We start from the raw sequence: 57,671 nt of genomic DNA, 5'->3' as shown, positions 1-57,671 counted from the left end.
GCACACGGTCGAAGGCCCACTGCTGAAGACCGCCTTCAAGGCACCGGAAGATGCCGTACTGGTGACCGTGCGGCATCCCGGCAACCAGGCGTTGCTGCACCATGCGCTGTTCAGGCCTCAGGACTGCAAGACAGTCCCCAATGACCAGGCAACCTGGGTGAAGGCTTTGGCCGACTTCATCGAAGCGCAAAAATGGCCGCAGCTGAATGTCAAGGATGGCAAGCAGCTGTGGCTGCCACGGCATGCAGAACTGGCAATTGCGCTGGCAAACGTTGGCGACGGTCACGGCTGGAACGGCGATACCTATGGGCTCGAACTGCTGAGCGCCGATGAGTGGCCACGGACCGCTGCAGCCGAGCCGGGGAAGCTGGACACCTATTCTGAACCAGGCGTGACGAGGCTGATGGTCGAGTCGCTGGGCACAGAACTGGCGTTTCGCCTGAATAAAGCTGCACGCGACAAAGGCTACCGGGTGATGGCATGTGTGCCGTGGCAGAACGAGTTGGACCTCAGAGATGCCTACAATAGCTGGGCTGCTGCGACAGTCGCGGCGGGTGGCACCCTCGACGTACCATTCGCCGAACTCACGACCTTGGAGGGCACCGCCAAAATTGCCATGGCCGCTTGGCAGTATCTCGACACCACGAGTTATAAGAGCGAAGACACCATTGGCTGGGTAAGGGCAATCTGCTTCGCTGCACACCTCGATATCAAACGGGCTGCTCTCAAAGCCGCCTATGCGGCAAGCGACGCTGGCACCGCCGAAATCTACTGGAAAGATTTTGACGAAGAGATCTATGAATCCATTTACCTAAGTGCCCTCCATAAAGTTCTAGTGCCGCTCTACCCTATGCGAACACTCGATTACGACTTGAAATCTATTGAGCCTATCGCTATTGAAAATGCCAATTCTATCAAGCGCCTAGCCGACTTCTCCTTCTCAATTTCTTCCTGGGATAAGGTTTTTGATCTCGCTAAAACACAGGACGCCTGTCATAACGGCCGTAGACAAGACACTCAAGGTAGCTTGCAGACTCGCTGCGACTTTCATTGAAAAATATGATCCCAATGCCGACTTCCTTGCCCTTGTTGATAGCTACACCGAAATCTTTAGAGAAATCTCTACTAAAGGATTAATGGAGGAGTTGATGAAATCAAAGGCCGCCGTCAGGCGAGCGGTCCTTGATGTATCTGGCGGGCACCCGGATGTATTAAATATGGTCGAGGATGAGGATGACTGCACGCTCGTCGAAACCATTAAACTCTTATCCTTAATTAGTATTGCTCAACGTACCCCCCTACCAGTCTGGCCGTTGTCTGTCACTGCCGACACGATCATCTGGCAAGGGCCGCTGGCCAACCAGGGATACGATATTTACCTGGATTTCCCGCAGTCCGAGCGTGGCCAGAAGGCTTTGACCGTTGGCCATATCGGTACCTTGCACGCCACCGGGTTTTGGCACGCTCCAGAGGCTGTTACCTTCGAACCACCGAAGAAGCTCAAGAAGTGGGATGAAATCAGTTTCCTCTGCGAGGACTACAGCCAAACCAACCGCTCCGAACTGTTCGACACCACAGGCCACAGCGAAGCGGGTGTGGACCCGCGCACGGGCCTGTTCCACGCCCATTACCCGGTGGCCAGCCTGCAGGGCCTGCAAGGCCAAGGGCCAGCGTGCGACCTGACCTTGCACTATTCGGCACTGCGCGCCAACGAGGCCGGGTTGGGAGATGGCTGGGCCTGGCGCTTTTCCAGCGTGCAGGTACGCGACAGGCTGCTGACCTTGGCCGATGGCAATCAGGTCAAGTTCACCGACGCACAATGGGACGACCTGGGTAAAGGCGAGGCGCTCAAGCTGGCCTCATGCGTGGTGCGCAGCAACAAGGATCACAGCGAATTCACGCTTGACCTGCCCAGCGGCCGCCAGGAAACCCTGAAGGCGCCTGCAGCCGAAGGCAGCGACGACGAGGAGCCGAACAAAGAGTTTCATGACCTGGTCGTCAAGACGTTGAAAGCCATTCGGGACAAATCCAAACCTGACTTCCCGGCAAAACCGACGAATTGGCAGCAGTGGCTACTGATGTGCGTGCCCTGGTTCTATTATGCGACAGCAGCCATCGATTACGACGAGGCAGTCAAAGCGTGGGAGGGGGACGACAACATCAAGGAACTTAAAAAGCGCATCGCCGACTACGAAAAGCCCTTCGTGCTGCTGCTGCCCTCGACCCTCGAATCGCCCTATGGTGAACAGTTGACACTGGAGTGGAAGCGCCAGAAAGGTCAGTTCCTGCTGTTGGCGATCAACAGTGGCGATGAAGCCTTGTTCAAGGCCGAGTACGTCACGCCTCAGGAGAAAAAGGCCTCGCAGGTGAAGATGCAGGTCTGGCCGGACAGCGAGGCCGAGAAATACGAGGTAAACCTGGACCTCCAAGGTTATCTATTGCGCACCCTCAAACGCCTGCAGAATGGCAAGGTGCTGCAGCAGGTTGACTGTGATTACGATGACGACCTGGCCTTGGACCGAGTGCTGTGCGGCCTGCGAGAGCTGGATGGATCGGTCGAATGCGTGAAGTACCAAGCTGCCACGCAGGACAACGGCCGCCCTGGCCTGCCCCGCGTCAATCTGCACACCCTGCTGCCAGGGGATGGGCATGAGAACCAGGTGACGACCTACCGCTACGATGGGGAATTTCTGGAAACCGACCAGCGGATCGTCAGCGTCGAGTACGAATCCGGCGCGCATGGGGCCCGGGAGAAGCATCTGCTGGTGCACGGTCGTGTCAAGCACGATAAGCGTGTCGAGCGTTTCGAACTGCTGCGCGGCGTAGCCTCTGAGCAGGATCACTGGCTGGCCTTCAGCACCCGCAGCGACCAGAAAAAAAGCGACACGCATCGGTTGACCAAAGGCTACCGCTATACGGGCGCTGGGGATGAGTTTGCCGAACTGTTATACGCCATGACGGCCGGCGCTGACAGCGACGAGCCTGTGGTGAGAGGGGGGGGAGTGCTGATCGAACGCCAACATGAACTGCTGGCGTGGTTCTTCAATAAGTCAGATAACGCCGATCGCCCGAAACTGGCCGGCTGCATCACCCGGCTGTTGGCCAACATTCCCCACTCCGAACGCGAGGCACTGGGGCGCACGGTGGAAGTAGCCACGCAGGAAGAAGACCTGAACGGCAACATCCAGCGCCTGCACAAGAGCGACGAGCACACGCTTTACCGCTGCTACTACACCAAGGCCGGCGACAACCTGATCACGCTCAGCAAACTGGCAGGGTTGAAAGACCTCCCCACGCTAAAATGCCCCTTCATTCCGGACTATGCCGCCGCGCCGGTCATGGCGGAGTACCAGTGCGATCCATTCGGCAATCCCAAGGGTCTGCGCCTGTTCGGCTACCGCAAGGTCCAACGTGGCACTCGTGACATGCTGGAGCAGGCCGAGGTGGTCGTGATCGAGGGGGTCAAGGCTCAGCTCAAGGACGACCGGCTCGACGCCGACGCCACTTGGACGCTTGTCGGCGCCTCCTCACCGCTACTGTGGCGCCAGCGCAGCACCGAGGTCTCGGTAGTCAGCGGCAAGACAGCGCAAAGCAAAGTCATGCAGTGGTCGGTCAAAGATACCCAGGTCACTCACCTTGGCCAACTGAAGTTCGAGCTGAAGAACCTCCAGGCGTTCGAGGACAACCCGAATAACGCTGGCATCGTGGTCAGCGTAAGCGCCACCACCGAGGCCGGCACCGAAACGCTCAGCAAGGAACTGCGCTCACGCCATGCCCGGCGGCGCTTGGAACAGGTGGAGCAAGGCAAAGAAGTGCACTGGCAATACGATGCGCTGGGCCGCGTGACCCAGGAGACGCACTACCTGCTCAAGGCAGGCGGCAAGGGCAAGGAAAAGGACCAGAAAGCTGACGAGCAGACTGCCACCACCTATTCGGATGACGGCAAGATCGCCACCCACACCCATGCCAGCAAGGACGTCAGCCGCAGCTACCTGGATGGCTTGCAACGGGTTTGGCGCCGCGAGTGGCGCAAGCACGGCACCCAGCACTATGTCCCGCTGGAGCAATGCAGCCTGCAAGGCCTGGATGCATCGCAGTTGCTGGCCAGTTGCAGCTGGGACTACCTGCCTGGCGGCCAGGCCGTGATAGAGATGACCCCAGAGGTGTGGGCCATGGGGCCTCAAGCCTGGACGCGGGCACAAGGCGGTCTTGATGGGCCTGGCATGCGTAGCCTGCTGCAAGCCATGGCCAAGGACAAGGCCCCCGCAACGCAAAGCGCTCTGGTATTTGAAGCGCCGGGAACCCAGAACATCACCAGCCAGTGCCTGGTCGAACAGGGGCTGGATGATCAGTGCTTGTTCCAACGCAAAACCGATTACTCCTACCGCAAGGATGGCACCTTCGAGCAAGTGGATCGCCTGACCGACCCTGCTGGCAACACCAAGATGCAATTGCTCCGGCATTTCGACAGTTCGGGGCACGTCATCAAGTACCAACGCACTCTGGGCAAGCAGACCGATACCTATAACCTTGAACGGGACGCCTTGGGCCGGGTTACCCAGCTCACGCGCCCCGACAACTCCACCGTCGCGTACAGCTACCATGGCCTGAGCAACCACGCCACGCAGCTCAAGGTAGACAGCAAGGTGGTAGCAACACAGAAAGTGAGCAACGTCAGTACGCTGACGTCGCGCACCGTGGGCAAGCGCGCCTATGGTTTCACCGACACGACGGTTACCTTGCCCGACAAGACCATCCTCACCACTGCACAAGACGCCAAGGGCATTAGTTTTAAAGACCAGAAGCGGGCCCTCTCCAGCGTTACTCACGAGGACAACACGCTGACCTTGTCCTCGGACGCCAGCGACACCGCGATGTCCAGCGGCTGGACGCAGGCCTACCGTGACGAAAACCTGCCCGGTCGGCAGCAGGTTGAGCAAACTTCGCCACGCGCCACGCGCCAGGGCTACCGCTGGCAGAGCCTGCGTGGCCAGACACTGGCTTCGCTGCGCGCCGACGGCCACTGGCAACGGGAGTTCACCGATCGCCTGGGCCGGGTGCTGCGCACGTGCCAGGACCACGAGGAAGTACTGCATCGCTATGACGCACTGGGGCGCTTGCAGTCGCGTCAAGCCCAGGCACTCAAGGCTGGCGGCCGCTGGCAGGTATTCAGCGAATACGATGGGTTTGGCCAGGAAGTGACACGGCGCTTCCTGAGCAACGGCATCGAATGCTTCAAGCAGTGCCTGACCTGGCGCGGCGATGGCCGCCTGGCGAGCAAAACCAGCTATGAAAAAGGCACCCAACTGCGCGCCGAGCACTTCACCTACGACGCGCTTGACCGCCTGCAGAAGTATGAATGCAAGACCAGCGCCGCCGAGCATTGCCCGCAAGACTGCCAGGGCACGGCGGTCAAGGCCCAGGACTTCACCTGGGATGCCATGAGCAACCTGACCCAGTGCGTTACCACCGGCTTTGACGACAAGAAGCACACCGAGGACCTGGCCTATGCCGAGGCCGATCCGACCCAGCTGACAGGCGTCACCCGCGGCAAGGCCCCCCAAGAGGTGAAATGGAACAGCAATGGCTACCTGACCGACGCAGGCCAGCACTGCTTCAGCTATAACGCCGCCGGCCAGCTCGACAAAGTCCACGACAGCGAGAACAAGCTCCTGGCCCGGTACGAATACGACGGCAGCCAGCGCCTGGCGGCGCAGTACCTGGAGGCCGACAAGAGCACCCACGAGCTGCGCTACGACGGCGATGAACTGATTGGCGAGCTGCGTTACGACCAGGCCGGCAAGGTCAGCCAACGCACAAGCCTGAGCCGCGGCCTGGCGCAGTATGATGAAAACGAGGTGCGCTGGCTGATCGACGATCCCCAGGTCGGTGTCGCCGGGCAGGTCAAGGACGGTAAGCTGGAGCTGGCTCCGCTGCTGCCGTTCGGCGAGGGCAAGGCAGTGACCGGCCTTGTCAACGGCTACAACGGCATGCGCCGCGACCCCCTAACCGGCCACTACCACGCCGGCAACGGCTACCGCACCTACGACCCGGCCCTGCGCCGCTATGCCCAGCCTGACTGGCTCAGCCCGTTTGGTGAAGGAGGCGTCAACGACTACGCCCACTGCCCGGACCCCGTCAACCTGCACGACCCCAGCGGCGCCATCATGCTCAGTCGTTGGGACCAGGGAAAACAACTTGCGTCGTATCAACAGGCGCTGCAGGACACCCAGAAAATGCCGGTCGGCGGCCGCTGGCGAGGCCTGGCGTTCTCGGCATTGGTGGCCGTGGTGGGCGCGGTGCTGACCCTTTTCACCGGGGGCATGTCGGCGATCGTGCTGGGGTTCGTCACGGCGATGAGCGTGCTGTCGTTCGCCTTCGAAGTGGCGGCGGTGTTCACAGCAGACACGAACCCTGAACTATCCAGGAAATTGAGCATCGTTTCGGTCGCCACAGGGGTGCTGAGTACCTTGGGCTTCTCCGGGTTGTTCAAGCTTGGCTTTAATGGGCTGAAACTCATGGCAAGGGGGGCCAAGCTGCTCGGCAAAGGCGCCAAGGTGGTGTGGAACGCTGGCAAGACCTTTGCCCGCTACGGATTCAAGGGGTTGTCTGGCGCCAGACGCGCGGCCCGGGCGGGCGGCCGAGTGAGTACTTATGCCGATGAACTGCTGCGGGGAAGTGGGGTGTCCGGGGAGGTAGGTGGCCTTTGGCGGCGGGCGAAATCTCACCTGACAGGGACTGTTGAAATCTATACGAAGACCAACTTCGCAAATGCAGGCGCCATTGGAAAAATTGGCAGCTATATGCAAGCCAAGGGAATGCACCTCCCCCTGGTTAGCCGCCACCTGCCGACCCACCTCTCGCAGTCTGCCGTCTACGCGGCCGACATTGTCGGCAACGTACTTGACGCCAACCTCCTGCAAGGCACGATCCTGTCCAGCACCGGCCTGGAAGAACAGCGCCTGGCGCTGCTGGCGGAGGAACAGCCCGAGCGGGGGGCTGGGGGCCCGATCAGTGTACGGAACGCTGGGGATTCAACATCCGCGCGGGTCCCCCGACTTCCATACGTGGGTACAGTACGGCACAGGGTGCCACCGGCCACGCAGGGCGTGAGATTCTGGTGGTGAGCTTGCCCGCGGCTTGACAGTAGCCCGCGCAGCAGCGTTTTCCCAGCCCCGCGCTGGGGAAGCGCATCCGTAGGCAATGCCAACGAAGGTGGCAATCATGAGCGATACAAAGGGCAAGACCGGAAAAGTGGTGGAGTTCGATGACCACGAGGGCTACGGTTACATCGACTACAAACATCAAGGCACACGGGTGTACCTGCCCAAGGATCAGGCCGCGGGCCTGGAGGATGACGTCGAGGTGATTTTCGACATCAGACTGGTGGGAAACAAGCCGTACGCCATCAATGTGAGGCGCAAATAGACCCCGGCGTGCTGTAGCGTGCCCCGCTTCAAGGCGCGGGGCACGTTCACTCGAAAGCATCGACCAGTGCCCTCGCACGCCAGATCATCTGCCGCCGATTTGCGCGACGCTGATCTCGCGCATGCGAAACTTCTGCACCTTCCCCGTCACCGTCATCGGGAATTCATCGACAAAGCGGAAGTGCCTTGGCGCCTTGAAATGCGCCAGCCTAGCCTTGCACCACTGCTGCAACTCATCCGCCGTAGCGCTGTGCCCCGGGTGCAGGCGAATCCACGCCACCACCTCCTCGCCGTACTTGCTGCACGGAATCCCCACCACCTGCGCCTCGGCCACCGCCGGGTGGGTATGGAAGAACTCCTCCAGCTCGCGCGGATAGATGTTCTCGCCGCCGCGAATGATCATGTCCTTGTTGCGCCCGACGATCCGCACATAACCGTCGTCGTCCATCACCGCCAGATCGCCGCTGTGCATCCAGCCGGCCGGGTCAATGGCGTCATGGGTGGCCTGGAGGTTGTCCCAATAGCCGAGCATCACGCTGTAGCCGCGGGTGCACAGCTCGCCGATCTCGCCTTGCGCGACGATGCGCCCGTCGGCATCCACCAGCTTGGTCTCCAGATGCGGCTGGGTGCGGCCCACGGTGGTCACGCGCAACTCCAGGCCATCGTCGGGGCCGGTCTGCAACGACACCGGGCTGGTCTCGGTCATGCCGTAGGCGATCTGCACCTCGGCCATGTGCAACTGGTCGATCACCTTGCGCATCACCTCGATCGGGCAAGTGGCGCCGGCCATGATGCCGCTGCGCAGGCTGGAAAGGTCCATGGCCTGGCGTGACGGATGGTCGAGCATGGCGATGAACATGGTCGGCACGCCATAGAGGATGCTGGCACGCTCCTCGGCCACGGCGCGCAGGGTCAGCTCCGGGTCGAAGGCGTCGTTGGGGTAGACCATGGTGCTGCCGTGGGTGATGCAGCCGAGGTTGGCCATGACCATGCCGAAGCAGTGGTACAGCGGCAACGGGATGACCATGCGGTCGCGCTCGGTCAGGCCCAGGCTCTGGCCGACCATGTAGCCGTTGTTGAGGATGTTGTAGTGGCTCAGGGTCGCGCCCTTGGGCGCGCCGGTGGTGCCGGAGGTGTACTGGATGTTCACCGGCTGGTCGAACTGCAGGCCCTGCTGTCGCGCCTGATAGGCGTCAACATCGACTGCCCCTGCCCGCCCGGCCAAGGCGGCCCAGGGCAGGAAGCCTGAAGGCGGCTCGGCGGCCAGGCTGATCACGCCGCGCAGGTCGGGCAGGCGTTCACTGGCCAGTTCGCCCAATGCGTGGCTCGCCAGATCCGGCACCAGTTCCTGCACCATCGCGTGGTAGTCGGAGGTCTTGAAGGCATCGGCGCACACCAGCCAGCGGCAACCGGACTGACGCAGCACGTATTCCAGCTCACCCACCCGGTAGGCCGGGTTGATATTGACCAGGATCGCGCCGACCTTGGCGGTGGCCAGCTGCAGGATGCACCACTGGGCGCAGTTGGGCGCCCAGATACCGACCCGCTCGCCCTCCTCCACCCCAAGCGCCATCAGCGCCCGGGCCTGCACATCGACCTCGGCGGCCAGCTCGCGCCAGCTGTAGCGCAGGCCCTGGTGGCGCACCACCAGCGCCTCGCGCTCGCCGTGGCGGGCGACGGTGGCATCGAAGGCCTGGCCGATGGTCAGGGTCAGCAAGGGGTGGTCCTGACGGCCGCGGGTATAGCTTGGTTGAGGCATGGTGATCCCTTCTTGTGGTTGTTCTGGGCATGACTGAAGCAGGCGGCAAATACTCTGGCGCAGATTTACGTTTACGTAAAGGTGACGATGCGATTGACAGCCCCGGACGGCAGGTTTACGTTAACGTCAACCACGAGCACCGACCCTGTGGGAGCGGGTTTGCCCGCGATGAGGCCGGACCAGACAACATCGCTGGCCGTTCTGACGGGCATCGCGGGCAAGCCCGCTCCCACAGGGTCGGTGCAGTACCTCGAATTTCAAGAACAACAAGGTGCCCCCATGCTTTACCCCAGCCTGAACTTCGCCCTGGGCGAGACCATCGACATGCTCCGTGACCAGGTGCGCACCTTCGTTGCCGCCGAGCTGGCGCCGCGCGCCGCGCAGATCGACCATGACAACCTGTTCCCTGCCGACATGTGGCGCAAGTTCGGCGACATGGGCCTGCTGGGCATCACCGTGCCGGAGGAATACGGCGGCGCCGGCCTGGGCTACCTGGCCCACGTGGTGTCGATGGAAGAGATCAGCCGGGGCTCGGCGTCGGTGGCCCTGTCCTACGGCGCCCACTCCAACCTGTGCGTCAACCAGATCAACCGCAACGGCACTCACGAGCAGAAGCTCAAATACCTGCCCAAGCTGATCAGCGGCGAGCACATCGGCGCCCTGGCCATGAGCGAGCCCAACGCCGGCTCCGACGTGGTGTCGATGAAACTGCGCGCTGAAAAGCGCGGCGACCGCTACGTGCTCAACGGCAGCAAGACCTGGATCACCAACGGTCCCGACGCCAACACCTACGTGATCTACGCCAAGACCGACCTGGACAAGGGCCCCCACGGCATTACCGCGTTCATCGTCGAGCGCGACTGGAAAGGCTTCAGCCGCAGCAACAAGTTCGACAAGCTCGGCATGCGCGGCTCCAACACCTGCGAGCTGTTCTTCGATGACGTCGAAGTGCCGCAAGAAAACATCCTCGGCCAGCTCAACGGCGGCGTGCGCGTGCTGATGAGCGGCCTGGACTACGAGCGCGTGGTGCTGTCGGGCGGCCCGACCGGCATCATGCAGAGCTGCATGGACCTGGTCGTGCCGTACATCCACGACCGCAAGCAGTTCGGCCAGAGCATCGGCGAGTTCCAACTGATCCAGGGCAAGATCGCCGACATGTACACCCAGCTCAATGCCAGCCGCGCCTACCTGTACGCCGTGGCCCAGGCCTGCGATCGTGCCGAGACCACTCGCAAGGACGCCGCCGGGGTCATCCTCTACACCGCTGAGCGCGCCACGCAGATGGCCCTGGAAGCGATCCAGATCCTCGGCGGCAACGGCTACATCAATGAATTCCCGGCTGGCCGCCTGTTGCGCGACGCCAAGCTGTACGAGATCGGCGCCGGCACCAGCGAGATCCGCAGGATGCTGATCGGCCGCGAACTGTTCAACGAAACCCGCTGAGCATAAGGAACGGGCGCACATGGCTACCCTGCACACCCAGATCAACCCGCGCTCGGCGGAATTCGCCGCCAACAGCGCGGCCATGCTCGAACAGGTCCAGGCCCTGCGCGGCCTGCTTGCCCAGGTCAGTCAGGGCGGCGGGCCGAAGGCTCAGGAGCGGCATACCTCGCGGGGCAAGCTGCTGCCTCGCGAGCGTATCGACCGCCTGCTCGACCCGGGCTCGGCGTTCCTCGAGATCGGCCAGCTGGCCGCCCATGAGGTGTACGGCGAAGACGTGCCGGCCGCCGGCGTGATCGCCGGCATCGGCCGCGTCGAAGGCGTGGAATGCATGATCGTGGCCAACGACGCCACGGTCAAAGGCGGCTCCTACTACCCGCTGACCGTGAAGAAACACCTGCGCGCCCAGACCATCGCCCTGCAGAACCGTCTGCCATGCATCTACCTGGTGGACTCCGGCGGCGCCAACCTGCCTCGTCAGGACGAGGTGTTCCCCGACCGTGAGCACTTCGGGCGGATCTTCTTCAACCAGGCCAACATGAGTGCCCTGGGCATCCCGCAGATTGCCGTGGTGATGGGCTCGTGCACCGCCGGTGGCGCCTATGTGCCGGCCATGGCCGACGAAGCGATCATGGTGCGCCAGCAGGCGACCATCTTCCTCGCAGGCCCCCCCCTGGTAAAGGCCGCAACCGGTGAAGTGGTCAGCGCCGAGGACCTCGGCGGCGCCGACGTGCATTGCCGCACCAGCGGCGTGGCCGACCACTATGCCGACAACGACGAGCACGCCCTGGCCATCGCCCGACGCAGTGTCGCCAACCTCAACTGGCACAAGCAGGGCAAGCTGCAATGCCAGGAGCCGATTGCACCGTTGTATGGCGCAGAAGAGCTGTACGGCGTGGTTCCGGCCGACGCCAAGCAACCGTTCGATGTGCGCGAGGTGATCGCCCGCCTGGTCGATGGCTCGGTCTTCGATGAGTTCAAGGCGCTGTTCGGCACCACCCTGGTGTGCGGCTTCGCCCACTTGCACGGCTACCCGGTGGCAATCCTGGCCAACAACGGCATCCTCTTTGCCGAGGCTGCACAGAAAGGCGCGCACTTCATCGAACTGGCCTGCCAACGCGGTATCCCGCTGCTGTTCCTGCAGAACATCACCGGTTTCATGGTCGGCAAGAAGTACGAGGAAGGCGGCATCGCCAAGCACGGCGCCAAACTGGTGACCGCGGTGGCCTGCGCCCAGGTGCCGAAGTTCACGGTGATCATCGGCGGCAGCTTCGGCGCCGGCAACTATGGCATGTGCGGCCGCGCCTACGAACCGCGCTTCCTGTGGATGTGGCCTAACGCGCGTATCGGCGTGATGGGCGCCGAGCAGGCCGCTGGCGTGCTGGCCCAGGTCAAGCGCGAGCAGAGCGAGCGCAGCGGCGAGGTTTTCAGCAGCGAAGACGAGAGGAAGCTCAAGCAGCCGATCCTCGACCAGTACGAACGCCAGGGCCACCCCTACTACTCCAGCGCCCGGCTGTGGGACGACGGTGTCATCGACCCGGCGCAGACCCGCGACGTGCTCGGCCTGGCGTTGTCCGCCGCGCTGAACGCCCCGATCGAACAAAGCCGCTTCGGCATTTTCCGGATGTGACCCATGAGCGAATTCGCCACCCTTGAACTGGTCAAGGACCCTCGCGGCTTCGCCACCCTGTGGCTGAGCCGGGAAGACAAGAACAACGCCTTCAACGCGCAGATGATCCGCGAGCTGATCGTCGCCATCGACCAACTGGGCGAGGACGCCAGCCTGCGCTTCGTGGTGCTGCGCGGCCGTGGCCGGCACTTCAGCGCCGGTGCGGACCTTGCCTGGATGCAGCAGTCGGCGCAGCTGGACTTCAACACCAACCTGGACGACGCCCATGAGCTGGGCGAGCTGATGTACGCCCTGCATCGGCTCAAGGCGCCGACCCTGGCCGTGGTCCAGGGCGCGGCCTTTGGCGGCGCGCTGGGGCTGATCAGTTGCTGCGACATGGCCATCGGTGCCGAAGACGCGCAGCTGTGCCTGTCGGAGGTGCGCATCGGCCTGGCGCCGGCGGTGATCAGCCCGTTCGTGGTCAAGGCCATCGGCGAGCGCGCCGCCCGCCGCTACGCCCTCACCGCCGAGCGTTTCAGCGGCGTGCGCGCCCGCGACCTCGGCCTGCTGGCCGAGGTGTACCCGGCCGCCGAACTGGACGCCCAGGTCGAGGCCTGGGTCGATAACCTGCTGCACAACAGCCCGCAGGCGCTGCGCGCCACCAAGGACCTGTTGCGCGAAGTGGATGACGGCGAGCTGAGCCCGGCCCTGCGCCGCTACTGCGAGAACACCATCGCCCGCATCCGCGTCAGCGCCGAAGGCCAGGAGGGCCTGCGCGCCTTCCTGGAAAAACGCCGCCCTGCCTGGCAAGACAACAAGGAACCGCGCCCATGAGCCGACCCACGCTGACCACCCTGCTGGTCGCCAACCGCGGCGAGATCGCCTGCCGGGTGATGCGCACCGCCAAGGCCATGGGCCTGACCACCGTGGCCGTGCACAGCGCCACCGACCGCGACGCGCGCCACAGCCGCGAGGCTGATATCCGCGTCGACCTCGGTGGCAGCAAGGCCGCCGACAGCTACCTGGTGATCGACAAGTTGCTCGCCGCGGCCAAGGCCAGCGGCGCCCAGGCGATCCACCCGGGCTATGGCTTTCTGTCCGAAAACGCCGGTTTCGCCCGCGCCATCGAACAGGCCGGGCTGATCTTCCTTGGCCCACCGGCCAGCGCCATCGACGCCATGGGCAGCAAGTCGGCGGCCAAGGCGCTGATGGAAGCCGCCGGGGTGCCGCTGGTGCCGGGCTACCACGGTGAGGCCCAGGATCTGGAAACCTTCCGCGCCGCCGCCGAGCGCATCGGCTACCCGGTGCTGCTCAAGGCCAGCGCCGGCGGTGGCGGCAAGGGCATGAAGGTGGTCGAGGAGGAAAGCCAGCTGGCCGACGCCCTGGCCTCGGCGCAACGTGAAGCGCAGTCGTCGTTCGGCGATGCGCGGATGCTGGTCGAGAAGTACGTGCTCAAGCCACGCCATGTGGAGATCCAGGTGTTCGCCGACCAGCACGGCCACTGCCTGTACCTCAACGAGCGTGACTGTTCGATCCAGCGCCGCCACCAGAAAGTGGTCGAGGAAGCCCCGGCGCCGGGCCTGTCCCCCGAGCTGCGCAAGGCCATGGGCGAGGCTGCGGTACGCGCCGCCCAGGCCATCGGCTATGTGGGCGCCGGTACCGTGGAGTTCCTGCTCGATGCCCGCGGCGAGTTCTTCTTCATGGAGATGAACACTCGCCTGCAGGTGGAGCATCCGGTCACCGAAGCCATCACCGGGCTCGACCTGGTGGCCTGGCAGATCCGCGTGGCCTGCGGTGAGCCGCTGCCTTTGACTCAAGAGCAGGTGCCGCTGATCGGCCATGCCATCGAGGTGCGGCTGTACGCGGAGGATCCGGCCAACGAATTCCTCCCGGCCACCGGCACCCTGGCGCTGTACCGCGAGTCGGCGCCGGGCGAAGGCCGTCGGGTGGACAGCGGTGTCAGCGAGGGCGATGTGGTATCGCCGTTCTACGACCCGATGCTGGGCAAGCTGATTGCCTGGGGGCAGGACCGCGAGCAAGCGCGCCTGCGACTGCTGGCGATGCTCGATGAGTTCGCCATTGGCGGGCTGAAGACCAACATTGCCTTCCTGCGCCGCATCCTGGCGCACCCGGCGTTTGCCGAGGCGGAGCTGGACACTGGCTTCATCCCGCGTCACCAGGATGTGCTGCTACCCCCGCCACAGGCGCTACCGGCGCAGTTCTGGGAGGCCGCCGCCGAAGCCTGGCTGCAAGGTGAGCCAGCGCAACTGCGCCAGGACGACCCCGCCTCGCCCTGGACCTTGCGCGATGGCCTGCGCCTGGGGCTGCCGGCACGCAGCAGCCTGCACCTGCAATGCGACGGACATGAGCAGGCGGTGGCGCTGGAGCGTAGTGCGCCTTCGACTTATCGCCTGGAGGGTGAGCAACTGTGCCATGAGCAGGACGGCTTGCGCCGTCGTTACCTGGCGGTTCGCCGGGGCGGCACGCTGTACCTGCAGTGGCAGGGCGAACTGCACGCTGTCAGCGCCCATGACCCAATCGCTGCGGCCGAGGCCAGCCACAGCCACCAGGGCGGGCTGGAGGCGCCGATGAACGGCAGTATCGTGCGGGTGCTGGTGGAGCCGGGGCAGGTGATCGAGGCCGGTACAGCGCTGGTAGTGCTGGAGGCGATGAAGATGGAGCACAGCATTCGGGCGCCCCATGATGGGACGGTAAAGGCGCTGTTCTGCCAGGAGGGGGATATGGTCAGCGAGGGGACAGTGCTGGTCGAGCTGGAGGAGGCGTAACGGCGGCAATGTGCTCGCCGAAAGGGTTGTTTCGCCTATGAGATCGAGCGCCGCGCGGGCGGCGCTCGATCTAAAGAGCGCTGCAAGCCCCCCGCCTGGCACCTCGCAGCCCCAACACGGTCTGCGCGCGAACCTAGAGCACCCCGTGCATCCGCACCACAACGCCAATGAACTCGCACCCTTCCTCGCACACTAGCGTTGGATAGGCATTGTTGAGCGCCTTCAGATACCGCTGCCCACCCTCCTCGGTCAGCTGCCGAAAGATCGCGGACTTGCCAGGCAGCCGGGCAATCACCAGACGCCCCGGCTCGACGGCCACGCCGTCATCGACCAGGATTCGAACCCCTTCGGGCACGCTCCTGCCGCTGGCCGCGCTCATGGTGTCGTTCTCGACCCTCAGCCAGAACGCCTTGCCTTGGGCCAGGTAGTCGGTCTGTTCGAAGACATCGGATGCCTCCTCCTGCTCCTGACCCAACGCGGCCCACTCACGCAGCGGATAGCGGAAACACACGAAGTATTTCGCCTGCCCGTCGTCATCGTCCTCTTCCTCGAGGCCGTAACGCGCCGGCTCCTCACCCACCTGCCCCAACACACGCAGCTGCATGCTGACCTGGTAATGCGGCATGCCCAGCTCGATGAACGTACGGTTCATCGAGTCGACCCGAGGCTGACGGCGCTTCTTCAGCCAATGGCCGATGCTGCCTTGGGAAACCCCAACGCGCTCGGCAAGCTGCTCCTGGGAGATATCGAGCTCCTCGATCCGTTCCCGAACCAGGGCTATCCATTTGTCCATATTCATCGCAGGCACGATACGGACTGACTCCTTGCGTTCAATACACATCAAGTAGTATTTGCCCAAACACATTTAAATACTTTAGGTATTAGAATCGAGCTTCACCTTTCACCTACTGGTATTCGCAGGTAATCAGGATGAACATCTCGAAAGAAACGGAAACAGATCTCGACGAAGAAGCTGCTCGCCGCGCCCTCGATTTCTACCTCAACCCCACGCCCACGCCCCGCGACCTGGAACGTTCGCTGTGGACCCTGCGCGAAGGCGTCAGCAACGCGCAGGCCAGCGAACACGCCATGGCCCTGCTGCGATGCGCTGCAGCCACGGCACAGGAAACCGGCAACCATTTGCAGGGCACGACGCGGGAAGTGGTGTTTGCGCTGATGCACATGATCAACATGGCCCGCGCCCTGCTGGAGCAGTGCCACGCCACGGAAAAGGCAACGAGCTGAAGGGAGAACGTGATAGCCGACGAACGGCAAAAGCCCCGATTGCCGGGGACGAGGAGTGCGTCAGGAAGAATTTTTTAGTCAATCGCTGAAAAATCATTTGACTGGCAAATGATAACGATTATTATTGCACTCAGCAGGTCGCGAGACCCGCTGGATAACCTGCAACGTCCTCAGGTCGGACGCTCAGATTATCTCCTCATCAGGCTAATCACGGTTTTTGACCCGGCTTTTTGCCGGGTCATTTTTTTGGCTCTTCAGGCTAATGAAGATCGTTTAATGGCAGCGATGATAGCAAAAGTGTGTCAGCACGTGAATGCTCATTACAAATCTTTGCGGAATCAGCACTTGAGAATCAATCTCGTTTAGCCTAAGCTGGCTCTGCATCAAGGAAGATGCCCCCACCCCTTTCCTTATGAGCAAGGAGCTGTCCATGACCCGCCTGCTGCTGCCCCTCGAGCACGATCCGCGCCCTGCCGAACTGCACGCTGAAGACGCGCTACTGCATGCACTCAAGCGCTTGCCGCGCCGGGTCCAGCAAGTTTTCCTGCTCAACCGCCTCGACCAACAGGGCTTTGCCGCCATCGCCGAGCGCCTGGACCTGCCACTGATCAGTATCGAGCGCCACATGAACCAGGCCCTGCAGACCGCCCGCGCCCCCGGCGACGCGCTGGCCAGCATCGCCGGCCAATGGTACGTGCGCCTGCAAAGCCCGCAGGTGACCGCCAGCGAACGCATCGATTTCCGCCGCTGGCTGGATGCCGACCCCGAGCACCTGCGTGCCTTCCACGAAACCGAACTGCGCTGGCGCAGCCTGCTCGCCCCGGCACGGCAATTGGGCCATGACGGCTGGTACCGGCAAGGGCGCGCGGCGCTGTCGCTGGGTGGCTGCTCGATTGCCGTCGGGCTTGGTGTTGCTGCGCTTGTGGCGCTGGGGCTGCTGACCTGATTCGCAGGGGCGGACTCATCCACGACTGCGTCAATTAACCTGCGCACCCGCACCACCAGGCGGTGTAGAGTACGGTCACAACAACGCCAACAGGAGGCTGGCAATGACCGTGACGCTCTCCCCGCTGCACATCGACTGCGATTTCGACTCCGGCAACATCCTGGTCCTGGACGCCAGCGACCCTGCCCACGTCCACCTGAACATCCGCAAGGACAGTCACAGCGACCACTTCCAGTGGTTCCATTTCAAGGCCAGCGGCCTGACTCCGGGCCAGGTCCATCGCTTCAGCCTGGACAACGCCCACCAGTCCTCCTACAAGAACGCCTGGACCGGCTACCACGCCGTGGCCTCGTACGACCAGCAGACCTGGTTCCGCGTGCCCAGCGAGTTTGACGGCAAGGCCCTGAGCTTCGACTTCAAGGCCGAACAGCCACAAGCCTGGTTCGCCTACTTCGAGCCCTACCCCCGTGCACGCCACAACCAGTTGATCGAACGCGCCAAGCAGATCCCCGGCGTCGAACTGCTGGCCAGCGGGCGCAGCGTGCAAGGTCGGGATATCCCGCTGCTGCGCGCAGGCGACGGCGCGACCGGCAAGCGCAAGGTGTGGATCATCGCCCAGCAGCACCCGGGCGAGCACATGGCCGAATGGTTCATGGAAGGTGTGATCGACGCCCTCGAGGCCAATGGGCCGGTCATCCAGCAACTGCAGGCCAAGGCCGACCTGTACCTGATCCCCAACATGAACCCGGACGGTGCCTTTCTCGGCCACCTGCGCACCAACTTCAAGGGCAAGGACCTCAACCGCGCCTGGCAGGACGCCAGCGTCGAGCTGAGCCCCGAGGTGTTCTTTGCCCAGAGCCAGATGAAGCTGCATGGCGTGGACGCCTTCATCGATGCCCATGGCGACGAAGAGATCCCCCATGTGTTCACCGCGGCCTGCGAGGGCAACCCCGGCTACACGCCGCGCATCGCCAAGCTGGAAGAGCAGTTCCGCGGCACCCTGTGCAGCCTGACCCCGGACTTCCAGACCCAGTACGGCTACACCCGCGATGAGCCAGGCGAGGCCAACATGACCCTGGCCTGCAATGCCGTGGGCCAGGCCCATGACTGCCTGTCGCTGACCCTGGAGATGCCGTTCAAGGACCACGACGATGCGCCGAACCCGCGCACCGGCTGGTCGGGTGAGCGCTCCAAGGCGCTGGCCGGGGCGGTGCTTGAGACGTTGCTGAAGATGGTCGGCGATCTGCGCTGAGCTACGCCAGCACTCAGAACTGCACATCCAGAATCACGCTGTCGGTATAGGTCGCCGCCGGCGGCGTGGCCTGGTCGGTGTACACCTTGGCGTTGTAGTTGAACACCTGGCTGCCCGTGCCGGTCCCCGCCCCCGGATTCACTTCGGCATCGCTGCTCGAACGCCGCGCCGCGCCCACCGAGCCCCAGCGCACCGCGCCGGCGCTCTTGAAGATGTCATAGGCCAGGTAGTTATTGGCACTGGACTTCATTCGCCGCCGCCCGCCCGCACCATTCTGCCCGTCATCCAGCCCCACCGTGTAGTTGCTGCCCTTGGTGCACGACACGCTCAAGCTCTGGTTCACCGTGCCGAACCCGGCCACCACCGGTGCGCTGGCGAAACTGATGTTGGGCGTGGAGATCTGGCAGTCGTTGCTTACCGTCAGGCTGACATTGAGGGTATTGCTACCACTGCCAATATCGCGCCCCAGGCAGATACTGCCGATGCCGATACCAGAGCAGTAGTTCCAGCTCCAGGCGACGGTCAGCGTTTCCTGGTACAGGCCGGCGGCGACGTTGCTACCGATCTGTGTACGCAGATAGATCGGTACTGCCTTGGGCGTCGTGCCATTGAGGAGGCCGAGCAGGTCGATGATGCCATTGCGGGCAAAGTCGAAGGCAACGCCCCGGGTGATCGGGTAGTTGACGCTGTTGTCGGCGTACAGGGTGTAGTTGATCACATCGCCGGTCGGGCCGACCAGGCCACCGGAGGCGGGCGTGATGGTTGCGTAGAAGTGGTCATTGCTGGACAGCAGGCTGAGCAGCGAGCCGGTGCACTGCAAGCCGGAATTGGTGGTAGAGGCAGTCTGCACGGTGGTACGTACCAGCGTCGAGTTGACGGTGCCGAACGCTGCTGGCGTGGTGGCCACCGATGAGCACAACGCCCAGGCCGGGCATGGCGCCAGCAACAGGCCAAACAGCAGGCCGTGCCGTTGAACATTCACTGGCACACCAGCGGACCGATCAACGGGATCGGCCCCTCCCCTTCAGGCAGGTCGAACGCCACCTGGCACTGCCCGCCGTCGGCCTTGTCCACCTGCAGGCGATTGTGCGGCGCCAGGTTTTCCAGGTAGACCAGCCCGTCCCAGCCCACCACCGCCTCGACGCCGCTTTCCTGGTGGCGTACACGGCTGCCCAGCTTGAGCTCCTGTTGATTGCCGTCGACCAACATCAGGCTCGCCGCCATCACACGCTTGAGCGGGAACTCCAGCAGGTAGCCACTGCCACGGCGCACCGCCACTCGCTGTTCCACCTGCGGCGCCAGCACATCGGCGGGCAGGTCCATGGGGTCGATCTCGTATTTGCCGCGGTAATAGCCGCTGCTGTAGGGCACCAGCAAGTGGCCATTGCGGTCAGTGCGGCCGATCTGCTGGTTCTCGTAGCGCACCGGCACGTCGGCGTAGCCGCTGGTGCTGACCACCACAAAGGCGTCGTCGATGCGGTTGGCGGCGAACAGCCCCGCATCCATCAGCACCAGCGAACCGCTGGCGTCAGCCCAGCGGGTCATTTCGCCGCTGCTGCCGTAGGCACCCACCTGCAACTGCACCGACTGCAGGCGCCAGGTCAGGTCGGCCTGGCGGTAGTCGTCGCGGTTGCCGCCAGTGGCATAGCCCAGGTTGTAGCCCAGCCCACCACCCACCGGCACCGCCTGGCTGTAGTTGACCCGCTGCAGGTCCTGGCCGTCCTTGCCGCGCTCGGCGCTGAAGGCCAGCGTGCCGTGCAGGTCGAAGGGGATCACCAGTTGCGCCTGCACCGCCCACTGGCTGTCACCGACCTCGCGGTTGGCGGACAGGTACAGGCTGCTGTTGCGCCACAGCGGCTTGCTCCAGCTGAGGTTGATCAGCCGCGTGCGCGTGCCGTCACCAGCGCGCACATCGAAGTAGCCGGCGCCGAGGCTGCCGTAACTGTCCAGGTTCAGGCTCAGGGTCGCCTGCTCGCTGCGCTGGCTCAGGCGCGTGTAGGGGCTGTCGACCCGCGACAGGTCGGCGTAGTCGCCATGGCGCTGCACGCGCTGGTAGTTGAAGCCGATGCGCCGGCTGTTGTACTGGTAGCCCAGCGCCAGCTGCTGGCCTGTATCGCCTTCGAAGCGGCTCTGGGTCACGGCCGCATTGAGCACGCCGAAGGTACCCAGGCGCAGGTTGCCACCCAGGCCACCGAGCATCAGCGACTCGGCGCTCTCGGCATGTGTTTCCACGGTGAAGTAATCGGACAACCCGTGCCGCAGGGTCGCCGAGGCCACACCCGGGCCATAGGCGAAATCGCGCACGGCGTAGTCGCGACGCAGGCTGCCGGCGGCCACCGAGAAGTCCGACAGGCCTTTGGCCAACAGGCTGCTGGTGACATAGAACGGCAAGGTGGTCGACACCTGCCGGCCCAGGGCATCGGTGGTGACCACCACCGCTTCGCCGGCGCCGTTGATGAACGGCACGTTGGTCAGGGTGTAAGGGCCAGGCTGCAACTCGGTACTGCTGCTCTTGTAGCCGTTGATGAACAGGTCCAGCGAGGTCGGCACAGCGGCTTCGCCGGCAAAGGCAGGCAGTGGATAGGTGACCAAGTCGGGACGGGCGCCGAAGTCGCGGGACAGTTGCAGGCCACCCACGCGCACCGAGGTGGTCCAGGGCAGCGCGCCGGTCACCAGGTCGCCAGCCTCATAGGTGAGCAGGCGCTGCTCGTTGGTGTAGCGGAAGGTGCTGTCGTAGCGCAGGAAGCCCTGCCGGCCCTGGGCCTGGGCGCCATTGAACGACTGGCGCCATTGCCCGGTGGTGGAAAAGGTGCCCCAGTCGTCGAACAGGCGCAGCTCGTTCCAGGCGGCCAGGTAGCTGCCGCCCTCATCGGTGTCGTTGAGGTAGGCGTCGTAGTTGAGCAAGGCACCGAAGCTGCTGCGGGCGTCGCTGGCGGGGTAGAGGTTGCGATCACCGACCTGCTGGTCGGGCAGCCAGGCTGGCGGCACCTGCAGCAGCAGGCGCTGGTTCTGGCTGTCATAGTCGCTGTGCAGGCCGGGGATATCGTCCAGGGCCACCTCGCCCTGAGGCTCGCCCGGCAGCCTGACGCCCGCCTCGCGCAGCACCTCGCTGGCCAGGTACAGCCGCCCGGCGCGCTGCTGGACCGGCACCAGCTCAGCCTTTGCCACCTGATTCACCAGCAGGTCGAGGTACAGCGTGGCGTCGGCGATGGCGGCATGTTCCGAGGGCGGCGGCGGCAGCTCGTCGGCCACGCCCAGGCCGGGCCCCAGCACCGCCAGGCCCAGCCACAACCGGTGCGTTGCCACCCGCACCCAGCTCACACACGATTTCCAACCATTACCGGGTCCTCCCTGGCCCCTGTGATCCGTTCAAGCGTGGGTCATTGCCCCTGTTTGATGGCCTGCGCCACCTCCTGGCCGTTGACCCGCCCTTTCAGCACGCTGGCGGCACCCGGCGTGGCCGGTGCCGGCCAGCGCATGCTGGCGCCGGGCAACACATAGCCGAGCAGCCCTTCGACCAATGGCCTGTCCTGGCCAGCCTGCTGCAGCACCACGTCGGTCAGGCGCGCATGCACAGGCCCCGTGTTACGCAGCTCGACATAGGGCTTGCCCTGCACCGTGACCGCGCGCCAGCTCAGCTGCGGCTTGCCCACGCCTTCGGCGCTGCGCTTGCCCTCCGGGTCGGGCTTGCCCCACAGCCCTTCGCCGTAGACGAACAGCGGCACCGAATAACGCATCTGCAGGCGGATCGCCGCCTTCGGCCCTTCGCTGGCGGCATCAGCCGGCAACGGCGAGGGGATTTCGTCGATGATGATGCGGTACGCCTGCTCCTGGCCCGCGGGCGAACTGCCCGTGCGGGTCAGGCGGATCAGTTGCTTCTGGCCCGCCGGGATATTGGCCACCGGCGGGCTGCCGATTATCTCGCGCTGGGCCTGGAACTGCTCCTGGTACTCGCCCTGGCGCCAGGCGAACACCCGCACCTGCAGGCTGGCCGGCGCCGTGCCACGGTTTTCCAGCCACAGCGCACCGGCCTTCTGGTCGGCCTCCAGCACCGGGTCGATCGGCCAGATCAACACCGAAGTGGCCGCGAAAGCCGGTGCACTGGCCAACAGCAGCAGCCCGATGATCCCACGCGCCCAGTTAACGCCTGCCCCCATGCCCCTCTCCTTCTCTGTTATCCGCAGTAGCCTTTCACCAGGTCACCGTCACTTGCACGACATCGGTGTAGGTCCCTGCCGGCAAGGTGCCGGTCAGGGTGGTACGGCCATAGACCGGCAGTTTGATTGCGGTCGGGTCGCTGTAGCTCACCGCCACGCTGCTGCCGATACCCAGGCTCTGGCTGAAACCGGCATCGCGGTATAGCTGGTAGGCCAGCAATTGCGTACCGCCCGAACGCTTGAGGTTGCGCGTGCCGCTGGCGCTGTTCTGGCCGCCGTCCAGGCTCATGCTCAGGGCCACGCCGGGGGTGCACTGAAACGTCACCGTGCTGCCGCCCAGCGAAGTGCTCAGGGTGGCCGTGGACAGTGCCGAGCTGGTGCCGTAGTCGAGCACGCCATAGGCCGTCACGCCGCCGACGACCAGGCAGCCGGCGACGATCTGTGCCGTCACCTGGAAGGTGCTGGTGGTGACCGCGTGGGCGCCCTGAGTCAATGTCAGGCACAAGCCGACCGCCAGTAGCCGCGCAGTGCCTGGCATGGCTCAGAAACTCAGCTCGACCGCCACCGTGTCGGTGTACACCCCGGCCGGCAGGCCGGCTTTACCCCGGGCCTGGCCATACAGGTTGACGGTCTGCGCCACGCCGGTACTGGTCGGCAGGGTGATGGTGCCGTCGATCGCCAACAGCTGGGTGTGCCCGGCGTCGGTGTAGAAGTCGTAGGGCACGAAATTACCCGCGCCATCGGCCAAGGCCCGGGTCCCGCCGGCGGACTGCGAGTCATGGGCGCCGGCACGTACCTTGATCGTCGGCACCGTGCCTGCCGAGCAGAGAATGCTCATGGCTCCGCCACCACCGCCGAGCACCTGGCCATTGGCGGTGGTGAACAGTGAATCCTGGGTGCCGAAGTTGAGGCTGCCGAAATTCAGCCCGGAAGTGCCACCGCTGCCGTTGACCTGGCAGGCAGCGGTCAGGGTCAGGGTCGAGCTGATGGTGCCGGTTACGGTGGCGGCCTGGGCCTGGGCAGCCAGGGCGAGGCCAAGGCTGGCGAGGATGCAGCGGGTGAGGTGCTTGGGCATCAGAATCTCCTTGCGTGTTACCAGTCCAGGGTCACCCTGAGGGTGTCGCGATACAGCCCAGCGGGCAGCGCGCGCGGTTGCGCGACCACCACGCCGTAGATCGGCACGGGCACTTGCTGGGTACTGCTGATGGTGAAGGTACGGGCCTGGCCGATGCCGTAGCGGCTGTTGCCGCCCGGGTCGATGGCCAGCTGGTAGGGAATGAGTTCGCGGCCGTTGCTCAGGCGGCGCACGCCGTCGCTGCCGTTCTGCCCGGCATTGATGCGCACGCTGAACGCGCGTACCTGGGGCGAACAGCTGATCTGCAGGCTGCCCTCGCCGCCGGCCTCGTCAACCCGGCTGGTCAGGGGTTGGTCCCAGGTCGGCCCCCGCGCACCGAAGTCCATCAACCCCGGGTTGCCCAGGGTGGCCGGTTGCGGGTCGCTGCTGATCTGGCAGGCGGCGCTGATCACCAGGCGCGCCTGGATGAAACCGGTGGTGGTGCCGTGGGCCGCGCCACTGGGCAGCAGCAGCGGGCCAAGGGTGAGCAGCAGGATCGAACCACGGTGCAGCGCGTCCATGAGCATGAAGCCTCCCTACCAGGTGACCGTGACTTTGAGCAGATCGGCATACAGGCCAGCGCGGGGCACCCAGGCCAGCTTGTCGATCCGTGCGTAGAGGGGAAGCTCCACCGAGCCGCTGTCCGGCACCCGCGCCGATTGCGCAACGTCCACCGCTAGCGGCTGGCGCCAGGTGGCGTCGCGGTACAGCCGGTAGGGAATCGGTCGAGCTTGGGCATCATGGCTTGCCAGATAGCGCAGCTCGCCGACACCGCCGTGCTGGCCGCCATCCACACGCACCTGGTAGGGGGTATCGGGGTTGCACTCCAGGCGCGGCGGGCGCCGGGCCAGCAGCACGCCACTCAACGGCGCATCGGGGCCATCCAGGCGCGCCGCGCTGCCCAGGTCGATGCGCCCCTGCGCCTGCGGGCCGGCATCGCGTTGCTGGTTGACCAGCATGCACCCGCGCTGCACGCGTACCTGCACTTCGACGAGAAAATCCGCTGCCATGGCGTTGCCACTCAACCACAGGCCCAACAGCATGGCCAGCCAGCGCTCAGTCACCGGTCGATCCTTGTGCGTATAGATTGAGCTTGAGCGTAGCAGCGCGATTGGATCCCAGCCGGGCCAGGCCTATCCCTCTTTGGCATTAATGAAAAGGCCAGGGCTGGCAAAATGCCTGGCGATTGCCGCATTCCGGGCTGCTGGGCACAGGTCGCGCACAACCGCGCTACCGGGAAAATTCAGACGCAGCAATGAAACCCTGGCGCCCGCCACCGTTCAAATAACCAGATTCCGGCAAAGCGGCCGCCATTCTGGTACCGTTCATCCGCCACATCCTGTGCGAACGCATGCACCATGCGTGGACGGGCCCTACAGGAGAGTCCCGTGACGACCGACCATAACCCTCTTGACCAGGCGATCGAACGCTGTGCCCAGGAGCCGATCCAGATTCCAGGCAGCATTCAGCCACAAGGCTTCCTCCTGACTGTCGACGACAGCACATTGCGCGTTCTCCAGGCGAGCGAAAACGTCGATCGATGGTTCGGCCTGCCCGCCAGTGAAATCCTGGGGCAATCGTTCGCCGAACTGGTCAGCGCGGACTTCGACCTGCGCGGCCAACTGGACTACCTGCCGGAGGCGGATGTCTTCCCCTTTCATATCGGCGACGTGCGGCTGCGCCAAGGCGCACCTGACCAGCCCCCCCTGCGCGTGCTCGCCCATCGCCATGACCAGGTGTTGATCCTGGAATTCGAGCCCAGCCAGAAAGCCGATGGGGTCTACAAAGGCGACTATTATCCGTTGGTGCGTGCGTTCGTCAGCTCGTTGCACCAGGCGACCAGCATCGAGGAACTGCTGCTGCACTCGGTACGCCAGATCAAGCGCATCACCGGATTCGGCCGGGTAAAGGCCTACCGCTTCGATAGCGAAGGCAATGGCACCGTCCTGGCCGAATCAGTCGACCCCGGTTACCCGAGTTACCTGGGCCTGAGCTTCCCGGCCTCCGACATCCCTCGCCAGGCCCGGGAGCTCTACCGCATCAACCGTATCCGCCTGATCGAAGATGCCAACTATCAGCCTTCACCCTTGCTCCCTGCGCTCAATCCCCTGACCGGCAAGCCGCTGGACATGAGTTTCGCCGCCTTGCGCAGCGTGTCGCCCGTTCATTTGCAGTACATGCGCAACATGGGCACCCTGGCCTCCATGTCGCTGTCGATCGTGGTCGACGGACAACTGTGGGGGTTGGTGTCCTGCCACCACGAACGACCGCGGCAAGTGGATGTCCAGACCCGCACAGCCTGCGAATTGCTGGCCAGTGTCCTGTCGCTGCAGCTCGAATCGCGCGAGTCCCACGAGCGCACCCGTACCCTGCTCGACCTGCGCGAACGCATCGTGCGCATGTTGGCAGCGATGGCTGACCATGACAGCGTGAGCCTGGGCCTGCTCGAACAGCCCGAGGTATTGCTCGCGTTCGCCGGGGCCAACGGCGCGGCCATCATCAGCGCTGAACGCTGCGACCTGATCGGCGAGACGCCTACAGCGGCGCAGGTCAATGCCCTGGTGCACTGGCTGGGGCAACGCGGCGACGAGGTGATATTCCACACCGACAACGTGAGCCGTGACATCGAAGAACTGCCGGAGCTCGCAAGTCGAGTCGGCGGTATCCTGGCGGTCGCCATCTCGCAACTCCATTCGCATTACCTGGTATGGTTCCGCCCGGAACAGGCACGCTTGGTCAACTGGGCCGGGCAGCCGGAAAAAGCCATCAGTCCGCAGGGGCATCTGAGTCCACGTCATAGTTTCGACCGTTGGCAGGAAGAAGTACGTGGGTTCAGCGCTCCGTGGGACTCACTCGTCATCGATGGCGTGCTTGAACTGCGCATGGCCGTGTTGGGTATCGTCTTGCGCAAGGCCGAGGAGCTCGCACAGCTGACTGGAGAGCTCAAGCGGTCCAACAAGGAACTCGAAGCCTTTTCCTACAGCGTTTCCCACGATCTGCGCGCGCCCCTGCGCCACATTGCCGGCTACACCGAACTGCTGAACGAGATCGAGGGCGAGCATCTCAGCGAACGTGGTCGACGCTTCCTGTCCCATATCGATGAGGCGGCACGATTCGCCGGCTCGCTGGTGGACAATCTTCTAAACTTCTCGCAAATGGGGCGCTCGGCGCTGCGCTTGGCGGACGTCGATCTCAACACCTTGGTGCACGCCATCCGCCAAGAGCTCGAGCCCGATTACCAGGGGCGCGACATCGTCTGGGCTATCGCTCCACTGCCAGTCGTCATCGGGGATCCGGCGTTCATAAACATGGCCCTGCACAACCTCGTCGCCAACGCCATCAAATACACCCGCGGACGCGCCCCTGCGCGAATCGAGATTGGCGCCATGCAACACGAGCAGGAAACCGAGGTGTATGTGCGCGATAATGGCGTGGGCTTCGACATGGCCTATGCCAACAAGCTGTTCGGTGTGTTCCAGCGCCTGCATCGCATGGAAGAGTTCGAAGGGACCGGCATCGGCCTGGCCAGCGTGCGCCGCATCATCGAGCGCCACGACGGCAGGGTCTGGGCTGAGGGCCAGGTCGGCCAGGGCGCCAGCTTCCATTTCACCCTCCCTCGCCATCAACCGCATTCCTGAGGCACTTGCACGTATCATGCTCAAACCCATTCTGCTGGTCGAAGACAACCCCAGAGACCTGGAGTTGACCCTCCTGGCGCTGGAACGCAGCCAACTGGCCAACGAAGTCATCGTGCTTCGTGATGGCGCCGAAGCGCTGGATTACCTCCTACGACGCAATAGCTACGCCGGACGTGACGATGGCAATCCGGCCGTATTGCTGCTGGACCTGAAACTGCCCAAGGTCGACGGCCTGGAAGTACTCAAGCAAGTGCGCGACACCGCCGAACTGCGCAGTATCCCGACGGTCATGCTGACGTCCTCGCGAGAGGAGCCCGACCTGTTGCGTGCATACGAACTGGGTGTCAACGCCTACGTGGTCAAGCCCGTCGAGTTCAAGGAATTCGTCGCCGCCATCTCTGATCTTGGCGTGTTCTGGGCAGTGCTCAACGAGCCACCGCCGGGTTCCCTGCGCTTGAACAGGCGCGGCAGCAATTGAGACATCCGACGATGCAAGGCGCACCCCTGAGGCTGCTGCTGGTCGAAGACAGCTCGATGGACGCCGAACTCACGGTGCTTTGCCTGGAGCGCAGCGGGCTGCAGGTCCAGTCGCGTCTGGTGTACGACCATGTCGGCGTGGAACATGCCCTGCGCGAAGGCAGCTACGACTTGATCCTGTGCGACTGCGTGCTCCCGGGGTCATCGGGCACCGACGTACTGGCCATCGCCCAGCGCCTGTCCCCCGACCTGCCGTTCATCTTCCTCTCCGGCATCTATGGCGAAGAACACGCGGTCGAGATGATCCGCCTGGGCGCCACCGACTATGTGCTGAAGAAGAACCTGCCCCTGCTGCCCAAGGCAGTGCGCCGTGCCTTGACAGAAGTGCATGAGCGCCAGCGCCGGCGCCGCGCCGAGGAGGCACTGGCCGACGTCGAAGCCCGCGCACGCATCGCCATCGACGCGGCGGGCATGGGCACCTGGGAGTTTCGCCCCCAGGATGGACTGCTACTGTGGGATGACCGTTGCAAAACCTTGTTCGGCCTGCCCACCGATACGCAGATGAGCCTCGAGGTATTCTACGAGGGTATTCTTCCCGAAGACGTGCCTCAGGTACGCGAGGCCGTGGAGCAAGCCATGCGCCCGGACAGCGACGGGTTGTACCGCGTCGAGTTCCGTATCGCCCAACCCAATGGCCTGGAACCGCGCTGGTTGCTTTCCAGCGGTCAGACCCAGTTCGTCGATGAGCGCTGCGTGCGCTTTTCCGGCGTACTGCAGGACATCCACCAGCAACGTCAGGCCACCCGCGCCCTGGAACAGCTCAACGAGATGCTGGGCGAACGGGTCGAGCGGCGTACCCGTGAGCGCGATCGTGCCTGGGAACTGTCCCAGGACCTGCTGGCAGTGCTGAACCACGACCTTACCCCCGTCACTCTGAACCCGGCGTGGGAAGCCAGCCTGGGTTTCACCCGGGAGCGCCTGGGTCAGACGTCGTTGCTGCATCTGGTCCCCGAGTCCGATCAGCCTGCCCTGCTCGGCGAACTGGCGGCCTTGTCGTCGGGCAATACCAGCGCCCGCTTCGTCGGGCGCATCCTGCACGCCAATGGCCACCCTCGCTGGCTTTCCTGGGTGGTGGTTCCCGACGACAGGCTGCTGTACGTGGTCGCACGCGATATCACCAGCGAGCGCGAGGCGACGCTCGAACTGGCCAAGGCCAACGAATCCCTGCGCCAACAGATTGCCGAACGTGAACGTATAGAAGCGACGTTGCAGCAGATGCAGCGCCTCGAGGCGGTCGGCCAGCTCACCGCGGGTGTCGCGCACGACTTCAACAACCTGCTGACGGTCATCCTCACCGGCGCCAGCTTCCTCCAGCGGGACCTGGAAAAAGGCTCGCTGGACAAGGCCAGCACGCGCTTGCAGCATATCCGCGAAGCGGGCGAGCGTGGCGCGAAGCTGACCGCGCAATTGCTGGCATTCTCTCGCAAGCAGCGGCTGGAGCCGGTAGCGGTCAATCTGAACCGCACCCTGTCCGGGCTGGAAGAGCTGCTGCGACGCACCCTGGGCGGCAATATCTCGGTGCGGTTGGACCTCGATCCCCTCCTGTGGCAAGCCCTGACTGACCTGACCCAGACCGAAATGATCATCCTCAACCTGGCCATCAATGCGCGAGACGCAATGCCCGATGGCGGCCAACTGACGCTGGCCACGCGCAACGACAGGGTCAGCAATCGCCCACTGCGCCCCGAGGACCCGGAACCGGGCGAATACGTGGTGCTGTCGATCCGCGATACCGGCTGCGGCATGAGTGAGGAGGTACTGGCCAAGGTCTTCGAGCCATTCTTCACCACCAAGGACATCGGCAAAGGTTCAGGCCTGGGCTTGGCCCAGGTGTTCGGGTTCGCCAAGCAGTCTGGCGGCGGCGTGCGCATCGATACCGCTCCGAGTCGCGGCACCCAGGTCAGTGTCTACCTGCCTGCGGTGCATCAAGCAGAGACGCTGACAACCCATGAACAGAGCGCGCCGCCTGTGTTCACGCAACCGGGCGGTGTGCGCAGCGTACTGCTGGTGGATGACGACCACCTGGTACGTGAAATGATGAGTGACGTCCTGCTTCGTCAGGGCTATCAGGTGCGCCAGGCGCAGAACAGCGAACAGGCGCTGGCATTGCTCGACGATCAGGTTGAGCTACTGCTCACCGATTTCGCCATGCCGGAATTCAATGGCGCGCAACTGGCGCATGCGGCGCGCCAGCGCTTCCCTGGCCTGCCCGTGGTAATTCTGACCGGTTATGCCGAGTTGCAGGGGCTGGAACTGCCCGGCAGCCTGGTCATTCAGAAACCGGTGAGCGAACAGGTATTGGCCCAGGCACTGGCCGATCTGCTGGAAAAGAGGTAGGCAGAAACGAAAAAATCGCCGAAAGGCGATTTGGGGGGATAAATAGCTTGGTGATGGCAGGGGCGGCTGGATTCGAACCAACGCATGGCAGGATCAAAACCTGCTGCCTTACCGCTTGGCGACGCCCCTATATCGGCTGTGGCAAGTGACTGGCACTGCCTGGCTGACAATCCCTGGCAACTCCGTGTGTCGTCGCTCTGGAATGGCCGGCACTTTAACAAGCTTTTTTCCAAGTGCAAAGCTTTTTTTTTAAAAAAACGCAGAAAAACAGCAAGTTAGTCAGTCACCCAGCTGTTCGCGCGCTTCCACGGAGGGGGCTTGGGACCGCCCGCCCAGGTCTTCCCCGGGTACTGCAGTGGCCTCGCGGATACGGATTATACAACCACTCGTCGTAATTGCGCCGCTTCGCCTCAACACAATCGCGTTCCGCCATTCCAATCAGATAGATCCCACCGGCGCATTACAAGGAGGACGCCATGCCCGTTTCCCATGACCTCTACCAGGACCTGCACTACCCGCGCGAAATCGTCCAGCAGCGGCGGCAGCACGACCTAAAACTCGACCGCCTGCTGGACGAATACATGGACATCGACAACCAGGTGCTGGCAGCCGAGTCGATCTCGGCAGGCAACTTTGTGGACGAAGACCTGCGTCACCTCAAGGAACGCCGCCTGGCGGTGAAGTACCTGATCGAGCGGCAACTCGAGCAAACGTCCTGACCTATCGCCTTTCGCGATCGGTGCCCGACACATTCTCGATTGGTCAAAATGCCTGGCATCGCGCAAGCTGCGCCCTGCCCCAGACTCGGCCCGAGGAGCCTGCCAATTGCCCACCTGGATTCCCGCGCCCTTGCGCCAGATTCGCCAGCGCCTGCGCTGTGCCCCAGCCAAGGCCCCCACCTTGTTGACCCACTTCCAGAACATGGCAACCGCGCGTGGCTATGCCCTGAGCGACGGGCAGCTTCAGGTGATCGAGGCAATGGCCGGTCTGTTGGGCAGCCTCGACGCAGGCCCGCCGCGCAGCCTGTACCTGCACGGTGCAGTCGGCCGCGGCAAGAGCTGGCTGCTCGATGGCTTCTTTCAGGCAGTGCCGACGGCGGCCAAGCGCCGCCTGCACTTTCACGATTTCTTCGCCCGCCTGCATCAGGGCATGCACCATCACCGGGCCCAGGCCGATGCCCTGGGGGCCACTCTCGACGCACTGCTGGGCCACTGCCAGGTCCTGTGTTTCGATGAGTTCCATGTCCATGACATCGGCGACGCCATGCTGCTCACCCGGCTGTTCGATGCGCTGTTCGCCCGACGCGTGGTCTTGCTGCTCACCTCCAACTATGCCCCTGAAGGGCTACTGCCCAACCCGCTGTACCACGCGCGCTTCTTGCCGGTGATCCGCCTGATCAACCGCCATATGCAGGTGCTGGAGGTAGCTGGAGATACCGACTTTCGCAGCCTGCCGGCCAATCGCGAACACCAGCGCTTTACCCAGGGGCACTATGTCTGGCCGGGCGATGCGCGGCAACGTACGGCGCTGCGGGTGCCCACACCGCAGAGGGTGCGGCTGGAGATCAACCAACGGCCCCTGCGGGCGCTGGCCAGCGAGGGGCGTCAAGTGATGTTCAGCTTTGACGATCTGTGCGAACAACCGACCGCAGTGATTGATTACCTGGCCCTGGCCGAGCGTTATGATCGTTGGATCATCGACGGCCTGGATGACCTGGCCGCGTGCTCCCTGGCGGCCCAGCAGCGCTTCGTCAACCTGGTGGATGTGCTCTACGACCAGGACCGGGAGGTGCTGGTGATCGGCAAGCAGGCGCTGGACAAGAGCCTGGGCGGCGCCATCGCCGACCTGATGCGGACACGCAGCCGCCTGGGTCAGTTGCACCAGCAAGGGCCAGCCTGAGCGCTTCAATGGCGACGCTTGGCGGCGATGAGACCGCGCCCGCTAGGCCGGCACGGCCGGCTGTTGCTCCACCAGCAACCAGCCCCCCTGCCCGTCCACCTCAAGACAATGGGAATGGAACCCCGCCAGGGTGCTGCGGTGCCCGACGCTGACCAGCAGCGTCGCCGGCAACACCTCACGCAGCAGCGAATACAACGCATGCTCCAGCCCTTCGTCCATCGCCGAGGTGGACTCGTCGAGGAACACCACCTGCGGCCGGTTGAACAGCACCCGGGAGAAAGCCAGGCGCTGCTGTTCGCCCAGCGACAAAATGCGCGACCAGTCACGCGGCTCGTCCAGTCGCTCAGCCAGGTGAGCAAGATTCACCTGGCGCAAGGCCTGTTGCATGCGCGCATCATCCCCAGACTCGCCCGGCGCCGGATAGGCGATGGCGGTGCGCAGGTCCCCCAACGGCAGGTACGGACGTTGCGAGAGGAATAACGCCTGTGTCCCCAGAGGGCGCCTGACCTCACCGTCGGCATAGGGCCACAGGCCCGCCAGGGCGCGCAGCAAGGTGGTCTTGCCGCTGCCCGAAGGTCCCTTGATCAGCAGCGCCTGGCCGCTGTGCAGGTTCAGGTCGAGATCGGCGATCAGCGCGTGGCCGTCGGGCCGGCGCACCTGCAAACCATGAATGCCCAGCGCGAGCGCTTGGTCCACCGTGGCCACGCGTGGCAAATCGCTGGCCTGCTGGTTGGCCTCGAGAAACCCGGTAAGGCGGTCGAGGGTGGCGCGATACTGGGCGAAGGTGTCGTAGGACTCTCGGAAGAACGACAATGAATCCTGCACCTGGCCAAAGGCCTGGGCGGTCTGCATCACGTCGCCGAGCTTGATCGCGCCACTGAAAAAGCGCGGCGCCTGGAGGATGAACGGGAACACCACCGCCACCTGGCTGACGCCCAGGTTGAAACCGCTGAACTTGAGGTTCCGGAATACTAGAGCCCAGGCATTGCCGATCAAGGCGAAGAAACGCCCGAGCAAGGTGCCGCGCTCCACCTGCGCGCCCTGGTAGAAGGCGATGTTCTCGGCGTTCTCGCGCAGGCGCATAAGTGCATAGCGGAAGTTGGCGGTGAGTTTTTCGTTGAGAAAATTCAGGCGGATCAGCGGCTGGCCGAGGCGAAAGGCGATCCAGGTGGCGATCAGCACATAGATGTAAACGGCAAACACCATCGCCCGGGGGATTTCGATGCCAGCCACTGCCAGTGGCGCCGACAGGCCCCACAGAATGCCGGTGAATGCCACCAACGACACCACCGCACTAACCGCCCCCAGCGCCAGCGCAACCGAACCTGTGACGAAGTTGTTCACATCCAGTTCAATACGCTGGTCGGGGTTGTCCACGGGCTCTGCGAGGAACTGCCCGCGGTAGTAGGCATCGCCGTGCATCCAGTCGGCGGTCAGGCGCTCGGTGAGCCAAACCCGCCAGCGAATGTTGAAGGCCTGGGTCACATAGAAGGTAAACAGCGAACGCAGTACATGGATGGTCGCCAGCACCGCGAACACCCCGAGCATGTACCAGAACGCAGTCTGGTCCAGGGCCTGCAAGGCACTGTAGAAACCGTTGTACCAGAACGAGAACAGCACGTTCAGCCGCACCGCGAACAACGTCAGCACCAGCAGCAGGGCGAAGGCCAGCAAGGGCCGCCAACTACGACGCAAACTGAAGTAGGGCCCGGCCAGTTGCCAGAACTGCGCGCCCCAGCGGGTATGGCGTACCGCCAGCAACGCAGTGGCGGTGAAACAGACAAGGGTGACCAACGAGGCGATCGCCAGCCAGCTCAGGCTTGCTTGCAAGGCCTGGTGCCAGTTCATGTCCATGGAGGGCTTCCGTCAGGGTATTTTTGCGAGCGTAGCACCGGCTACTCGTTAACCCTGCGAACATGACGGACATTTCATCCAGGCCATGCGCTGCGCCGACATCTGTGCAGGACGTGTCCAGGCGCGGATAATCGCGGCACCTTCATCGCAGAGCCCCACCATGCATATTCGCCTTGCTGGACTACAGGACCTGCCGGCACTGATCGCCATTGACACCGTTACCCGCCAAGACCCGCAGCGTGCCGAGCAGATCGCCGACTGGCTCGGGCAGTACCGTTGCCTGGTGGCAGAGATACAAGGCAAGGTGGCCGCCTATGCGGTGATGCACCGGCACTTCTTCGGCTGTGCGTTCATCGAGATGCTGATGGTTGGCGAAAACCATCGGCGCGCTGGGCTGGGAGCTGCGCTGCTGGCCTGCATACAAGCCGATTGCCGTGGGCAGAAGCTGTTCACCTCGACCAATCGCTCCAATGCGCCGATGCGCCGCTTGCTGGAGCGCCAGGGCTTCGTCGCAAGCGGTGTAGTCGAAAACCTCGACGAAGGGGATCCGGAGCAGATCTATTGCTGGAGATTGGATCAAAGTGAGCGCCCGCCGGTGGCCACAGGGCACCGCTGACGCGGCGCATCGCCGACAAGCCGGCTCCCACAACGACCGCATCAGCCTCAAGCCATCCTGCAGCAGCAGGCGAGCTACGCCAAAGCCTCCCGCACCTTGGGGTCGAGCCCCTCGCCTGCATGGGCCTCGATCCACTCCAGCAACTGCCGGCGCATGGCCGGCGTCCAGAAGCTCTGCAGATGCTGCCTCACCCCCTGCACCGCCTTGGCATGATCCGGCTCACTGTCGAAGTAATGGCCGATCTGGTTAGCCATCCTCACCAGGTTGTCGCTGCTCATCGACGCACCTCCGCCTTTTCTGCCTGACGCCGCTCCTTGAGCAAGCGCCGCTGCTCGTCACTGAAGCTCTGGTAGCGCTTCTGCCATTCCGACGGCTGGAACACCTTCACCACCTCCACTGCGGTGACTTTGTATTCCGGGCAGTTGGTGGCCCAGTCGGAGTTGTCGGTGGTGATCACGTTGGCCCCCGACTCGGGGAAGTGGAACGTTGTATACACCACCCCCGGGGCCACCCGGCTGCTGACCCTGGCACGCAGCACGCTCTGGCCGGCGCGGCTGCCCACGCCCACCCAGTCGCCGTCGGCGATGCCACGGATCTCGGCGTCGCTGGGGTGGATCTCCAAGCGGTCTTCGTCGTGCCAGGCGACGTTGCTGGTGCGCCGGGTCTGCGCGCCGACGTTGTACTGGCTGAGGATGCGCCCGGTGGTCAGCAACAGCGGATAGCGACTGTTGACCTTCTCGTCGGTGGGCACATAGCCGGTGAGCATGAAGCGGCCCTTGCCGCGCACGAACTGCTCGATGTGCATGGTCGGCGTACCATCGGGGGCGGCGTCGTTGCAGGGCCACTGCAGGCTGCCGTGGCGGTCGAGCTCGGCATAGCTGACCCGGCGGAAGGTCGGGGTCAGGCGGGCGATCTCGTCCATGATCTGCGACGGATGCTGGTAGTCCATGTGATAGCCCAGGGCGTCGGCCAAGGCCAGGGTCGCCTCCCAGTCGGCCTTGCCGGCCAGCGGTTCCATGACCTTGCGCACCCGCGAGATGCGCCGCTCGGCATTGGTGAAGGTGCCATCCTTTTCAAGGAACGAGCTGCCCGGCAGGAACACATGGGCGAACTTGGCCGTCTCGTTGAGGAAGATGTCCTGTACCACCACGCATTCCATCGCCAACAGCGCGGCAGTGACGTGCTGGGTGTTGGGGTCGCTCTGGGCGATGTCTTCACCCTGGCAGTACAACGCCTTGAAGCTGCCGTCCAGCGCAGCCTCGAACATGTTCGGAATGCGCAACCCCGGGTCAGGTTGCAGGGTCACGCCCCAGGCCTGCTCGAACTCGGCGCGCACGCTTTCGTTGGAGATATGCCGGTAGCCGGGCAACTCGTGGGGGAACGAACCCATGTCGCACGAGCCCTGCACGTTGTTCTGCCCGCGCAGCGGGTTCACCCCCACTCCTTCGCGGCCGATGTTGCCGGTGGCCATGGCCAGGTTGGCGATGCCCATTACCGCGGTGCTGCCCTGGCTATGCTCGGTCACGCCCAGGCCATAGTAGATCGCCGCATTGCCGCCGGTGGCGTACAGCCGGGCGGCGGCGCGAATCTGCTCGGCGGGCACGCCACACACCGGGCCAAGCAGTTCAGGGGCGTTGTCGGGTTGGGCGACGAAATCGCGCCAGCGTGCGAAATCCTCGGTCTCGCAGCGGGCATCGATGAAGCGCTGGTCGAGCAGGCCCTCGGTGACGATCACATGGGCCAGGGCATTGAGCATGGCCACGTTGGTGCCTGGACGCAGTTGCAGGTGCAATTCGGCACGGGCATGCGGCGAGTCGACCAGGTCGATACGCCGCGGGTCGATGACGATCAATCGCGCACCCTGGCGCAGGCGGCGCTTGAGCTGCGAGCCGAACACCGGGTGGGCGTCGGTGGGGTTGGCGCCGATCACCAGCACCACGTCGGCCAGCATCACCGAGTCGAAGCTCTGGGTGCCGGCGGACTCCCCCAAAGTCTGCTTGAGGCCGTAGCCGGTGGGCGAATGGCAGACCCGCGCGCAGGTGTCGACGTTGTTGTTGCCGAAGGCCGTGCGCACCAGTTTCTGCACCAGGTACGCCTCTTCGTTGGTGCAGCGGCTGGAGGTGATCCCACCGATCGAATCTCGCCCGTACTTGAGCTGGATGCGCCGCAACTCGCTGGCGGCATAGGTGACTGCCTCATCCCAGCTGACCTCTTGCCACGGGTCTTCCAGGCGTTTGCGAATCATTGGCTTGGTGATGCGGTCCGGATGCGTGGCATAGCCCCAGGCGAAGCGGCCCTTGACGCAGGCATGGCCGTGGTTGGCGCCGCCATTCTTGTCCGGGACCATGCGCACCAGCTGGTCGCCCTTCATCTCGGCGCGGAACGAGCAGCCCACGCCGCAATAGGCACAGGTGGTGATTACCGCGCGCTCGGGCTGGCCGAGCTGGATCAGGCTTTTTTCGCTCAGGGTCGCCGTCGGGCAGGCCTGCACGCAGGCGCCGCAGGACACGCATTCGGAGCTGAGGAAATCGTCACCGCCGGCCGCCGCCACCCGCGAGTCGAAACCGCGCCCGGTGATGGTCAGGGCGAAGGTGCCCTGGATGTCTTCGCAGGCCCGCACGCAGCGGCTGCAGACAATGCACTTGCTCGGCTCGTAGTCGAAGTACGGGTTGGACACATCCTTGCCTTCGCCCAGGTGATTGGCGCCGTCGTAGCCATAACGTACCTCGCGCAAGCCGACCTGGCCGGCGACGGTCTGCAGTTCGCAGTTGCCGTTGGCCGAACAGGTCAGGCAGTCCAGCGGATGGTCGGAGATATACAGTTCCATCACGTTGCGGCGCAGATCGGCCAGGCGTGGCGTCTGCGTGCGCACCACCATGCCCTCGCCTACCGGGGTGGTGCAGGACGCCGGGTAGCCGCGCATGCCGTCGATCTCGACCATGCACATGCGGCACGAGCCGAAGGCCTCGAGGCTGTCGGTGGCGCACAGTTTGGGGATGCTGGTGCCGAGCATGGCCGCGGCGCGCATCACCGAGGTACCGGCGGGCACGCTGATCGCACGGCCGTCGATGACCAGGCTGACCTGCACCTCGCTGATGCGTTGCGGGGTACCCAGGTCGAGGTCGCTGCTGGGGTCGAAGTAATTGATCATTGCGCGGCCTCCAGGCCGAAATCGGCGGGGAAGTGCTTGAGGGCGCTGACCACCGGATACGGGGTCATCCCGCCCATGGCGCACAGCGAGCCGTACTGCATCGTGTCGCACAGGTCGCGCAGCAACCCCGCCTGGCTTTCGCGGTAGGCCGGGTCGGTGCTGGCGATCAGCCGATCGACCACTTCCATGCCGCGGGTCGAACCGATCCGGCACGGCGTGCACTTGCCGCAGGATTCTTCGGCGCAGAACTGCAGGGCGAAGCGAGCCATGCCGGCCATGTTCAGGGTATCGTCGGCCAACACCACACCGCCGTGGCCGAGCATCGCGCCAATGGCGGCGAAGGCCTCGTAGTCCAGCGGCGTGTCGAACTGTCCAGGCGGCACCCAGGCACCCAGCGGGCCGCCGACCTGCGCCGCCTTGATCGGCCGGCCACTGGCGGTTCCGCCACCGTAGCCTTCCACCAGCTCCCGCAAGGTCAGGCCGAAAGCGCGCTCCACCAACCCACCCTGGCGGATATTGCCGGCCAGCTGGAACGGCAAGGTGCCGAGCGAGCGGCCCATGCCGAAGTCGCGGTAATAGGCCGCGCCCTTGGCCAGGATGATCGGTACCGAGGCCAGGGTGAGCACGTTGTGCACCAGCGTCGGTTGGCCGAACAGGCCCTCCAGCGCCGGCAGCGGCGGCTTGGCCCGAACGATGCCACGCTTGCCCTCCAGGGACTCGAGCAACGCGGTTTCCTCGCCACAGATATAGGCACCCGCGCCGACCCGCACCTCCAGGTCGAAGGCCACGCCGCTGCCGGCGACATCCAGGTAACCGGCCTCGCGAGCCAGCAGGATCGCCTCGTTGAGCACACGCACGGCATCGGGGTACTCCGAGCGCACATAGATGTAGCCCTTGCTCGCTCCCACAGCGAGGCCGGCGATGATCATGCCCTCGATCAGCAGGAACGGGTCGCCCTCCATCAACATACGGTCGGCGAAGGTACCAGAGTCGCCCTCGTCGGCGTTGCACACCACGTACTTCTGCGCGGCCGACGCCTGGCGCACGGTGCGCCACTTGATGCCCGCCGGGAAGGCCGCGCCACCTCGGCCACGCAGGCCCGAATCGAGCACCGCCGCGACCACTTCGTCGCCGTCCAGCAACGTGGCCTGGCGCAGCCCCTCGAACCCACCGTTGGCGTGGTAGTCATCCAGCGACAGTGGCCGGGTGATGCCGGCTCGGGCGAACAACAGGCGCTGCTGGGTTTTCAGGTAGGGAATGTCCTCGACCGGCCCCAGCGCCAGCGCATGGCCGGCGTGGTCGCCCGCCAGGGCATCGAGCAAACCGGGGATATCCTCGGGCGCGACCGGCCCGAAGCCCAGCCGGCCTTGCGCGGTGTCCAGCTCCACCAGCGGCTCCAGCCAATACAGGCCACGGGAGCTGGTGCGCTTGATGCCTAGCGGCAGGTTGCGCTGCGCGGCCTCGTGGGTCAGTGCCTCGGCCACCTGATCGGCGCCCGCTGCCCGGGCCAGCGAATCACAGGAGATGCACAGGCTCAACATGCCTTGACCTCCTCTCGGCAGCTCGCCACCAGCGCCCGCAGGCGTTCCGGGGTGACGCGGGCGTGGAGCTGGCCGTCGAGTTCCAACGCCGGCGAGCAGGCACAGGCACCCAGGCAGTACACCGGGCGCAGGTCGAGCGCCCCGTCTTCGCTGCGGCCGTGATCATCCATCCCGAGCTGCTCGCGCAATTGCGCGGCCAGTGCCTCGGCGCCACGGCTCTGGCAGGACTCGGCGCGGCACAGGCGCAGGGTATGGCGAGCCGGCGGCGTGGTACGAAAATCGTGGTAGAAGCTGAGCACCCCGCGCACCTCGGCCTGGCTGAGGTTAAGGGCATGGGCGATCTCGCCGACGGCGATGTCGGGGATGTAGCCGGCGCCGGCCTGGATGGCGTGGAGGATCGGCAACAAGGCGCCGGGGTTGTCCTTTTCACGGGCCAGGACACGCTGGATCAGAGGCAGGTGGTTCAACTCATCAGGCATACAGCGGACCTCGGCAACCCGGCCCGGCCCTGATCGCGGGCCAGTGTCCGGCTGTGTTCAGCTGCGGTGCGCCGGCTGCGTCACGGTAGCGGCAGCCGGGCACCCTCCTTGCCTGTGGCCGGGCGTCTTGCTGCGCTCGGTCCACGGGCATCCTCAGAGCATGGCAGCTATTGCGCGAAGAGGTTGTGCGCGGGCGACCCGGCGCGTCCTGAAACCGACCATTGGAGGGGAGCGGAGCGGCCCCCGCATAGGCGGCCCTGACAGTCAGTCCACGACCACATGCGGCACGAACCGCGAGCTGTCCTTGGTGATCAGGGTGTCGTCTTCACGAATGCCGATCCCCGAGGCCAGATCACCGACCACCCACGAGCCGATCAGGGTGTAGCTGTCACCGAATTTTGGCAAAGGCGCGAAACCTTGCAGGATATACGGCGCATCATCGTAGGGCCCGTCCTCGAACACCCGCTGGTCATCGGTCGTGCGAATGTCCACATTGGCCCCCTCGCGGGAGAAATACGGCTTACGCACCCAGCCCTTGGGCACCGGCCGCCGTGGGTCTTCGTCGAGGAAGGCCGGCAACAGGTTCGGGTGGCCCTCATGCCATTCCCACAACAACGGCAGGATGCCTTTGTTGGAGATCAGCGACTTCCACGCTGGCTCGACGAACTGGGTATCGCAACCGGCGATGGCCTGGCCGAAGTCCTCGTGGAAGATATGCTCCCAGGCGTGCAGCTTGAACAGGCGCGGGATCGGTCGGCCTTCGAGGTCGACGAAACGCCCCTGGTCGTTCAGGCCGATATCCTCCAGGTCGATATGCCGGGTGCTGATACCCACGTGCCCGGCCATCTTGCGCAGGAAATCCGTGGTGCCGCGGTCCTCGATCGAGCCGCCGATGGCCGAGAAGTAGAACGGGCTTTCACGTTCGAAGGCGGCAAAGGCCCGCACCAGGTCTTCAGCCAGGGTGTTGAACTGGCTGGCATGGGCCGGCAGCACGCCGCGCTCGATCTGCTGCTCAAGCCAGATCAGCTGGAACGCCGCGGCTTCGTACAGCGAGGTCGGCGTGTCGTAGTTGGCCTCGATCAGCTTGGCCGGGCCCGTGCCGTCGTAGCTGAAGTCGAAACGCCCGTAGAGGTGCGGATGCCCCTCCTGCCACGAACGGCGCACCAGGTCGAAGAACGCCGGCGGAATCGCCAGGCGGGTCATCAGCGCTTCGCTGTCGACGATGCGCGCCACCGCGTCCAGGCACATCGCGTGCAGCTCCTGGGTGGGCGCCTCCAGGTCACGGCTGACCTGGGCCTCACTGAACTGGTAGTAACCGCGCTCGTCCCAGTAGCGCTCGCCGTCGATGGTGTGGAAGGCGAAGCCCTCACGCTCGGCGGTTGTGCGCCAATCCGGGCGTTCGTCGCAGTGGACCTTGCGCATGCTCAACCGCCGAAACTGAAGCCGCCGCTGCTCTTGCCGCCCCAGCCGCTGCGCGCAGTGGCCTGGCTGCCGAAGCCGCCACGGGAGATCGACGAGGACACGCTGGAGCGGGTCGAGGTTCTGGACTTGTAGCTGCTACCGCTGGAGCTGCCGGAGTAATAGCTGCTGTAGCTGCCGCCGCTCTGCTGGGCCTGGTCGGAGCGCTCGAAGCGCTTGCCTTGGTCGATCTGCTGGCCGAGGGTGGTAGTGCGGTAGCCACCGCTACTGTCACGGTACTGGTAGACCGGCTGCGAGTAGTACTGGCGATTGCCGCCGCTGAGCACCTGGCCAAGCAGCAGGCCGGTCAGCAGGCCGTTGAAATTGCTGCCGCCGCTGCTGGCCTGGCCGCTGTTCTCGACCTGGGCGCGGGCCGCATCGACCTGTGACTGGCTGACCTCGCCCGATACCGCCAGCTCGAAACCACCGAGGCGCGGCATGTAGCGGTTGTCGCTGGTGACCTGGCAGTAGTCCGGCACGAAATCGGCCTCGCACGCCGCCTTGTCGCCATAGGTCGGCGCGACCCGACGGTGATCGGCCAACGCCTCCATATAGGCATCGGAACACACGTCCACCGGCATCTTGTCATCGACACAGGCCTGGACGGTGGTGTAGTTGCTGCGCTTGCTGACCGTGTAGGTCTCCTCGGGCGCGCTGCACGCGGTGAGCGCCAGCGGCAGGGAACTGGCCAGCACCAGCTTGACGGAACTGCGTCTCATGTATGGCTCCTTGCGCGCAAACGGCTCAGACCGACGGGGTCATGCAGGCCGAATTGAGGAAGCCCACGCTGATCGCCACGGCGGCGGCGTAGATCGCGGCGGCCATTTCGCCCTTGGCGATGCGGCTGGCCAACCCCTTGAGCACCAGGCTGGTGATGGCGAAGGCGAGCAGTTGCACCACGGCGGCGATCACCACCCAGACCACGAAGTCGAGCAGGCTGACGCTGTAGGCGATGATGTTGCTGGCCGGCAGCGAGAAGCCGATCAGCGCGCCGCCCAGGGCGATGGCCGCAGCGCTGTTGTTGTCGCGGATCAGGGCGAATTCGCGGTGCGGGGTGAGGTGCGTGTAGATGAACTGGAACAGCCAGAAAAGCACCAGCGCCACGCTGATGTAGAGAATGAAGCCGATCACTGCCTGGGCGTTGAGCGACATGCGAAGTGCGTCGAGCATGGTGAATCCTTGTCAGATGACGTTGAAGTCCGTTGATTGCAGGGTGACACCCACCGAAGTGGTCAGGCTGACATTGCCGTCCTCGTCTTCCTCCACCGACAGCAGGAGGAATTCGCGGCGATCGGTCAGGCCGGTTTCGCGGGCATACAGCATCGACAGGTGCTGGATGCGGTAGCTGGTCTCGGGGCTGGTGACCCACTCGCTGATCGGCGTGAGCTCGGTCTGCCCCTCTTCGCTGCCCCACTGGCGAACGAACTCGTAGCCTTCGTGCTCGTAGTACGGCAGGCCGATGTTCGACTCGGGGCCGACCAGGCGCTTGAGCTCCGCGTCGCTGGTGACCGGTACCACGCTGTAGTAACCGAACAGGATGATGTCACGGACATCGTCAGCCGACGCGCCATTCATCACCACCTGCAGCCAGTAGTCCTCGTCTTCCATATAGAAGCGCGCCAGGCGCACCGACTGGCCGAGGTCGACTTCACCGACCGCCCAGACCACTTCCTGCTCGGGGACCTCCAGCTCGGAATGCCCGTCGAGCAGCAGCTTGAGCGAGCGATCGAGCTTGAGCATGCGCCCGCTGCCCAGGCCGAATGGCAGGTTGCCTTGGGCCTGGCTGCCGGCGGCAGGTTTGGGGGCTTCGAAGCCCATGAAGCGTTTCAACCAACCCACGGGGCATCTCCTGGGTGAGAGGGTGACGGAACAGGAGCCAGTACTGGAGCTGTAGCGAACAGGCTGGGCCTGTTGGAAGAAGGCGACATTGAAAATCCCTTGGGTCGCGGCAGTCCTTTGGCGGGGGCGACACGATACTGCTTTTCGTGTGCCCCGCCAACGGGTCTGCAGCAGGGTTTTGCGCCAGCCGGGCCAGCTCCATCGCGGGGCAAGCCCGCTCCCACGGACCCACGACAGGCCAGCCCGCTCAACGAATCACTCCGCCGGCTTGGCCGCCTTGGCCTTCAAGCGTGCCAGCACATCGTCGGCACCACTGTTGCTGGCGCCGATCCCGGCCGACTTCAGGCGTGCTTCCAGATCGCTGCCATCGGCCTTGGCCGCCAGCTCCGCCGCCGCTTCCAGCTCGGCGGCACGCTCGGTCTGGCGCTTCTTGATGCGGTCCAGCGAGCCGACCGCCGTTTCCAGGCTGCCATTGGCGCCGCCGGTGGCCGAGGCCGCACTGACCTGGGCACGCTGCACGCTCTCGCGGGCCTTGACCAGGTCTACCTGCTGCTTGAGGCCCTTGATCTGCGCCTCGGTCTTGCTCACGGTGGCGGTCAGGGTCGTCACCGACGCACCGAACTGGTCCGCCAGCGCCTGCTCGCTGTCACGCTGGTTGGTCAGGTCGGCGATGCGCGCCGCGCATTCGTGGGCCAGGCCCTCCTCGCCCTTGTCCAGCGCGGCAATGGCCTTTTGTTCCCAGTCGCCGATGGTCTTGTCGAACTCGGTGATGCGCTGCTGCGCGGTCTTGTGCTTGGCCATGATCTTGACCAGCTGGTTGCGCGCATCGATCAGGTTGTTGTCCGCGTCGCGAATCTCCTGGTCGAGGATGCGCAGGGCCTGGGAGTCGACGATCGCCTCACCGACTTCCGAAGCGCCGCCACGCAGGGCGGTGACGATCTTTCTCAACAAACTCATGGTGCAATCTCCGGAATCAGTGGGTGAAGTAGTCTTCGAAATCCTCGGCGGCGGTGATGACGTTGTCGGCCAGGGTGTGGATCTCCTGGACGATGTTGTCCAGCGACGAAGCCGCGCTCAGGGCGCCGAACATGGTGTATACCGACTCGCCCGAGGGCAGCGTGTGCAGGCCGATGGACGACAGCGGGAACACATCGCGGGTGCGCAGCACCGCATCGTTGAATGCAGCGCGGTCTTTCACCTGGCAGGCTTGCACCAGCAGCGTGTCGACCAGGATCTGCTCACCGGCCACGGCGATGTACAGCGGCAGGCCGTCCAGTTCGTTCATCACCAGCTTGAGGCTGGGCTCGGCGCCCTGTTGCAGGGACAGGCCGATCGACCCGCCGCGCACCTCGTCCAGGCCTTGCAGGGCGCCGTGCAGCGTTTCGATCGTCCAGTGGGTGTGCTCGGTCATGAAATCCTCCGTTCTGACCTGTTTGCCCGCGTGGGGCTGACGTAAAGCCTTCTCGATACCGCGCAGGGCGGCGGCGTGCTCGGGCAGGATCCACAGCTCACGCTTGACCAGGCCTGCGGCCTTGAGCCGGGCGCGCATGTCACGCATGTAGTCGGTGGAGCTTTTCTTGCCTGCCATCGAAGGGGGTGTCCTTGTCTCACATGTGATGCACGTTACGCCTGGATCATGAGCTGCGCAAGCATCACATGTGAGGAGCAATGTTCACACGGTGCGCCCGCCCCAACCTACCCCGCCACCCGCGTCAGCCGCTGCAGCGCCTCGATTACCTGCGGATCACGTACCTCGAGCACATCCATCTGGATTCTTGCGATCACCGCCTTGAGCAGCTCGGTCTGACTCATCCGGGTTTGCCCCAGCAGCGTCAGGAAATCCTCGGCCATGTGCGCGTTGACCTTCATCGACAACCGCCGCGTGGCTCCGGACGCCGGCAACCCCCTCTGACGCCGCTGCGCGTCGAGTGCCTGGACGAAGGCCTCGTGGCCGGGCTGCAGACCCGCCCCCTGGCGGGCCTGCACCAGCCAATGGAAATAATGGGCGAGGAACAGCTTGCGCAGGTGTGCCCCTGCCTCGCTGCTGACCGCTTGCATCGCCGCGTCGAGCACATCGAGATACACCGCCGGCAGCCGCGCCTCGATGGACTTGAGCTGCTGCTTGCGCGCCTCGCGGATTGCCGGGGTGGACTGCGGCGGGATGGCCACCACCGTATCGCAGCCGTCGCACACGCCCACCAGGATGTCCCGCGCCACGCCCAGGCCGTCACTGAAAGGCACGTCGCGCCGGGTGTAATGCATGGCGACCAACGCCTGGCAACGTTCGCACAGGGCCTGGCCGGTGTCGCCCTCGAACAGGATTTTCATGCTTGGGTTACTCATTGGTGAACACTGATGAACCACGTCTGCGGCTCGATGAAATAGAACTTGATGTACCAGCCGGAGCGCCTGAGCACATGGACTTCGATGGCTGGCACGGCATGGTGTGGGCTGCAGCTGTAGTGATTGCCATTGCAAGCACGGATGACCTCGATGACATCGCCCGCACTGAGCGCGCCAAGGGCCAACAGGTTCTTTACCTCGATATCGCCCCGCGCTGCATGCAGGTACTTCCCGGATTCGAGCGCGGCAATGACCGCGCTCTTGGCTGCCTTGAAGCCTTTTGGCATGACCCCTCCCTGGCATTACGAAAATCATCGTACATTTTTCTGACTGAATCCAGCTTGCGCTTCGACTCAGCCGACCAACGGCGCTGTCGTGCACCGATGAAACCTGGGCATGAACTATGGCCGCGGGCGCGCCACTGTGTGGCCTGGATGTGTAACCAGCGCTTTCGGGGATATACAGCGTGTTTCGCGCGATCCTTGCCGACTCGATGATGACCCGCTGATCCGTGCGCCTCGATTGCCAGGCAATGCGCTGCGCTAGCTGGGGCTGGCTGTCAAACGGCGATCCCGGAAACAGCATTGACGCCTTCCAGCGTCGCGAAGGACATATCCTTTGCCGTGAGCAGGAAGTCGCTTACATAAGGCACTTCGAGCATGTCGCTGCGGACCGCCGCATACAGTTTTGCCTGCAGCCCCTTCTCCCCCAGTCGCTTGGTGGTCACGTAACCGCGCGAGCTGTATTCATGCACGGCCCAGTTCGGCAGGCAGCACACACCGCGGCCGCTGGCCACCAGTTGCATCATCATGATCGTCAGCTCCGAGGTGCGCACTTGCGCCGGCTCGATATCGGCCGGGTCAAGGAAGCGGGTGAAGATGTCCAGCCTGTTGCGCTCGATCGGGTAGGTGATCAGCGTCTGGCCGGCAAGATCGGCGGGCTCCAGATACGGCTTCACGCACAAGGCGTGATGATTATCGATGGCCAGCAATGCCTCATAGCCGAACAGTGGCACATAGCTGATCCCCGGCAGTTTCATCGGGTCGGACGTCACCACCAGGTCCAGATCGCCCCGCTCCAACGCCGGCAGTGGCGCGAATGAAAACCCCGACGCCAGGTCCAGCTCGACCTCCGGCCAGGCACCGCGAAATTCGTCCACCGTCGGCATCAGCCACTGATAGCAGCTGTGGCACTCGATGGCGATGTGCAGACGCCCGGCCGTACCACCCGCCAGTTTGCCCAGGTCCCGCTCGGTGGCACGGATCTGCGGCAGTACCTGCTCGGCCAGCTCCAGCAGCTTGAGACCAGCGCTGGTAAAACGTACCGGCCTGGACTTGCGCACGAACAGCGGAATGCCAATACGGTCTTCCAGCTCGCGGAACTGGTGCGACAACGCCGATTGGGTCAGGTGCAGCCGTTCGGCGGCCTCGTACAGGCTGTCGGTTTCGCGCAAGGCATGGATGGTGCGCAGGTGCCTCAGATCGATCATGAGAAAAACTACACTTGTATGCAAAAAAAATGAGTTTGTCTCATGAAGAGCTGATCTTTGACAATCCTTCATCGAATTTGCGCAAGCGACAAAGGCAGGCATGGGCGCGGCACCCATGAATCTCAACCCTGGCCTTCCTTGCCTCGCTTAAGACATCAGGGCTCACCACCACCATGAATAACGAGTTTGCATTCACCCTCAAACGGATCTGTTTCGATGAACACTACCAGCCTTCGGACAAGACCCGCACCACCACCAACTTCGCCAACCTGGCCAGGGGCAAGAGCCGCCAGGAAAACCTGCGCAATACCTTGAGGATGATCGACAACCGCTTCAATGCCCTGGCGCACTGGGATAACCCCAAAGGCGATCGCTACAGGGTCGAACTCGACATCATTTCAGTGGAAATGGATATCGGCCTCTCGGGCGCCGCCCCCGCACTGCCGTTGATCGAAATATTGAAAACGACGGTAGTTGACCGGGAAACCAACGAACGTATCGACGGCATGGTCGGCAATAATTTTTCGTCATACGTGCGCGATTACGATTTCAGCGTGCTGTTGCAGGGGCACAACAAGGATCGGCACACCTTCAGCACCCCCGAGGACTTTGGCGACCTGCACGGAAAGCTGTTCAAGTGCTTCGTGAATTCACCCGTCTACAAAGCGCATTTCCGCAAGCTGCCCGTCATCTGCCTGAGCGTCTCGAGCAGCAAGGTGTATCACCGCACGGAAAACCAGCACCCGGTCCTGGGCGTGGAATACCTGCAGGCCGAATACTCGCTGACCGATGAGTACTTCAAGAAGATGGGCTTGAAGGTGCGCTACTTCATGCCGCCCAACAGTGCCGCGCCGCTGGCGTTCTATTTTGCCGGCGATCTGCTGGGCGACTACACCAACCTGGAACTGATCAGCACCATCAGCACGATGGACACCTTCCAGAAAATCTACCGGCCTGAAATCTACAACGCGAACTCCGCCGCCGGCAAAACCTACCAACCCAGCTTGCAGCACCAGGACTACTCGTTGACGCGCATCGTTTACGACCGCGAAGAGCGCAGCCGCCTGGCTGTCGAACAGGGCAAGTTCGCGCACGAACACTTCATCAAGCCCTACCAGGCCATTCTCGAGCAGTGGTCCGCCCGTTGCGCGCTTTGACTCAACCAGACACAAGGTTTTCCAGTATGAAAAAGCTGTTATCCACCTCCACTGCCGGCAGCCTGCCCAAACCCGCCTGGCTCGCCGAACCTGAGAAGCTCTGGTCGCCATGGAAGCTGGAGGGTGATGAACTGGTCGAGGGCAAGCAAGACGCGCTGCGCTTGTCCTTGCAAGAACAACAGCACGCCGGTATCGATATCGTCAGCGATGGCGAACAGACACGTCAGCATTTCGTCACGACCTTCATCGAACACCTCGACGGTGTCGATTTCGAGCAGCGCGAGACGGTCAGAATCCGTGATCGCTACGATGCGAGCGTGCCGACGGTCGTAGGCGCTGTTGCTCGCCGCCAGCCTGTGTTCGTCGATGACGCCAGGTTCTTGCGTCAGCAAACCTCACAACCCATCAAGTGGGCGCTGCCCGGCCCCATGACGATGATCGACACACTGTATGACGCCCACTACAAGAGCCGCGAAAAACTGGCCTGGGAATTCGCCAAGATCCTCAACCAGGAGGCCCGCGAACTCGAAGCGGCGGGTGTCGACATCATCCAGTTCGACGAACCCGCCTTCAACGTGTTCTTCGACGAGGTCAATGACTGGGGTGTGGCTACCCTGGAGCGCGCCATCGAAGGGCTCAAGTGCGAAACCGCCGTGCACATCTGCTACGGCTACGGCATCAAGGCCAACACCGACTGGAAAAAGACCCTGGGCTCGGAATGGCGGCAATACGAAGAAGCCTTCCCCAAGCTGCAGAAATCCAGCATCGACATCGTCTCGCTGGAGTGCCACAACTCCCACGTGCCGATGGACCTGATCGAGCTTATCCGTGGCAAGAAAGTGATGGTTGGCGCCATCGATGTCGCCAACCATGCCATTGAAACCCCCGAGGAAGTTGCCAATACCCTGCGCAAGGCCCTGCAGTTCGTCGACGCCGACAAGCTCTACCCTTGCACCAACTGCGGGATGGCGCCCCTGCCGCGCCAGGTGGCAAGAGGCAAGCTCAATGCGTTGAGCGCGGGCGCGGAGATTGTTCGCAGAGAGCTGGCAAACAAGCGCTGAGCCCAGGTCGGAGGTAACAGGTGGGGGCCCGGACAGATGCGGGCCTTCCCACCCCTTCGAGCGGTACCCATACCCAGGATCTACTATGTCACTCCCTATCGAGCCATCGAGCTTTCGCGAAGCGCTCGGGCACTACGCCTCCGGTATCACGGTCATTACATCGCACACCGATGACGAGCCGATCGGCTTTACTTGCCAGTCGTTCTACAGCGTGTCGATGAACCCGCCACTGGTGTCATTCAGCGTGATGTCCAGTTCGGCCAGCTACCCCAGGATTCGCCAGGCCGGTCGCTTCGCGGTCAACATCCTGGCGGGTGAGCAGGTCGAGATTTCCAACCAGTTCGCGCGGCGCGGTACGGACAAGTGGCACAAGGTGCAATGGCAACCGTCACCGTTGGGCAACCCGATCATTGCCGGCAGCCTGCACTGGATCGATTGCGAGATTCACGCTGAACACGCCGCGGGCGATCACCTGATCGTCATCGGTGAAGTGAAGGCGTTGAACCTGCAGCAAACCACGTCCTCGCAGCCTTTGCTGTATTTCAAGGGGCAGTATTGCAACCTCGCGGCGCCGGGAGCTGTGGGCGCCTGACGCTGTCGCGAGCACGCCCTGGCCATCAGTACAGCCCGCCCATGGTCAACGTCAGGCCACCGCCCGCCTGCACGCCGATGTTGAACCCGGCGGAGAGGATCACGCCCTTCGCCGAGCGCAGCAGGCGCGGCAAGGTTTCCTGCGGCAAAAACGCGCCACCCGCCCCTATCGCAGCGGTACCCAGGACCAACAGCTTGGGATCCAGGCCGAACAGCACGCCCGAGCCGCTGCCACCGCCAACCAGGCCCACCCCGCCTTCGAGGAACACGCACCCGCCCTTGAAGTCGTCGCGCACCAGGCCACGGGCCGCGACCGATTCAGCCACCAGTACCTTACCGATCGCCGGGAGGTCTGCGCTGGTGCCCACCGCGCCGACGCTTTTGCCACGCACCAGCAGGTTGATCTTGCCTACCCGCGGCAAACGCGCGCCTGCGCCAACGCCGACTCCGAGCGAACCGTAGCGAAACTGCTGTTCGGCCTTGTTCGGATCGGTCAAGGTCAGCAAGCCACCGCTGGCGGCGGCAAACATCACCGTCAACCCACCCCCGCTGGCGCTCTTGTACTCCCAGTCGCTGACACTCAGCGGCAATGTGATCTGCATGTGCACCTCCGTGTCGTGGCAGCGCCATTCGACGCGGCCGTTCCCTATGCCCAAATCGGCAACAGCATAGCAACCGGCACCTGGACAGCCCCATAGCCCCAATGAGCTATTGCCAAACTTCCCAATCGACTGACACATCTCATCCATAAGCGGATCGTTTGATCAGGCAAGGCGAAAACAGGCGAGAAACGGTAGGAGTCGCACCTGGCCTTGCTGATTGCACATGAAAACTCCGAACTTGTTTTCACCGCCGCATGACCGTCGTGCAGGCACTTTCGTACAAAGATCTCGCCTGGCCTTCGGATATCCTTTCCATTCCTTGGACACGGCTGGCCTCATGCCTGCTAGCGGTCCGTACAGGTCAAGGATCGGGCAATACGGAGGACGTCATTGTGTCGAACAGATCGAAAGCAGGGCTTGCCCGTCGTGCCGCGACCAGAAAAAAGCAACTCCTGCTGAAAGGCGGGAGAATGGAAGCGTTGCGCATCACGGCTGACGATCTCGTTGAAGATCTCGCAACGAAGACCCTATCTGGCGGTACTTGGGTTAACGTCAAGATTCACGGCAGGAATCGCCCCGCAAGAGCGCCGCATCTCTCCGATTTTGAACGAGACCTGTCAGAACAGAAAAAGCTTGTAGCCGCCCTGGCTATCCGTTCCGTTGCGCATGCCGAAGTCACTAGTGTTGATACCACAGGCATGACGGTTCTCGACGCTGAAACAGCCGAACAGATGCTCGATAACCCCCCTGAACCCACCAAGGCGCTCTGTAACTTACTCGCATTGCGCCAGGGCCTGTAGGAAATGTGTCTGCGTGAAAGTCAGACAAAGCGAAACGGGGGGAGTAAGCAGAATGAACTGGAGTACATGAGCATTCCCAGACTGTACTCAACGCAGCATGTACAAGTATCAAGGCTTTTCGTACAGAGCCTAACGGCGTGAAATACGCATGTGTGCACATGTGGGGCCAGTATGCACGCGGACAACACCTGGGGCTTGAAGTGCTGCATGCGCGAACTGACCATCAGCGCAATCCCGGCGTCACCCGTGATCGCCGGCTAACATGCAATGCCTCAGTCAGAACCCCGAGCGCTGCCATCGAGCGCCGAAGCCGCGAGCCTCGCCAACGCCAACCTGCCCTCAGGCTCAGCGCCGTCCTCGATCATCCAGGTCGCCGACAACCCTGCCCACGCCAGCACCCACTGCAACAGCCTGTGACGCTCGATACCGGCTGCCTGCGAAATGATCGCTATACGCCGTGAGAGGCGCCCCGGTGCCTGCGCACTGGCTTCGTCCGGATTGCAGAGGATGTTGGCAAAATCGAAGCCCCGCTCGCCGTACAACCCCTTGGGATCGATGGCGAGCCAACCGGCCGGCCCGAAATCCAGCACATTGCCGTGATGGATGTCGCCATGCAGCACCGCAGGGTCCTGGGGAGCTGCGAAAAGCGCCCTCGCTGCCTTTGCGCTGTGCTCCAGCACCCCACCGTGCGTCGCCGCCGCGCTCCACAATGCGTCGAACCATTGCTCCAGCGGCACCAGCGCAGGCCTCGGCGTAGACCGTGGCGCATGCAGGCGGGCCGCCACGGCACATAGAATGCGCGTGGCCTCGTCATCCCTGCCATCTGCGACCATCCTTGCAAGTGACGCCGCACCTTGCGCCCGCTTCATCAGCAACGCCTCGCCCGCGTGAGCCAGCACAGGGGCTGCACCGTCGCCTGCCCACCAGGCCATCAGCTGGCTGCCGGCCTGCTCCTCTGGCGCCTGCGAGATTTTAAGTATCGCCGGTGTATCGCCCCGGCGAACGGGCAATAGATTGCCATTAGGTGAAACGAAAGCCTCCCCATCAATGGTCAGCCCCCACTGCTTCAGGTATTGGTCGAACATAGGCTCGCTGGTACTCACGCTTTCCATTTACTATCGCCGTTTGCCCCTGTGGACCCAGGATTGCCAGGTACGGCCAGTGAAACATAGTCCCAAGGCGGTGACGGAGCACGATGAACAATATCCCGGGAATGAATGTGGTAGTGGTGGGGGCAGGTATCGTGGGGGCCTCCGTTGCCTACCACCTTTCCTGCCAAGGCGCGCAGGTGACCATCGTGGAGGCTGGCCATGTAGCGTCTGGCGTGACTTCCACTTCCTTTGCATGGATCAATACCACCTACAGTGACGCAGATCCTGCCGCCGCAATGCGGGCCGCAGCCGTATCGGACTATCGTCGCCTCGAAGCGCAACTGCCAGACTTACACATTCAATGGACCGGTTCGCTGACCTATGGCCTCCCGGAAGTAACGCCTGCCCCTGGGATATCAACGGTCTCGGGGGCTCAGATCCTCACCCTGGAACCTAATCTGAAACACCCTCCTGCCCAGGCCAACCATGCTCCAGAGGAAGGCGCGCTGAACGCAGTAGCGGCCACCTGGGCCTTGATCAAAGGCGCTCAAGCCCGAGGCGCCAGGTTGCTGGAGCAGACACAGGTGGAAGGGTTCACGGGTAGCGCAGATAAAGTCTCAGGTGTGAAAACCACCCACGGGGTAATCGACGCGGACCTGGTGGTGCTTGCGGCGGGAACGGGTACCACGCTATTGACGGACGTGTTGGGCTACTCACTTGCACTCGACGCCTCTCCTGCCATCTATATCCGCTACCACTCGCCGCCCCAACTTGTCCGAGGGATCATTTCCAATGCAGCCATGGAGGTGCGGCATGCTGATGACGGCAGCCTGCTGGCGGCAGAGGACTATCTGGACGATGCGGCAGATCACCAACCTAACGTCATCGCACTGAGAACCGCCGAGGCCATCAGAGCAGAGTTGCACGGCGTTGTGTCCCTCGACGTGGAACAGGCGTGCGTGGGTTTCCGGCCGATCCCCAAGGATGGCGCGCCGCTGGTTGGTTTTCTGCCGGGTATCAGCGGCGTTTACGTTTGTGTCATGCATCCCGGTGTCACGCTGGCCGCTACCGTAGGCCGCCTGGTGGGCATGGAAATCACCCGTGGCACGCCATCGCCTGATTTGGAGCCGTGCAGGCTGGGTCGCTTCAGGCGATGACTTGGGGGCTGCTCCTGTCTATTGCAATTTGACCCCTAGGCTCACGAGTGCGGCCAACTCCAGTGGGTTCAGCTCGTTGAAGCTCTTGATAGTGGGCGAGCCCGCCCTACCTTTCTCGGGCCTATCAAGCTTCGCGCGAAGCAGGTCGACCAGGCTATCGCTCAGGCTTTCGGCACGGGTCATGCGCGACAGAAGCTGATCGTCCTCATCGGCCAACCCCAAGAGCTCGTTGGCAAACCCCATAACCCCACTTGCCCGCTTGCCGAAAATACCCTCCAGTTGCTCAAGCATCTTGTCGGCCTCCTGGGCATCCAGTGTATCGATATGCTCCTGGAGCTTTTCGCTAATGAAGTCGTTCTGCGCTTGAGCGTCGATGCGCAGCTTCGGATTATTCATGGTTTTTTCGAACCATCGCGCCTCCTGCCCTTGCAGGAATGTCATAAGCCCATTCAGAAAGACGCTTGGGTCTGGACGGTCGGTGGCCACGTTTGCCAGCGCTGCCTCGATAGAAGGCTGACAATCTTCAGCCTTACGCATCAAGCTCAACGCGAGGGAACGCACACATTGCAAGTCCCCGCGGGTTTTCACCATCATCTCAATTGCTTTGAAATTTGCATGCCCCTCGACCATGGCATCTCGCAAGCAATTAATCTGCTCGGCTTCCAGCGTCACATCGAAGCGTTGGTGATCAACGCTGGCGGCAGTAGCGAGCAGGCTTACTGCCTCGAGCACGGTCTTGAAGCCATTGCCGAAACTGCAGCGAAAGAGCGCTGCGGTGCCGGCCTGTTCAGCATGTTGCAGGGGTAGATCATCCGACGCTCGCTGTGCAGCCCTACGCACACCGAGACAGCTGACCAGCCAGCGGAACAAGTCCGTCAGAGGCTGGGTTGTGGATACTTTCAGATGCTGGAGCAAACCTCTGTCTGAATTATATTCAATGTGCTTGGCCAAACGATCGGCCTCGGGCGAGGTAATGACTGATCGCACCTGCACTTCACCAACAGTCCATGAATGGGTCTGTTGGCGGATGTGCGTGGGCAGGTACTGGTAACTTTGGTATCCATTGATAAGCATAGGTAACTCCTTGGTTTAACCTAGCCATCAATCTAAGACCCTCGGCAACGCACAAGCTATCAATGCTGATCGGTTTGTTTTAGGCCGCGCGTTTCAAATGAGGACGAGCTGCCAGCGCACAGAGCATGCGCTGGCTGCCCGTCTGTTCCTGCGGTGATTGCATTCACTCATGGGCGGGGTCTTCACATTTGGGCGCAACAATGCCGTTCGGAAATGATTATCCTCGCGCGACTATCACCTGAGTACCCATCGATGCTATCCGCACACCAAGCCAGCGCCATAGTCCTCGACCATCTTGCAGACGTCATCAGGATGGACGGTCGCCCGGAACGGTTCGTCATCCAATCCTGCGAGCCGTCAGCGAAGGGTGACTACTGGGTCGTCCGCTGCAACAGCGAGGACTGTGTAGTACATGGCAAGACCGAGTACTGCTATGTCGGTGTCAACGCCTATCTGGTCAATGTCATCAGCGGCGCGCTCGAAACGGTCGCCAACTGCTTCACTGTCGAGGAGTACCTGCAGGACAAGCACGACCTCGAGGCCGCAGCGGGCAAAACCTATGTGCTGGCACCTGCTTTTTCTGGTTACAGTAAAACGGCGGTGATCAAGCTGCGCCGGAAGCTCGCCTACTCCTATCCCCACACCCTGTTCCTGCTGGCGGGGGCAGGCCGGCTGTGGCTCACGGGTATCCGCCGGCAACTTGAGCATGCCCAGCAAATGCTCGCCATCGAAGGCATTGCGACACAGCTCGAACTGCATGCCGACCCACTGGATGCCGTGCTGATCGGCCCGGAAACCTGGCATATCGACGCGGTATTCAATGCGCTTCGCAGAAAGCCACTTCACCCTGGTGAGCTTGCTCTCTCTTCACAATCGAATTAGGCGTGGCAAGTGCTGCGCACAAAGTGAGGCCTTGCTGGCCCGAACGGGACGTCGATTCAATCAGATCTGCGGAGGGTTCTTCGTGATCTTCGGTGTGTTGATCCCAGCGCATTAACAATGATCATGTGACCGCTTCGGGTCGAAAGCGGTCCGTCGTAGAATGACCTCCCCTATCTTCTTATGAAAATGGGCGATTCAGTAGGGTTGAGCCGGACGTGTTTGGATCCGTTCAGCCCGGCAGACGACTGGCATCCGCCCAAGGACAAAGCCAGCGCCCTTTCCTTACATCGAGTACTCACGACGGCCTGCCCATGCAGGAGCCTCGTTGCCCAGTTTTGCCACTGGAGGCTTCCGCCTGAACTTTACCTACGCCGCCGACTTCCTCTGCTTAGAGCCTCACCCCCAGCCTCCAAGCAGGAGTTGAACCTATGCGAGCATTGACTTATCACGGCGCCCAGGATGTCAGGGTGGATACCGTTCCCGATCCAGCACTCCAGGATGAGGACGACATCATTTTGCGGGTCACCGCGACCGCTATTTGCGGTTCGGACCTTCACCTCTATCACGGCAAGATTCCACAAACTGAAACAGGCGACATCTTCGGCCATGAGTTCATGGGCATCGTCGAGGACACCGGACGTGGCGTGACCAATGTAAAGGTCGGCGACCGCGTGGTGATCCCCTTCGTGATTGCCTGCGGCAGCTGCTTTTTCTGCCAGCTAGAGCAGTTTGCCGCCTGCGAAACCACTAACACAGGGCGCGGCGCCATCCTCAACAAGAAAGGTATCCCGCCAGGGGCTGCCTTGTTCGGCTACAGCCATTTGTACGGCGGCGTGCCTGGTGGCCAGGCGGACTACGTGCGCGTGCCCAAGGCCAACACGGGCCCGTTCAAGGTGCCTACGGCCCTTGCGGACGATCAGGTGCTGTTTCTCTCGGATATCCTGCCGACAGCCTGGCAGGCGGTGATCAACGCGCAGATCGGCCAGGGTTCGAACGTAGCCATCTATGGCGCCGGGCCGGTGGGGCTGCTGAGCGCGGCCTGCGCACGCATGCTCGGCGCGCAGACCATCTTCATGGTCGACGACAACGACTACCGCCTGGCGTTTGCCCGTGACGCATACGGTGTAGTGCCGATCAACTTCGAACAGGACGACGACCCCGCCGACAGCATCATTCGCCAAACCCCCGGCATGCGCGGCGTGGATGCCGTCATCGATGCGGTCGGCTTCGAGGCCAAGGGCAGCACCACCGAAACGGTGCTGACCGCGCTGAAAATCGAAGGCAGCAGCGGCAAGGCGCTGCGCCAGAGCATCGCCGCGGTGCGCCGGGGCGGCGTGGTCAGTGTGCCCGGAGTCTACGCAGGGTTCATTCATGCCTTCATGTTCGGCGATGCCTTCGACAAGGGCCTGACGTTCAAGATGGGCCAGACCCATGTGCAGCGGTTCCTGCCCGAACTGCTCGAGCACATCGAGGCCGGCCGTCTGGCACCGGAGCTGATCGTCACCCACCGCCTGGCGCTGGAAGAAGCCGCCATGGGCTACAAGCTGTTCGACCAGAAGCAGGACGATTGCCGCAAGGTCATCCTGGTTCCGGGCGCAGCGTCCGGCACCTTGGGTACCGCACACATGGTCGGGGGAACTCAGCCATGATCGACCCGACGATGGGCATGAAATCCGGCGAACGCTACCGCGTTGAGCACGTGGAGCGGGTACATCCCTTCACCGGGTTCTTCCAGGATGGCAACCATTATCTGGGGCCGGAATTGCTGACACGGCTTGCCAACCTGAACGGTTGGTTGACCCGCCGAGGTATCGACCGCAGCCAGGCGGCGGCAGCCTGTGACGGCAACCTGTTCGAACCACCGAGCCGTGCACGTGGCGTGCAGGACGGATGGCGCAGCGATCGATCACCGGCTTCCAGCCGGATGGCGGTGACCGCTCTAGTGCTGTTGAGCGGCTGCGCGCTAGCGATGCTGTGCCGCAAGCGGCGTTAAGCAGGCGTCGCATACCGCCCGTCGCGTCACTGGCGTGTTCGGCTCAACCCCAGGCAGTCGGTTGTTTCGAACGGATATGCACTTCCCAAACCTGCAGGAGCGACCGTCATGCGCGACTACCCCTCTCCCCCGTTTCCCTCCCAACCGCAGCCCGTCCCTGGCTCGCAGGCGAAAATGCAGCCGTATCCCGATTGTGGGGAGCAAACCTACACCGGCAGCGGCAGGTTGCAAGATAAGATCGCCTTGATCACCGGCGCCGACAGCGGTATCGGCCGGGCTGTCGCCATTGCTTACGCGCGGGAAGGTGCCGACGTGGCCATCGCCTACCTGGACGAGCATGACGACGC

The 57,671-nt window shown here is 63.5% G+C and carries 50 protein-coding genes, 1 tRNA gene and 2 pseudogenes (2 of these 53 running past the window's edge); 26 read left to right on the top strand and 27 right to left on the bottom strand.

The window, feature by feature from the left end; genetic code table 11:
• The 3 genes from LU688_RS10275 to LU688_RS10265 form a co-directional block, all read left to right on the top strand.
• Positions 1-1,054 carry the 3' portion of a hypothetical protein gene (locus tag LU688_RS10275; protein ID WP_232887981.1) on the top strand. It extends 1,010 nt beyond the left edge of the window, so the window shows 1,054 of its 2,064 coding nt (coding positions 1,011-2,064); its start codon lies beyond the left edge, outside the window; the stop codon is at positions 1,052-1,054.
• Between the two features lie 94 nt (positions 1,055-1,148).
• Complete coding sequence (locus tag LU688_RS10270; RefSeq protein WP_289678354.1) at positions 1,149-7,127, top strand: RHS repeat domain-containing protein; 5,979 nt, start codon at positions 1,149-1,151, stop codon at positions 7,125-7,127.
• A gap of 97 nt (positions 7,128-7,224) precedes the next feature.
• The gene (locus LU688_RS10265; protein WP_158659538.1) at positions 7,225-7,428 is read left to right on the top strand and encodes a cold shock domain-containing protein; all 204 of its coding nucleotides are present in this window, start codon (positions 7,225-7,227) and stop codon (positions 7,426-7,428) included.
• A gap of 84 nt (positions 7,429-7,512) precedes the next feature.
• On the opposite strand, the gene LU688_RS10260 is transcribed toward LU688_RS10265, so the two are convergent.
• Positions 7,513-9,186: an AMP-binding protein gene (locus tag LU688_RS10260; RefSeq protein ID WP_160290857.1), complete on the bottom strand. Its 1,674-nt coding sequence runs from the start codon at positions 9,184-9,186 to the stop codon at positions 7,513-7,515.
• A 279-nt stretch (positions 9,187-9,465) separates the two neighbouring features.
• Here LU688_RS10260 and LU688_RS10255 point away from each other — a divergent pair, with 279 nt between their 5' ends.
• The 4 genes from LU688_RS10255 to LU688_RS10240 are packed head-to-tail and all read left to right on the top strand — an operon-like array spanning position 9,466 to position 15,021.
• Positions 9,466-10,629, top strand: coding sequence for an isovaleryl-CoA dehydrogenase (locus tag LU688_RS10255; protein ID WP_160290856.1), 1,164 nt, complete (start codon positions 9,466-9,468; stop codon positions 10,627-10,629).
• Between the two features lie 19 nt (positions 10,630-10,648).
• The gene (locus LU688_RS10250; protein ID WP_094010508.1) at positions 10,649-12,256 is read left to right on the top strand and encodes a carboxyl transferase domain-containing protein; all 1,608 of its coding nucleotides are present in this window, start codon (positions 10,649-10,651) and stop codon (positions 12,254-12,256) included.
• A 3-nt stretch (positions 12,257-12,259) separates the two neighbouring features.
• The gene (locus LU688_RS10245) at positions 12,260-13,069 is read left to right on the top strand and encodes a gamma-carboxygeranoyl-CoA hydratase (protein ID WP_094010509.1); all 810 of its coding nucleotides are present in this window, start codon (positions 12,260-12,262) and stop codon (positions 13,067-13,069) included.
• Positions 13,066-15,021 carry an acetyl/propionyl/methylcrotonyl-CoA carboxylase subunit alpha gene (locus LU688_RS10240; RefSeq protein ID WP_160290855.1) on the top strand — a complete coding sequence of 652 codons (1,956 nt, stop codon included), beginning with the start codon at positions 13,066-13,068 and terminating at the stop codon, positions 15,019-15,021. The genes LU688_RS10245 and LU688_RS10240 overlap by 4 nt, the downstream gene beginning before the upstream one ends.
• A 133-nt stretch (positions 15,022-15,154) precedes the next feature.
• Here LU688_RS10240 and LU688_RS10235 read toward each other — a convergent pair whose 3' ends face one another.
• Positions 15,155-15,862, bottom strand: a complete 708-nt coding sequence (locus LU688_RS10235) for a S24 family peptidase (RefSeq protein WP_031316878.1) — start codon at positions 15,860-15,862, stop codon at positions 15,155-15,157.
• 89 nt (positions 15,863-15,951) lie between these two features.
• On the opposite strand from LU688_RS10235, the gene LU688_RS10230 reads away from it, so the two are divergent.
• The 3 genes from LU688_RS10230 to LU688_RS10220 all read left to right on the top strand — a co-directional run bounded on the left by LU688_RS10230 (position 15,952) and on the right by LU688_RS10220 (position 18,464).
• Positions 15,952-16,266, top strand: a complete 315-nt coding sequence (locus LU688_RS10230; RefSeq protein WP_160290854.1) for a DUF6124 family protein — start codon at positions 15,952-15,954, stop codon at positions 16,264-16,266.
• Between the two features lie 430 nt (positions 16,267-16,696).
• Entirely contained in the window at positions 16,697-17,212 is a 516-nt protein-coding gene (locus LU688_RS10225) for a DUF4880 domain-containing protein (RefSeq protein WP_110604373.1), read from the top strand.
• Positions 17,213-17,315: 103 nt separating this feature from the next.
• The gene (locus LU688_RS10220; protein ID WP_160290853.1) at positions 17,316-18,464 is read left to right on the top strand and encodes a M14 family metallopeptidase; all 1,149 of its coding nucleotides are present in this window, start codon (positions 17,316-17,318) and stop codon (positions 18,462-18,464) included.
• Positions 18,465-18,477: 13 nt separating this feature from the next.
• Here LU688_RS10220 and LU688_RS10215 read toward each other — a convergent pair whose 3' ends face one another.
• The 7 genes from LU688_RS10215 to LU688_RS10185 all read right to left on the bottom strand — a co-directional run bounded on the left by LU688_RS10215 (position 18,478) and on the right by LU688_RS10185 (position 24,799).
• A complete protein-coding gene (locus LU688_RS10215; RefSeq protein WP_110604309.1) occupies positions 18,478-19,446 on the bottom strand; it encodes a Csu type fimbrial protein in 969 nt (322 codons plus the stop codon).
• Positions 19,443-21,776: a fimbria/pilus outer membrane usher protein gene (locus tag LU688_RS10210; protein ID WP_232887991.1), complete on the bottom strand. Its 2,334-nt coding sequence runs from the start codon at positions 21,774-21,776 to the stop codon at positions 19,443-19,445. The genes LU688_RS10215 and LU688_RS10210 overlap by 4 nt, the downstream gene beginning before the upstream one ends.
• Before the next feature lie 68 nt (positions 21,777-21,844).
• Complete coding sequence (locus tag LU688_RS10205; protein ID WP_038705773.1) at positions 21,845-22,621, bottom strand: fimbrial biogenesis chaperone; 777 nt, start codon at positions 22,619-22,621, stop codon at positions 21,845-21,847.
• A 34-nt stretch (positions 22,622-22,655) separates the two neighbouring features.
• The gene (locus tag LU688_RS10200; protein ID WP_023632358.1) at positions 22,656-23,159 is read right to left on the bottom strand and encodes a Csu type fimbrial protein; all 504 of its coding nucleotides are present in this window, start codon (positions 23,157-23,159) and stop codon (positions 22,656-22,658) included.
• 3 nt (positions 23,160-23,162) lie between these two features.
• Entirely contained in the window at positions 23,163-23,696 is a 534-nt protein-coding gene (locus LU688_RS10195; protein ID WP_023632357.1) for a Csu type fimbrial protein, read from the bottom strand.
• A gap of 17 nt (positions 23,697-23,713) precedes the next feature.
• Positions 23,714-24,247, bottom strand: coding sequence for a Csu type fimbrial protein (locus LU688_RS10190; protein ID WP_038707477.1), 534 nt, complete (start codon positions 24,245-24,247; stop codon positions 23,714-23,716).
• Positions 24,248-24,271: 24 nt separating this feature from the next.
• Positions 24,272-24,799 carry a Csu type fimbrial protein gene (locus LU688_RS10185; RefSeq protein ID WP_160290851.1) on the bottom strand — a complete coding sequence of 176 codons (528 nt, stop codon included), beginning with the start codon at positions 24,797-24,799 and terminating at the stop codon, positions 24,272-24,274.
• Between the two features lie 324 nt (positions 24,800-25,123).
• On the opposite strand from LU688_RS10185, the gene LU688_RS10180 reads away from it, so the two are divergent.
• From LU688_RS10180 to LU688_RS10170, 3 genes are read left to right on the top strand one after another with little or no spacing between them, the layout of a single operon-like run.
• On the top strand, positions 25,124-27,373 hold the full coding sequence (locus tag LU688_RS10180; protein ID WP_371041474.1) for an ATP-binding protein: 2,250 nt from the start codon (positions 25,124-25,126) through the stop codon (positions 27,371-27,373).
• Positions 27,374-27,389: 16 nt separating this feature from the next.
• On the top strand, positions 27,390-27,851 hold the full coding sequence (locus LU688_RS10175; protein WP_023630737.1) for a response regulator: 462 nt from the start codon (positions 27,390-27,392) through the stop codon (positions 27,849-27,851).
• 11 nt (positions 27,852-27,862) lie between these two features.
• A complete protein-coding gene (locus LU688_RS10170) occupies positions 27,863-30,247 on the top strand; it encodes a response regulator (protein ID WP_023630738.1) in 2,385 nt (794 codons plus the stop codon).
• Between the two features lie 54 nt (positions 30,248-30,301).
• Here the strand turns inward: LU688_RS10170 and LU688_RS10165 are convergent.
• Positions 30,302-30,376 (bottom strand) — tRNA-Gln (locus LU688_RS10165).
• A gap of 347 nt (positions 30,377-30,723) precedes the next feature.
• On the opposite strand from LU688_RS10165, the gene LU688_RS10160 reads away from it, so the two are divergent.
• Positions 30,724-30,966 carry a hypothetical protein gene (locus LU688_RS10160; protein ID WP_023630739.1) on the top strand — a complete coding sequence of 81 codons (243 nt, stop codon included), beginning with the start codon at positions 30,724-30,726 and terminating at the stop codon, positions 30,964-30,966.
• 106 nt (positions 30,967-31,072) lie between these two features.
• Positions 31,073-32,146: a cell division protein ZapE gene (zapE, locus tag LU688_RS10155; protein WP_038705770.1), complete on the top strand. Its 1,074-nt coding sequence runs from the start codon at positions 31,073-31,075 to the stop codon at positions 32,144-32,146.
• Between the two features lie 42 nt (positions 32,147-32,188).
• On the opposite strand, the gene LU688_RS10150 is transcribed toward zapE, so the two are convergent.
• Entirely contained in the window at positions 32,189-34,000 is a 1,812-nt protein-coding gene (locus LU688_RS10150) for an ABC transporter ATP-binding protein/permease (RefSeq protein WP_104444187.1), read from the bottom strand.
• 160 nt (positions 34,001-34,160) lie between these two features.
• Here LU688_RS10150 and LU688_RS10145 point away from each other — a divergent pair, with 160 nt between their 5' ends.
• Positions 34,161-34,616, top strand: coding sequence for a GNAT family N-acetyltransferase (locus LU688_RS10145; RefSeq protein WP_160290850.1), 456 nt, complete (start codon positions 34,161-34,163; stop codon positions 34,614-34,616).
• Positions 34,617-34,690: 74 nt separating this feature from the next.
• Here LU688_RS10145 and LU688_RS10140 read toward each other — a convergent pair whose 3' ends face one another.
• The 13 genes from LU688_RS10140 to LU688_RS10080 form a co-directional block, all read right to left on the bottom strand.
• Positions 34,691-34,894, bottom strand: a complete 204-nt coding sequence (locus LU688_RS10140; RefSeq protein ID WP_160290849.1) for a formate dehydrogenase subunit delta — start codon at positions 34,892-34,894, stop codon at positions 34,691-34,693.
• Complete coding sequence (gene fdhF / locus LU688_RS10135) at positions 34,891-37,767, bottom strand: formate dehydrogenase subunit alpha (protein WP_160290848.1); 2,877 nt, start codon at positions 37,765-37,767, stop codon at positions 34,891-34,893. Before fdhF ends, LU688_RS10140 begins: the two co-directional genes overlap by 4 nt.
• Positions 37,764-39,308: a formate dehydrogenase beta subunit gene (locus LU688_RS10130; protein WP_160290847.1), complete on the bottom strand. Its 1,545-nt coding sequence runs from the start codon at positions 39,306-39,308 to the stop codon at positions 37,764-37,766. Before LU688_RS10130 ends, fdhF begins: the two co-directional genes overlap by 4 nt.
• Positions 39,302-39,787 (bottom strand): formate dehydrogenase subunit gamma, encoded by a 486-nt coding sequence (locus LU688_RS10125; protein WP_104444190.1) that lies wholly within the window; start codon positions 39,785-39,787, stop codon positions 39,302-39,304. Before LU688_RS10125 ends, LU688_RS10130 begins: the two co-directional genes overlap by 7 nt.
• A 264-nt stretch (positions 39,788-40,051) precedes the next feature.
• Positions 40,052-41,209 carry a glutathionylspermidine synthase family protein gene (locus LU688_RS10120; protein WP_160290846.1) on the bottom strand — a complete coding sequence of 386 codons (1,158 nt, stop codon included), beginning with the start codon at positions 41,207-41,209 and terminating at the stop codon, positions 40,052-40,054.
• A 2-nt stretch (positions 41,210-41,211) separates the two neighbouring features.
• On the bottom strand, positions 41,212-41,964 hold the full coding sequence (locus LU688_RS10115; protein ID WP_160290845.1) for a DUF1190 domain-containing protein: 753 nt from the start codon (positions 41,962-41,964) through the stop codon (positions 41,212-41,214).
• Positions 41,965-41,989: 25 nt separating this feature from the next.
• Positions 41,990-42,415 (bottom strand): DUF350 domain-containing protein, encoded by a 426-nt coding sequence (locus tag LU688_RS10110; protein ID WP_046856317.1) that lies wholly within the window; start codon positions 42,413-42,415, stop codon positions 41,990-41,992.
• A 12-nt stretch (positions 42,416-42,427) separates the two neighbouring features.
• The gene (locus LU688_RS10105; protein ID WP_046856318.1) at positions 42,428-43,084 is read right to left on the bottom strand and encodes a DUF2491 family protein; all 657 of its coding nucleotides are present in this window, start codon (positions 43,082-43,084) and stop codon (positions 42,428-42,430) included.
• 255 nt (positions 43,085-43,339) lie between these two features.
• Positions 43,340-44,041, bottom strand: coding sequence for a PspA/IM30 family protein (locus LU688_RS10100; RefSeq protein ID WP_038705765.1), 702 nt, complete (start codon positions 44,039-44,041; stop codon positions 43,340-43,342).
• 16 nt (positions 44,042-44,057) lie between these two features.
• Positions 44,058-44,672 (bottom strand): YjfI family protein, encoded by a 615-nt coding sequence (locus LU688_RS10095; protein ID WP_023631917.1) that lies wholly within the window; start codon positions 44,670-44,672, stop codon positions 44,058-44,060.
• Between the two features lie 107 nt (positions 44,673-44,779).
• Complete coding sequence (locus LU688_RS10090) at positions 44,780-45,412, bottom strand: hypothetical protein (protein ID WP_160290844.1); 633 nt, start codon at positions 45,410-45,412, stop codon at positions 44,780-44,782.
• An 11-nt stretch (positions 45,413-45,423) separates the two neighbouring features.
• The gene (locus LU688_RS10085; protein WP_160290843.1) at positions 45,424-45,714 is read right to left on the bottom strand and encodes a hypothetical protein; all 291 of its coding nucleotides are present in this window, start codon (positions 45,712-45,714) and stop codon (positions 45,424-45,426) included.
• 272 nt (positions 45,715-45,986) lie between these two features.
• Positions 45,987-46,916, bottom strand: a complete 930-nt coding sequence (locus LU688_RS10080; protein ID WP_160290842.1) for a LysR family transcriptional regulator — start codon at positions 46,914-46,916, stop codon at positions 45,987-45,989.
• Positions 46,917-47,089: 173 nt separating this feature from the next.
• Here LU688_RS10080 and LU688_RS10075 point away from each other — a divergent pair, with 173 nt between their 5' ends.
• From LU688_RS10075 to LU688_RS10065, 3 genes are all read left to right on the top strand, one after another.
• The gene (locus LU688_RS10075; protein WP_104444194.1) at positions 47,090-48,073 is read left to right on the top strand and encodes a DUF1852 domain-containing protein; all 984 of its coding nucleotides are present in this window, start codon (positions 47,090-47,092) and stop codon (positions 48,071-48,073) included.
• Positions 48,074-48,099: 26 nt separating this feature from the next.
• A complete protein-coding gene (locus tag LU688_RS10070) occupies positions 48,100-49,134 on the top strand; it encodes a methionine synthase (protein WP_104444195.1) in 1,035 nt (344 codons plus the stop codon).
• Between the two features lie 85 nt (positions 49,135-49,219).
• A complete protein-coding gene (locus LU688_RS10065) occupies positions 49,220-49,726 on the top strand; it encodes a flavin reductase family protein (RefSeq protein WP_023630563.1) in 507 nt (168 codons plus the stop codon).
• A gap of 25 nt (positions 49,727-49,751) precedes the next feature.
• Here LU688_RS10065 and LU688_RS10060 read toward each other — a convergent pair whose 3' ends face one another.
• Complete coding sequence (locus LU688_RS10060; RefSeq protein ID WP_104444196.1) at positions 49,752-50,327, bottom strand: hypothetical protein; 576 nt, start codon at positions 50,325-50,327, stop codon at positions 49,752-49,754.
• 254 nt (positions 50,328-50,581) lie between these two features.
• On the opposite strand from LU688_RS10060, the gene LU688_RS10055 reads away from it, so the two are divergent.
• Entirely contained in the window at positions 50,582-51,127 is a 546-nt protein-coding gene (locus LU688_RS10055; protein WP_158659539.1) for a hypothetical protein, read from the top strand.
• 272 nt (positions 51,128-51,399) lie between these two features.
• Here LU688_RS10055 and LU688_RS10050 read toward each other — a convergent pair whose 3' ends face one another.
• Positions 51,400-52,212, bottom strand: a complete 813-nt coding sequence (locus LU688_RS10050; RefSeq protein WP_104445287.1) for an aminoglycoside phosphotransferase family protein — start codon at positions 52,210-52,212, stop codon at positions 51,400-51,402.
• A 110-nt stretch (positions 52,213-52,322) separates the two neighbouring features.
• Here LU688_RS10050 and LU688_RS10045 point away from each other — a divergent pair, with 110 nt between their 5' ends.
• The gene (locus LU688_RS10045) at positions 52,323-53,375 is read left to right on the top strand and encodes an NAD(P)/FAD-dependent oxidoreductase (protein WP_160290841.1); all 1,053 of its coding nucleotides are present in this window, start codon (positions 52,323-52,325) and stop codon (positions 53,373-53,375) included.
• Positions 53,376-53,393: 18 nt separating this feature from the next.
• On the opposite strand, the gene LU688_RS10040 is transcribed toward LU688_RS10045, so the two are convergent.
• The gene (locus LU688_RS10040; protein WP_094010528.1) at positions 53,394-54,449 is read right to left on the bottom strand and encodes a hypothetical protein; all 1,056 of its coding nucleotides are present in this window, start codon (positions 54,447-54,449) and stop codon (positions 53,394-53,396) included.
• Positions 54,450-54,701: 252 nt separating this feature from the next.
• Between LU688_RS10040 and LU688_RS10035 the strand changes: the two genes are divergently transcribed.
• From LU688_RS10035 to LU688_RS10015, 5 genes and pseudogenes are all read left to right on the top strand, one after another.
• Entirely contained in the window at positions 54,702-55,331 is a 630-nt protein-coding gene (locus LU688_RS10035; RefSeq protein WP_232887983.1) for a hypothetical protein, read from the top strand.
• Positions 55,316-55,446: pseudogene (locus LU688_RS10030) on the top strand (LysE family translocator); the annotation flags it as partial. The gene LU688_RS10035 and the pseudogene LU688_RS10030, both read left to right, overlap by 16 nt.
• Positions 55,447-55,759: 313 nt before the next feature.
• Positions 55,760-56,980, top strand: coding sequence for a zinc-dependent alcohol dehydrogenase (locus LU688_RS10025; protein ID WP_094010530.1), 1,221 nt, complete (start codon positions 55,760-55,762; stop codon positions 56,978-56,980).
• Positions 56,977-57,123: pseudogene (locus tag LU688_RS27940) on the top strand (SDR family oxidoreductase); the annotation flags it as partial. The gene LU688_RS10025 and the pseudogene LU688_RS27940, both read left to right, overlap by 4 nt.
• A 309-nt stretch (positions 57,124-57,432) precedes the next feature.
• Positions 57,433-57,671 carry the beginning of an SDR family oxidoreductase gene (locus LU688_RS10015; RefSeq protein ID WP_094010532.1) on the top strand. It continues 619 nt past the right edge of the window, so only the first 239 of its 858 coding nucleotides appear in the window; the start codon lies at positions 57,433-57,435; its stop codon lies beyond the right edge, outside the window.

Source organism: Pseudomonas soli (assembly GCF_021283165.2).
Taxonomy (GTDB): Bacteria; Pseudomonadota; Gammaproteobacteria; order Pseudomonadales; family Pseudomonadaceae; genus Aquipseudomonas; species Aquipseudomonas soli.
The sequence above is the reverse complement of the archived record's forward strand: the minus strand, read 5'-3'. Positions and strand labels throughout refer to the sequence as shown.

Excerpts from the sequence above, each read along its gene's own strand:
- LU688_RS10270 (WP_289678354.1), top strand. The coding sequence starts at position 1,149 with ATGAAATCAAAGGCCGCCGTCAGGCGAGCGGTCCTTGATGTATCTGGC.
- LU688_RS10265 (WP_158659538.1), top strand. The coding sequence starts at position 7,225 with ATGAGCGATACAAAGGGCAAGACCGGAAAAGTGGTGGAGTTCGATGAC.
- LU688_RS10260 (WP_160290857.1), bottom strand. The coding sequence starts at position 9,186 with ATGCCTCAACCAAGCTATACCCGCGGCCGTCAGGACCACCCCTTGCTG.
- LU688_RS10255 (WP_160290856.1), top strand. The coding sequence starts at position 9,466 with ATGCTTTACCCCAGCCTGAACTTCGCCCTGGGCGAGACCATCGACATG.
- LU688_RS10250 (WP_094010508.1), top strand. The coding sequence starts at position 10,649 with ATGGCTACCCTGCACACCCAGATCAACCCGCGCTCGGCGGAATTCGCC.
- LU688_RS10245 (WP_094010509.1), top strand. The coding sequence starts at position 12,260 with ATGAGCGAATTCGCCACCCTTGAACTGGTCAAGGACCCTCGCGGCTTC.
- LU688_RS10240 (WP_160290855.1), top strand. The coding sequence starts at position 13,066 with ATGAGCCGACCCACGCTGACCACCCTGCTGGTCGCCAACCGCGGCGAG.
- LU688_RS10235 (WP_031316878.1), bottom strand. The coding sequence starts at position 15,862 with ATGTGTATTGAACGCAAGGAGTCAGTCCGTATCGTGCCTGCGATGAAT.
- LU688_RS10230 (WP_160290854.1), top strand. The coding sequence starts at position 15,952 with ATGAACATCTCGAAAGAAACGGAAACAGATCTCGACGAAGAAGCTGCT.
- LU688_RS10225 (WP_110604373.1), top strand. The coding sequence starts at position 16,697 with ATGACCCGCCTGCTGCTGCCCCTCGAGCACGATCCGCGCCCTGCCGAA.
- LU688_RS10220 (WP_160290853.1), top strand. The coding sequence starts at position 17,316 with ATGACCGTGACGCTCTCCCCGCTGCACATCGACTGCGATTTCGACTCC.
- LU688_RS10205 (WP_038705773.1), bottom strand. The coding sequence starts at position 22,621 with ATGGGGGCAGGCGTTAACTGGGCGCGTGGGATCATCGGGCTGCTGCTG.
- LU688_RS10200 (WP_023632358.1), bottom strand. The coding sequence starts at position 23,159 with ATGCCAGGCACTGCGCGGCTACTGGCGGTCGGCTTGTGCCTGACATTG.
- LU688_RS10195 (WP_023632357.1), bottom strand. The coding sequence starts at position 23,696 with ATGCCCAAGCACCTCACCCGCTGCATCCTCGCCAGCCTTGGCCTCGCC.
- LU688_RS10175 (WP_023630737.1), top strand. The coding sequence starts at position 27,390 with ATGCTCAAACCCATTCTGCTGGTCGAAGACAACCCCAGAGACCTGGAG.
- LU688_RS10170 (WP_023630738.1), top strand. The coding sequence starts at position 27,863 with ATGCAAGGCGCACCCCTGAGGCTGCTGCTGGTCGAAGACAGCTCGATG.
- LU688_RS10160 (WP_023630739.1), top strand. The coding sequence starts at position 30,724 with ATGCCCGTTTCCCATGACCTCTACCAGGACCTGCACTACCCGCGCGAA.
- LU688_RS10150 (WP_104444187.1), bottom strand. The coding sequence starts at position 34,000 with ATGGACATGAACTGGCACCAGGCCTTGCAAGCAAGCCTGAGCTGGCTG.
- LU688_RS10145 (WP_160290850.1), top strand. The coding sequence starts at position 34,161 with ATGCATATTCGCCTTGCTGGACTACAGGACCTGCCGGCACTGATCGCC.
- LU688_RS10140 (WP_160290849.1), bottom strand. The coding sequence starts at position 34,894 with ATGAGCAGCGACAACCTGGTGAGGATGGCTAACCAGATCGGCCATTAC.
- fdhF (WP_160290848.1), bottom strand. The coding sequence starts at position 37,767 with ATGATCAATTACTTCGACCCCAGCAGCGACCTCGACCTGGGTACCCCG.
- LU688_RS10130 (WP_160290847.1), bottom strand. The coding sequence starts at position 39,308 with ATGTTGAGCCTGTGCATCTCCTGTGATTCGCTGGCCCGGGCAGCGGGC.
- LU688_RS10125 (WP_104444190.1), bottom strand. The coding sequence starts at position 39,787 with ATGCCTGATGAGTTGAACCACCTGCCTCTGATCCAGCGTGTCCTGGCC.
- LU688_RS10120 (WP_160290846.1), bottom strand. The coding sequence starts at position 41,209 with ATGCGCAAGGTCCACTGCGACGAACGCCCGGATTGGCGCACAACCGCC.
- LU688_RS10115 (WP_160290845.1), bottom strand. The coding sequence starts at position 41,964 with ATGAGACGCAGTTCCGTCAAGCTGGTGCTGGCCAGTTCCCTGCCGCTG.
- LU688_RS10110 (WP_046856317.1), bottom strand. The coding sequence starts at position 42,415 with ATGCTCGACGCACTTCGCATGTCGCTCAACGCCCAGGCAGTGATCGGC.
- LU688_RS10100 (WP_038705765.1), bottom strand. The coding sequence starts at position 44,041 with ATGAGTTTGTTGAGAAAGATCGTCACCGCCCTGCGTGGCGGCGCTTCG.
- LU688_RS10095 (WP_023631917.1), bottom strand. The coding sequence starts at position 44,672 with ATGGCAGGCAAGAAAAGCTCCACCGACTACATGCGTGACATGCGCGCC.
- LU688_RS10090 (WP_160290844.1), bottom strand. The coding sequence starts at position 45,412 with ATGAAAATCCTGTTCGAGGGCGACACCGGCCAGGCCCTGTGCGAACGT.
- LU688_RS10085 (WP_160290843.1), bottom strand. The coding sequence starts at position 45,714 with ATGCCAAAAGGCTTCAAGGCAGCCAAGAGCGCGGTCATTGCCGCGCTC.
- LU688_RS10080 (WP_160290842.1), bottom strand. The coding sequence starts at position 46,916 with ATGATCGATCTGAGGCACCTGCGCACCATCCATGCCTTGCGCGAAACC.
- LU688_RS10075 (WP_104444194.1), top strand. The coding sequence starts at position 47,090 with ATGAATAACGAGTTTGCATTCACCCTCAAACGGATCTGTTTCGATGAA.
- LU688_RS10070 (WP_104444195.1), top strand. The coding sequence starts at position 48,100 with ATGAAAAAGCTGTTATCCACCTCCACTGCCGGCAGCCTGCCCAAACCC.
- LU688_RS10065 (WP_023630563.1), top strand. The coding sequence starts at position 49,220 with ATGTCACTCCCTATCGAGCCATCGAGCTTTCGCGAAGCGCTCGGGCAC.
- LU688_RS10060 (WP_104444196.1), bottom strand. The coding sequence starts at position 50,327 with ATGCAGATCACATTGCCGCTGAGTGTCAGCGACTGGGAGTACAAGAGC.
- LU688_RS10055 (WP_158659539.1), top strand. The coding sequence starts at position 50,582 with ATGACCGTCGTGCAGGCACTTTCGTACAAAGATCTCGCCTGGCCTTCG.
- LU688_RS10050 (WP_104445287.1), bottom strand. The coding sequence starts at position 52,212 with ATGTTCGACCAATACCTGAAGCAGTGGGGGCTGACCATTGATGGGGAG.
- LU688_RS10045 (WP_160290841.1), top strand. The coding sequence starts at position 52,323 with ATGAACAATATCCCGGGAATGAATGTGGTAGTGGTGGGGGCAGGTATC.
- LU688_RS10040 (WP_094010528.1), bottom strand. The coding sequence starts at position 54,449 with ATGCTTATCAATGGATACCAAAGTTACCAGTACCTGCCCACGCACATC.
- LU688_RS10035 (WP_232887983.1), top strand. The coding sequence starts at position 54,702 with ATGCTATCCGCACACCAAGCCAGCGCCATAGTCCTCGACCATCTTGCA.
- LU688_RS10025 (WP_094010530.1), top strand. The coding sequence starts at position 55,760 with ATGCGAGCATTGACTTATCACGGCGCCCAGGATGTCAGGGTGGATACC.